The sequence below is a fragment of the Enterobacter sp. 50588862 genome, from assembly GCF_001462935.1.
In the GTDB taxonomy this organism is placed as follows: Bacteria; Pseudomonadota; Gammaproteobacteria; order Enterobacterales; family Enterobacteriaceae; genus Enterobacter; species Enterobacter bugandensis.
Window position 1 is genome coordinate 57,672 of record NZ_LNHM01000028.1, and the last position, 56,831, is coordinate 114,502.

Genomic DNA, 56,831 nt, shown 5'->3' on the forward strand with positions numbered 1-56,831 from the left:
CGGACCTCAATGACCTTTAGCATCCTGATTCTGATGGTGGCCTGCATCTCGCTGATGATCGGCAGCATTGGGGTGATGAATATCATGCTGGTGTCGGTCACGGAACGGACCCATGAGATTGGCGTACGAATGGCGGTCGGTGCGCGTCAGGGCGATATCATGCAGCAGTTTATGATTGAGGCTGTGCTGGTATGTCTAATAGGCGGAGTGTTAGGTATTGCACTGTCGTATGCCGCCGGAGCGCTGTTCACCGCGCTGGGAGGGGGCATTTTCACCGCCATTTATTCGTGGCAGGCCGCTGCTGCCGCATTCTTCTGCTCAACTTTAATCGGCATGATCTTTGGTTATCTCCCTGCCCGCAAGGCAGCAAGGATGGATCCGGTCGTTTCACTGGCCAGCGAGTAACCCATGAAAATATTATCCCCTTTAACGGTATGCCTTGCTGTCCTGCTTAGTGCTGGCTGCGCCGACTCTCTGAAAAGCGACTATCAGCCTCCTGAGGTGAAATACCCTGCCAACTGGTATCAGGCGGATGCTGCGGAGGAGAGGATGCCGTTCGACTGGCAGGCCTTTAACGATCCAGACCTCGACGGCTGGCTGCGGCAGGTGATGGTGCGCAATAACGATGTCGCTGGAGCAGTATTGCGTGTTTATCGCGCCCGCCTGGAAGAAGAGCGGATTGGCATCACAAACGATCCGGGACTAAAAGGTTCGCTCGCGCTTGACGGTAAAAAACAGCTGAACAGCTCAGCCCACTGGAGCAGGGGCAGCGTTGCCAGTATTAATACCAGCTATGAGCTGGATCTGTGGGGCAAAATAGCGCGGCAGCGCGATGCGAAGGCGTGGGCACGTTTTGCCTCGGAAGAGGATCTGCGTTCTGCACGCCTGACGCTGCTTTCAAATGCCAGTAATAATTACTGGCGCTTAGGCTTTATTAACCAGCAGCTGTCTGTCCTGCAACAAAGCATCGACTATGCAAAAGAGACGCTGCGCCTGGCTAACGCGCGCTATGCCGCGGGCGGTGCCTCCTCTCTGGATGTTGTGGATGCTCAGCAGGGCGTGCTTTCGCAGGAAAACAGGCTGGCGGCGTTGAAGAATGAACGTTTACAGGCGCTCAATCAGCAAGCCGTTTTGCTTGGAACCGCGCCGGGCAGCGCGATAGTCGAACCGAAAACGTTACCAATGGGACCACTGCCGCAGGTCAGTGGAAAGATCCCGGTCAACGTGCTGCGGCATCGACCCGATATCAGCGCTAAAGAGTGGCGGGTACGGGAAGCATTGGCCACCGTTGATGTCCAGCGTACTGCATTTTATCCAGCGTTTAGTCTGACCGGCTCGCTTGGCACCAGCAGCAGCAGCCTTATGGCCTTCCTGGAAAATCCTGTAGGCTCTGTTGGAGCAAACCTGACCCTGCCGTTCCTGGAATGGAGAGAAAGGGGCATGGACGTGAAGATTGCCCGCAACGACTACGAGCAACGGGTTCTGGAGTTTAAACAGGAACTTTACAAGGCGATGAGTAGCATAGAAGATGCGCTTGCTTTGCGTCATCAACTCCTGGAACAGGAGACGCTTCTACGTGAAGGCCTGGAACTGGCGAAAAAATCAGAGAGGTTAAACGAAGTTCGCTATCGCCAGGGCGCGGTGCGAATTTCTTTCTGGCTTGATGCTCAGGAGAAACGCCGTCAGGCCGAACTGGCACTGTATGAAAATCGCTTTAACCAGTTAAATAATCTGGCAAAAATCTATATGGAGTTCGGCGGTTCGGTATCTTTCCCCTGAATTGCGCAGACTCATTTACGTCTGGCAGCAATATGACTTGCTGCCAGGGCGCAGTTCGCAAGACATCCCTCGTCATTATTCAAACCCATCTCACAAAAATCGTTCCTCCCCTTTGATCGAAATTTCATCTCCGGCTATATGACTAGTCATATTATTTAAATGACTAGTCATATAGGAGGCAACCATGAATCAATCACTGCCAGCCAACTTCTTATGGGGCAACTCGGTGTCGAGCATGCAGACGGAAGGGGCCTGGAACGAGGGTGGGAAGGGGATGTCGGTATACGACATTCGTGAAGCCGGAGAAAACGTCTCCGACTGGAAGGTGGCGACCGACTCCTACCACCGCTACCGGGAAGATTTCGACCTGATGCAGGATCTGGGCATGAACTGCTACCGCTTCCAGATCTCCTGGAGCCGCGTCTGCCCGCAGGGCGACGGCGCGTTCAACGACGAGGGCATCGCCTTTTACGACCGCTTTATTGACGATCTCATCGCCCGCGGCATCGAGCCGATGGTCTGCCTCTACCACTTCGACATGCCGCTGGCGCTGGCGCAGGAGTATAACGGCTTCAACGATCGCCGCGTGGTGGAGGCTTTTATCCGCTACGGCAAAAAGATGATCGACTGCTTCGGCGACCGGGTAAAGTACTGGCTGACCTTTAACGAGCAGAACATCTTCCATATGCCGGAAGCGTTCCGCATTTCCGGCTATATGAAAGGCGAGAAAACCCTGCGCGAGCTGTATGAGCTTCAGCACCATGCGATGGTGGCGCACATGTCGCTGACCGAATACCTGCACCAGACAAAACCGGGTCAGCTAATGGGCGGCATGCTGGCACACCAGCTGATCTATCCGGCCACCTGCAAACCGCGTGATATCTTCTGCGCCCAGCAGTATGACGAGTTCCTCAACCAGAACCTGCTGCGCGTCTTCGCGGGCCAGGGCTACAGTCCGGCGGTGATGGCGGTGGTGGAGCAGGAGGGCTTCGGCGATATCTACCGCGCCGACGATCTCGCTCTGTTTGCCCGCACGAAGAACGACTTTATGGCCTTCAGCTACTACGCCAGCAAAACGCTGGACAGCGATGCGATCCCGGAAGGCACGCCGGTCAACTATTACCTGCTGCACGGCGAGAAAAACAATCCGTACCTGAAGGCCACCGAGTGGAACTGGCAGATCGACCCGCTGGGCTTTCGCACCATCATCACCCGCTATGCCAACGACTGGCGCATGCCGGTCTTCCCGATTGAAAACGGTATTGGGGTGATTGAGTCCTGGGACGGGGTCAACCCGATTGAGGACACCTACCGCATCGACTACCACCGGGCGCATATCGAGGCCATGAAGGAAGCCATATTCGAGGATGGCGCAGAGGTCATTGGCTATCTCGGCTGGGGGTTAATTGACATTCTCAGCTCGCAGGGGGACATGCGTAAGCGCTACGGTGTGGTCTATGTCAACCGCGAGAATCACGACCTGAAAGACCTTAAGCGCGTGCCGAAGAAGAGCTACGCGTGGTTAAAACAGGTTATCCATACCAACGGACGCGAGATGTAAGCCGTACGCTGCCGGGCCGTTTTTGTGACTGATTGATGGGAACACTCCGCTATGTCTGAAGCAAAAATAACACCGCACATGCAGTCTTTTGTCGACAAATTTGTTGAGTTCTCGGCGCGCCTGGCAAACCAGGTGCATCTGCGATCCCTGCGCGACGCCTTCGCCACGGTGATGCCGATTTTCATCCTCGCCGGTCTGGCGGTGCTGGTGAACAACGTGGTGTTCCCGTGGATTTTTGAGGGCGACACGCTCACACAGTTTAAGGTGTGGGGCGAGGCGATTATTAACGGCACGCTGAACATCGCCGCGCTGCTGCTGGCGCCGATGATTGCTTGGTCGCTGGCGCGCAACAAAGATTTCGACAATCCGGTCTCGGCAGTGGTTATCGCCGTCAGCAGCTTTATCATCATGATGCCGATGCGCTTACAGGTTACGCCCGTTGGCAGCGAGGTTGCGGTGAACGTCACGCAGGTGCTGACCTTCGCCAATATCGGTTCCACCGGGATTTTCGCCGGGGTGCTGATTGGGCTGCTCTCCACCGAGCTGTTCATCGCCATTTCGCGGCTGAAGGCGCTGCACATTTCGCTGGGGGAAAACGTGCCCCCGGCGGTGAGCAAATCCTTTACCGCGCTGATCCCAACCATTCTTACCTTGTCGGTGTTCGCCGTGCTGGCGGCGATCCTGGCAAACGTGCTGCATACGGATCTGATCCATCTCATTACGACCTTTATCCAGCAGCCGCTGCGGCTGATCAACACCAGCCTGCCGGGGACGATTTTCATCTACAGTTTCGGCAACTTTCTGTTCACGCTCGGTATTCATCAGTCGGTGGTCAACAGCGTGGTGCTGGAGCCGTTCCTGCTGATTAACACCAACGAGAACATGCTGGCCTTCGCCAACGGACAACCGATCCCGCACATCATCAACAATATTTTCGTGCCGACGTTTGGCATGGTGGGCGGCACGGGCAGCACGATCTCGCTGCTGATCGCCATCTTTATCTTCTCGCGCCAGCAGTCGGCGAAGCAGGTGGCGCGTCTGTCGCTGGCACCTGGCTTATTCAACATCAACGAGCCGGTGATTTTCGGCCTGCCGATCGTCTTTAACCTGCCGCTGATGATCCCGTTTGTGCTGCTGCCCGCCATCGGCATTTATTTTGCGTGGCTCTGTACCACGCTGGGGTTAATGTCCCGCTGCGTGGTGATGATCCCGTGGACCACGCCGCCGATCCTCAGCGCCTGGCTGGCGACGGCGGGGGACTGGCGTGCCGTGGTGGTCCAGTTGGCAATCATCGTATTTGGTGTATTCTTCTACCTGCCTTTCCTCAAAATTGCCGAGCGAGTGGCCTTGAAAAACAGCGGGATAGAAAACTAACAGAAAGGAAGGACGATGGCGGCGAAGTACATCACCATAGCGCGGGAAATTAAGAAACGCATTATCAGCCAGCAGTACGCCGCCAACGAACCCCTGCCGGACCAGTTTGCACTGGCGGCGGAGTTCAGCACCAGCCGGATGACTATTCAGCAGGCGATGCGCCAGCTGATCGTCGAAGGGCTGGTCTACACCCGTCAGGGGCAGGGGACGTTCATCCGCAAAAACTTCCTCCAGCTCTCGCAGTGGGATCTCTCCGGCAGCGACTACTTTGGCGCGACCAAAACCTGGGCGCATCTGGGTACGGTGACGAGCCAGGTGGTGCATTTCGAACTGCGCTTCCCGAACGAAAAAGAGCAGGCGTCGCTGATGATTAACGCCGATGCGCCGATCTACGACTTCATTCGCCTGCGTTTACTGAACGGCGAACCGATGTCGCTGGATTCCACGGTGATGCCGATGAATCTGGTGCCGGGCCTGACGAAAAACCATCTTGAAGGGTCAGTGTTTCAGTACGTTCAGGAAACCCTGGGGCTGAAAATTATGGGGTCATACCGGGTCGTGCGGGCGCTAAAGCCCAGCGCGCTGGACAGAGAGCATCTGGTCTGTGAGGAAACCGATCCGGTGCTGGAGGTGGAGCAGGTCATTTATCTGGAAGATGGCACGCCGCTGGAGTATGCCCACTGCCACTATCGCTACGACCACGGCGGGATTGTGATTGTGAATAACGGATAAAAAAAAGCGGGCCTCGAGGCCCGCTTTTTTAATACGCATGATTAATTCAGACGCACCGGCATACCCGAACGGTTCTGAATCGCCTGGTCGACGATGGTGGTTTCCACGTCTGGCTGAGAGGTCACGGACTGCACCGCACTGTTCAGCGTAATCGGCACGATCTCGTTGTTGTTGATCTGGTCTTCGCTGGTGGACAGCGGGTTGTGCACTTCGATGTAGCGGCTGCCGTCTGGCTCAGACGTCGCTTTCACCGGTTCGTTGATGAACTGCACGCGCGTACCAACCGGCACGTTCTCGAACAGGAACTTGATGTCGTCGTTACGCAGGCGTACGCAGCCGTGGCTCACGCGCAGGCCGATACCGAAGTTGGCGTTGGTGCCGTGGATGGCGTACAGACGGCCAATGTACAGCGCGTACAGGCCCATCGGGTTATCCGGGCCGGCCGGCACAACGGCGGGCAGCGGTTCGCCCGCAGCGATGTATTCCGCGTGCATTTTAGCAGTCGGCGTCCAGGTTGGGCCCGCTTTCTTACGCTCTACTTTGGTGGTCCAGTTCAGCGGGGTGTCTTTGCCCAGCTGGCCGATACCGATTGGCAGCACGATAACGGTGTTGGTGCCTTTCGGGTAGTAATACAGACGCATTTCGGCGCTGTTAATCACGATGCCTTCATGAACGGTATCCGGCAGGATCAGCTGCTGAGGAATATTCAGCACGGTACCTGCTTTTGGTAGATACGGGTCAACGCCCGGGTTCGCTTCCAGCATGTTGGACAGGCCCAGCTGGTACTGCGCGGCGAAATACTCCAGCGGCTGAGAGTTACCCTCAGGCACCGTCACCACCTGGTTTTGACCCACCAGACGGCTTCCGTCTGTCGGCAGGGGATACGTCACCGCAGACGCGGTCTTACAAAAACCTACTACGGCTAACGCCGCCGCAAAAAGCGTTGTTAATTTCATGTTCATGTTGTGCGAGGTATCTAAGCCATTCAGGCGATGAGTTGATAAGTCTGAATCTGTGATGGGAGCGCATTATATGTGCATTCCCGCTAACAGGGAATTCAGATGTGTACGAAATCACATTTTTTTCGATTTTGTTAAAGTTTAGTGGATTGCCGCAACACGGGATCTCAATTCGGAATTGTGGCATAATGCCGTGTTTATCACACTTTTCGCAGGAATCTCTCCGTGTTAGTTACCAGCAACGTCACTATGCAGTTTGGCAGTAAGCCGCTGTTCGAAAACATTTCCGTCAAATTTGGCGGCGGCAACCGTTACGGCCTGATTGGTGCCAACGGTAGCGGAAAATCCACCTTTATGAAGATCCTCGGCGGCGATTTAGAGCCGACGCTGGGCAACGTGTCGCTCGATCCGAACGAGCGTATCGGTAAGCTGCGTCAGGATCAGTTCGCCTTCGAAGAGTTCACCGTGCTCGACACCGTGATCATGGGGCACGCGGAGCTGTGGGAAGTGAAGCAAGAGCGCGATCGTATCTACGGTCTCGCCGAAATGAGCGAAGAAGACGGCTATAAAGTGGCCGACCTGGAAACCCAGTACGGCGAAATGGACGGCTACTCCGCGGAAGCGCGTGCGGGCGAGTTGCTGCTGGGCGTCGGCATTCCGGTTGAACAGCATTACGGCCCGATGAGCGAAGTCGCGCCAGGCTGGAAGCTGCGCGTGCTGCTGGCGCAGGCGCTGTTCTCTAACCCGGACATCCTGCTGCTCGACGAACCAACGAACAACCTGGACATCGATACCATCCGCTGGCTGGAGCAGACGCTGAACGACCGCGACAGCACCATGATCATCATCTCGCACGACCGTCACTTCCTTAACATGGTCTGTACGCACATGGCGGATCTGGACTACGGTGAGCTGCGCGTATATCCGGGCAACTACGACGAGTACATGACGGCAGCCACCCAGGCGCGTGAACGTCTGCTTGCCGACAACGCCAAGAAGAAAGCGCAGATTGCGGACCTGCAATCCTTCGTGAGCCGCTTCAGCGCCAACGCCTCTAAATCCCGTCAGGCAACATCGCGTGCCCGTCAGATCGACAAAATCAAGCTGGAAGAGGTTAAAGCCTCCAGCCGTCAGAACCCGTTCATTCGCTTTGAGCAGGATAAGAAGCTGTTCCGTAACGCGCTGGAAGTTGAGGCGCTTACCAAAGGCTTTGATGAAGGCCCGCTGTTTAAAAACTTCAACCTGTTGCTGGAAGTGGGCGAGAAAATTGCCATTCTGGGCGCCAACGGTGTGGGTAAATCTACCCTGCTGAAAACCCTGGTGGGTGAACTGCAGCCGGACAACGGCACCGTGAAGTGGTCTGAAAACGCGCAGATTGGCTACTACGCGCAGGATCATGAGTACGAGTTCGAAAATGACCTGACCGTCTTCGACTGGATGAGCCAGTGGAAGCAGGAAGGCGACGACGAGCAGGCGGTGCGCAGCATTCTGGGGCGTCTGCTGTTCAGCCAGGACGACATCAAAAAGCCGGCCAAAGTGCTCTCCGGTGGTGAAAAAGGCCGCATGCTCTTCGGCAAGCTGATGATGGAAAAACCGAACATTCTGGTGATGGACGAACCGACCAACCACCTGGACATGGAATCGATCGAATCGCTGAACATGGCGCTGGAGATGTATCAGGGCACCCTGATCTTCGTCTCTCACGACCGTGAGTTCGTCAGTTCACTGGCGACCCGCGTGATCGAAATTACGCCAGAGCGCGTGGTGGACTTCACCGGTAACTACGAAGATTACCTGCGCAGCAAAGGTATCGACGGCTAATTTCCCGTCGTCTTTCACGCTGCAGATGCGTTGGCTGCACCTGTTCACCCCGGTCACTTACTTATGTAAGCTCCCGGGGATTCACAGGTTTGCCGCCTTCCTGCAGCGCGAAATACTTAGGGAAAGGCGTCGTGCCTTTATCCCCTCTCCCTGTGGGAGAGGGTTAGGGTGAGGGCATCAGGCCGCACTACACCACCCATTCACTCCCTTCAACCCCATTCACCCGCAGCGTACGTTTTTCCCCCGCCGGTAACGACACCTTCAGCGCCTTCCACGCCGGACGATAATCCCCGCGCGCGTTGACCTTCAGGTTGATGGTTGCGCCATCACACTCCATTTCCCATTCCACCCACAGCGCATTGCCCTTCTGATAGCCCCAGCTTTCACCGTCGTCCTCAAACAGCAGCCCCGTGGTTGTGCCGACGCCTTTAACCGGGAACAGCTTCAGCTCGCGGGTCGTATCTTTTTCAGCACTCACATGCGTGATGCGCTCGCTCAACGGCAGACCGGCCCCGGCGCGCACCAGCAGCGGCAGTTTTTCCAGCGGCGCATCAAGGACGATGGATTGCCCGCCCGCATACCACGCGTGGGTGTAAAAATCGTACCAGCCCGTTTCGTTATCTGGCAGCCAGACGCGGCGCTCGCGCTGCCCGGCTTCGACGACGCTGGCGACCAGCAGGTCGCGGCCCAGCAGGAAGTCATCGCACTCTTCGAAGGTCTGCGCGTCGTGCTCGTGGTCGAGGAAGGTCGGACGCAGCATCGGCTCGTCGTCGGCGTGCGCCTGCCAGAGCAGGGTGTAGAGATACGGCAGCAGGCGGTAGCGCAGCTCAATCGCGCCGCGAATGGCAGGCGTGACGCCCGGATACATCCACGGCTCGTTCACCGTGTGGTCATCGTTCCACGAGTGAATGGTAAAGCGCGGATGCATCACCCCGTTCTGCACCCAGCGCACGAACAGCTCGGCGTCCGGCTTGTCGCCGGAGAAACCGCCGACGTCGTGCCCGACGTTGAATAATCCGGACAGGCTCATGCCCAGCCCCATGCGGATGTTATAGCGCAGGGTGTCCCAGTTAGTGCGGTTGTCGCCGCTCCATGTCTGAACGTAGCGCTGCATCCCGGCGCAGCCGGAGCGGGAGATGAGATACGGGCGTTTTTCCGGCGCAAAACGCTGCTGCGCTTCCAGCGAGGCGCGCATCATCAGCAGCGGCATCACCGGGCGAATATGCTTGATGGCGATCTCCTTGCCGAAGCCAAAGCAGCGGGCTTCCCCGTCCCACACTTCATACTCGTTGTTGTCGTTCCAGGTGGAGTCGATACCCATCTCCAGCAGCTGCGTGGTCACGCCGTTCTGCCACCACTGCACCGTCTGCGGGTTGGTAAAGTCGAGGTGCGAGCCTTCGTCATCCCAGAAGCTGGAACGTTCCGGTGCATCGGTTTCTGAATCGCGAATGAACAGGCCGCTCTCCGCCACTTCGTTATAGCGGGGATGATCCTGCAGCAGGCACGGCTTGATGTTGGCCGCAAGCTTCAGTCCCGCGTCGTGGAAGGCCTGGCTCATCGCCTTCGGCTGCGGCACCTTGTCGTAGTTCCAGTTGAAGACGTAGCGCTTGCCGTTGATGGAGGTATAGCCGGACGAGAGCTGGAACGAATCGCACGGAATGGCGTGCTCTTCGCACAGGCGGATGAAGTTCATCAGCTGATTCTGCGCGTCCGGTGCGTCGGTGTAGTGCATGGTCGAGCCGCTGTAGCCCAGGCTCCACTTCGGCCCAAACAGCGTTTTCCCGGTCAGGCGCACAAAGGCTTTGGTGACGTCCAGTGCGCGCGCGCCGGTAAAGAGGTAGTAGTCGATGTCGCCCGCTTCTGCCTGCCAGCGGCGATAGGCGGTGTGATAGTTGTCGATCTCGTTGCCCAGATCCAGCCAGCAGCTGCTCAGGTTGTCGTAGAACAGGCCGTAGCTCACGTCATCGCGGCGGGTGAGGGTAAACGGAATGTGCTTGTAGAGCGGGTCGGTGCTGGCGGCGTTATAGCCCATGGCGTCCAGGTTGCGCATCTCGTAGCGCTTGCCGTTGCGCTGCAGATCGCCCGCTTTCTCGCCCAGCCCGTAGAAACGCTCGTCCTTGCGGCGGCTGAGATAGTGCGCCACGCCGTCGCCGTGGGCGTTCAGCAGGTAGGCGCTTGTCGGGCGATCCTGGACCAGCGGCTGCCATTCGCCCGCATCATTACGGTAGTGCCACTCCAGCCACAGGGGCTGGTGGACGGTCACGCGCAGCTGCTCGGTTGCCACCGTCACTGCGTCATCCTGCTGCGTCAGGGTCCAGGCCGGGCAGGAGAAACCGCTTATGTCGTCACGACGGCGGCCTTCCCACGGCACGTCTTGCTCCGGCGCGATGCTCCAGGTGCGGTCCAGCGCCAGCTCGCCTTTGCGCTTAATCAGCACGCGGAACAGGTTCTGTTCCAGCACGTACAGGCACAGGCGGTGCTGATTATCGACCAGCAGCTCCAGATGATTCGCAGACTGCTTATCGACGGTCCAGTTTTTCAGGGTTTTCATATGCAATACATCCACTATCAGGCGCGCTTGGCGCGACGTTCAGCAATAAATGCCACCAGGAAGAGAGCGCCAATCAGGTCAAAGAAGCCCATGGCAATAAAGAGCGGGTTGAAGCCGATTTTGTCGGCGGTCACCCCGATTAACAGGGAGAACAGGAAGCTGGCGATCCACGCCGCCGAGCCGCGCATGCCGTTGACGGTCGCCATCTGGCCCTTATCGAAGGACTCCACCACCAGCGCGCTCAGCATGCAGGAGATAATCTGGTGCCCGAAGCCGCCGATGGAGATCAGTACGATGGTGATATACGGGTCGCGGGTCACGGCGACGATGGCCAGAGAAATCATCAGAAACGCGCCGGTGACGGAGCTTGCAACCACCGAGTTCACGCGGGAGCAGCCGAACCAGCGGGTGTACAGGCGCGTCAGGTAGCCGCTTGCCACGCTGCCGAGGTCGGCGGCGAGGAAGGGCAGCCAGGCAAACATCGCAATCTGCTTCAGGTCCATGCCGTGCTCTTTAGCGAGGTACAGCGGCACCCAGAAGCTCAGCACCGCCCAGGCGGGTTCTGCCATAAAGGCCGGGATGGCGATACCGTAGAAGCGTTTGTTTTTCGAGACAGTTTTCAGCGCGGTCAGGAAGGGCAGCTTGACCGGTGCGGGTTCGTTATCCTGTTTGATAAACGCCAGCTCGTCGCGGCTCAGGTTCGGGTGCTGTTCCGGGTTGTGGTAGAACGCCCACCAGAGGATCACCCACAGCAGCGCCAGCACGCCGGTAAACATAAACGCGCCCTGCCAGCCGAACGACGCGTGAGCAAAGTAGATGATAGGCGGGGCCAGCATCGCGCCGATGGAGAAGCCCACGCCCGCCCAGCCGGCGGCAACGGGACGCTCTGATTTCGGGAACCATTCGCCGATGGTTTTGGCGTTCGCTGGCGTGGCGGCAGCTTCGGAAGCGCCCATAAAGAAGCGCAGAATGGCCAGGTGCAGCCAGCTTCCGGCGCCCGCGTGGAAAATACACATCAGCGCCCAGATCCCGGCGCAGACCATAAAGCCAATCTTCAGGCCGATAACGTCAATCAGCCAGCCGCACAGGGGCTGGAAAATGGTGTAGGCGATCTGAAACGCGCCGACTATCCAGGAGTACTGCTCGGTGGTGATCCCGAGGCTCTCTTTCAGTTCCGGGGCGAGGATCCCCAGTGAGTTACGGGTGATGTAGTTAACGGTGACGCCAAGTAAAAACAGCACCAGCACGTACCAGCGCAAATTCTTAATGACGCGACGGGTTTTGCTTGTCGCAACGGTGTTATTGATGTCCTGACTCATTTTACTCTCCACAAGACGGACGGTAAGGGGACGGAGGTTCAGGTGTCACACAGATTGTTATGCCTTTGATTTCTATCCGCTTAGAATGCTTAAGTTGCTATACAACTAGTATGGAAGCTGTGTGACAAGTTCACCTTAGGGAAGAAAATGAGAGGGCAAAAGTGGATTTTGTGCAAAATTTCTCATAACTGACGTAAACCCTCTGGCATGATGGTCTTTATGTCAGTTATTGCCTGATGAACACGCTATGAAAATTTTTTCATTTCGCAAATGGAGCCAGATCACAAAATGGACAAAAGGCTAAAAATCACCGAAATCGCCGCCCGTACCCAGCTCTCCATCAGTACGGTTTCCCGTGTGCTGGCAGGCAAAGCGAATACCAGCGAAAAGGCGCGGGCTAAGGTGCTGGCGTGCGCGCGGGAGCTGGGGGTGATGGACGGCATGGCGGCGGGGCGTCTGCTGCTTAACAGCCTGGTGGTTTTTGCCCCTCAGCGTGCCTTCGACGAGCGGTCCGACATCTTTTACTACCGCGTGATCCAGAGCGTGAGCAAAGGGCTTGCCTCGCACGAGGTTCGGCTGCGCTACTGCGCGCTGGAGGAGAACGACAGCGACGCCCAAATTTTTCTGGCACGCATGAACGAGCCGGATACCCAGGCGGCCATTCTTCTCGGTATTGACGATCCGCATATCCACGATCTGGCGGTGGATGTGGGGAAACCCTGCATGCTGATTAACTGTCGGGACCGCCGCATGCGCCTGCCTGCCGTTGCCCCGGATCACCGTGCGATTGGCGAGCGGGCGGCGGAGTACCTGTTCGAGATGGGGCACCGCGAGGTGATGAACGTGCTGTGCCTGCGTCGCTACACCATGGAGCTGCGCTTGGCGGGGATCCGCGACGCGTGGCACGCCCATAATCTCAGGTTTAACGACAGGCGCGACCTGCTGGTGGTGCCAAGCTTCAGCGCCAGAGAGACGGAGCAGCTGGTGAGCGAGTGGCTTAACCAACAGAAGGGAAAAGACCTGCCGACGGCGTTCCTGGTAGGCGGGGACTTTATGGCGGCAGGCACCATCAGCGCGCTGCAAAATCACGGTCTGCGCGTGCCGCAGGACGTCTCGGTGATGAGCATTGACGGCTTTAATCTGGCGGCGATTCAGGATGTGCCCTTAACGGCGGTGCATGTTCCCCGCGACGAGCTGGGAACGGAAGCGGTGCATATGCTCCAGCAGCGGCTGATGCGCCCGGACGCGCCGTCAGGAACATTGCTGCTGAACGGCACGCTGGCCGTGCGGGAGTCGGTACGGCGGATACGTCAGGGGAAACGACGCACCGCCGTGGAGCGGGAAGGGCTGTACGACAGTTAAGCCATGCCCAGCGCGCGCTTGCCGTGGATATTGAGATCGTTCACGGTAAAGCGGCCCTGCCAGCTTTTTTCATAATCCTCGCGCGGGAAGTCTCCCGGCGACGCGCCGGTTTCCAGCGCTTCCTTGACCTTTTTCGCATAGGCGAGGTTTTTCTCGCACATTGGCGCGGCGGGGATGTACATCACGTTGCCCCAGCCCTGCTGATTTTCCACCGGCGCGACGGAGTGGATCACGTCGCAGTGCCACCACACGGAATCACCGGCTTCCAGCGCCGGAATACTGGTCAATGCTTCGACAAGCAGCGGGTGCCACTTCTCGGAAATCGGCAGCACGCGCCCCGGCGCCACGCCGCACAGTTCGTCTTCTGGCACGTCGTCCAGCAGAGGACGCAGCAGAATGTAGGCCATTGCTTCCGGGATCGGCACCACGTGCAGCAGCCCCTGGCCGGGGATCATGTCCGACAGCGCCGTCCAGCCCTGGAAGGTGCGGAACACCGAGCACTTGGTGGTGTTATCCACGGTGTACTCTTCCACTTCAGTACGGTGCGCGGCGTTCCACGGATCGTATTTCTCGACGTTGCCGTCAAACACGCGGGCAAACACCTGCTGGTAAGCCGGCAGCAGCCAGCGCTCCAGCGCGCCGGAATCGGTATGCGCCCCCAGCCCTTTTGAAGTGGTTCCCGGCGGACGACGGCGGATGCGGTCCGGGTAAATCACGCTGACGTCAGGGTCGAACCACTGCTTGCCGTTGCTCTCGAATGTCCATAAACGGTTCAGGAACGACTGCACCTGCGCCATCTCTTCACTCTGGCGCGCCTGCATTTGTGCCTGGGACCAGTAGATCGGGTAAATCTCCGGGAGGGAGGCGGTTAAGGTGCCGAAGAAGTTGTCGCCCGGCCCTTTGTACACCTCGTCAAACTTGTTCAGATCGAGGTAGTCGAGCATCGACCGATCCCACGCCAGCGCCTGCTCGCGGGGGAAGTGACCTTTAATCACCGCGCAGCCGCGGCGCTTAACGGCCTCGCGCTGAGCGTCGGTAATCGTGCCGTTTTTCACATCTGCAAACGGAATCACCGGCCAGACGGGTTCGCCTTTATTTTTCAGGGCGTTGATCTCCGCCACGCGGGTGGCGATTTTATCGCTGAGCTTGTCGAACACCGCCTGCACGTCGCCGATCTGCGCGCGTAACTCACGTTTTAACTGACGGATTGCCGCTTTGTGGTCCGCTGGCAAGGTTTCACTGGTAAAGGTCATAACTGCCTCGCATCTTTCATTCGAAAGTAAAAATGTCTACAAATGATACTTTAAGTTAAAAATAAGTTAATGCAAGTTTAAAAACTTGACGCAAGCCACAGGACGAAAAAAGAGTGAGAGGCCGGAGCGGGGCTCCGGCGAGGAAAGGATCAAACGTCGAAAGGAGAGTGGTTGTCGAGCACGGCCTGAATGACGTTCAGCGCGCCCTGATGGTTGTTATCGTCGGTGCTGTAGCGGCTAATGTCTTTAATGCTCTGCGCCGCGTTGCCCATCGCAAAAGAGTATTTTACCAGCTTCAGCATCTCGGCATCGTTGCCGCTGTCGCCAATGCCGACGCACTCCTGCGGGGAGATTTTCCAGCGTTTCAGCAGGCGGCTGATGCCGTTGGCTTTGTGCAGGCCGGGGATAATCAAATCGACAAAACCGAAACCGCTGGTGACCGGCTTCATGATGCCGTCCAGGGAGACGTGCAGTTTATCGACCAGGTTCGGGATATCGCTGTCCGGCAGGTTCAGGGAGAACTTAAACAGCACGTCGTCGATTTCGCGGTAATCGCTGATGCGTTTTAAGCGGTGATAGTGCTTTGACATCAGCGCCACGAAGGCGTCCGGGGCTTTGTCGCTGACGTAGGCGCTCTCCAGACCGCAGGCTACAAAGTTCAGCCCTTCGTCTTTCAGCAGTTCGCCAATAACGATCTGCGACTCATGGCGGGTCAGCTCGCCGTGGAAAACCTGTTCGCCGTGGTCAAACACCAGCGCGCCGTTCTCCGCCACGAAGGAGATCTGCTCTTTCAGCTCGGGGAAGAAGGAGATGAGCTGGTAATACTGGTTGCCGCTGGCGACAACGAATTCAATATCGCGGGCTTTAAGCTGCTCAAACTGTGCCTGGAAGCGGTCACGATCGTACTGCTTGGCATCATCAAGGAAAGTTCCGTCCATATCGGTGACGATAACTTTAACGGTCATACTGTGCTCCTGGGTCACTGCGTTTTGAAACATTCTAATAACAAGGTGACGGGGAGCACAAATTTAATTTCGAATGAAAGTCAGAAAGCCGGGTGGCGGCTTCGCCTTACCCGGCCTACGGGGAGACTCTGTAAGCCCGGTAAGCGCAGCGCCACCGGGCGTTTTCTTACAGCGTATGCTCAGTACGGGCGATAATATCGTCCTGCGCATCCGGCGACAGGGCGGTGAAGAACGCCGAGTAACCCGCCACGCGCACTACCAGGTCGCGGTACTGGTCCGGGTGCTTCTTCGCTTCCAGCAGCGTTTCGCGGGAGACAATGTTGTACTGAATATGCCAGCCCTTATGCACCTCGAAGAAGGTGCGCAGCAGCACCATCAGCTTCTGACGATCGCTGTCGTTTTCCAGCGTCGACGGATTCAGCTTCTGGTTAAGCAGCACGCCGCCGAGAATCGCCTCGGTAGGCAGTTTACCCACGGAACCGATGACCGCCGTTGGACCAAGGTGGTCGGTACCGGAGGCCGGGCTTGCCCCTTCTGCCAGCGGGGTGTGGGCCTTACGTCCGTCCGGCGTGGCCATCGTTGCCGCGCCGAACGGCACGTTAGCGGAGATAGACGACGTGCCCGCGTAGTAGTTACCGCCAATCGGGCCGCGGCCGTAGCGCGGGTTGTGGTACTGCTTCAGCTCTTCAATGTAGGTCTGATAGGCGCGGGTCAGCAGCATGTCCACGCTATCGTCATCGTTGCCGTACTTCGGCGCGCCGTTGATCAGGCGCTGGCGCAGCTGCTCGTGGGTCAGCCCGTCGAAGTCATCCGCCAGCGCCGCCGCCAGCTGCTGCTGACCGATAGCGCCCTGCTCAAAGACCAGCTTTTTCACCGCTGCCAGGCTGTTGCCGAGGTTGGCGATACCCACCTGCAGACCGGAGACCCAGTCATACTTCGCGCCGCCCTGCTTGATGCTTTTCGCGCGTTCGATGCAGTCGTCCACCAGCGCCGAGCAGAGAATGTCGTGGACGTTCTCTTCCAGCATGGTATCCACCACGTACTCGATCTCGATGGATTTGCGGGTGTAGTAGCGGATCTGGCTGTCCCACGCCGCCATCACCTCCTCGAAATTGTCGAAGTTACCGGCTGAGAGCGCTTTTTCCTGCGGCAGGAACACCTTGCCGCTGGTGGCGTCGCGGCCGCCTTCCAGCGCGGCGAGCATCACGCGGGCAAAGTTGATAAAGCTCATGCCGGTGCAGCGGTAGCCCCACTTGCCGCCCACTGCGGTTTCGATACAGCCGATGGCCGCGTAGTCGTAGGCATCATCGCGCTCAACGCCAAGCTTGATAAATTCCGGGATCACGATTTCATCGTTGTTAAATGCCGGCATCCCGAAGCCGCAGCGGATCACCTGCACGCAGGCGTCGAGGAAGTCGTTGCTCATGCCCGCATGGTAGCGCACGCTCAGGTTTGGCTGGGTGGAGCGCAGGCGACCGCAGGACTCCAGGATCGCCCAGGAGAGCGGGTTCACCGCGTCCATCGGCTCGCCGTTAACCAGCTTCTGACCACCAATGGTGACGTTCTGGTACAGCGGGCTACCGGCGGAGGCCTTGGAGTGCGAGCCGGAGCGGATCTTGTTCACTTCCAGCAGCTTCAGCCAGCAGCTGTGCAGCAGCTCGATGGCGTGCTCGCGATCCAGGCTCTGGTCCAGCTCCACGTCGCGGCGGTAGTACGGATAGAGATACTGGTCCATACGCGCGAAGGAGACGGAGTGGCCGTTGGACTCAATCTGCAGGATCAGTTGAATGAAGTAGCACAGCTGCAGCGCCTGCCAGAAGGTTTTTGGCGGCTCGTGGGCAATCACGTCGCAGTTTTCCGCCATCGCCAGCAGCTCGTCGCGGCGGCTTTCGCGGGTTTCCGTAGACGCCATCTCACGCGCCAGGTCGGCGAAGCGTTTGATGTGCAGGCTGACGGCTTCCAGCACGATATCAATTGCCTTCAGGAACTGATCGCCGTGCAGGTCTTCCAGCACCGTCAGGTTGATGCGCGAGCGGCGCTCGTCCACTTTGGCGCGCAGGCCGTCGAGACCTTTCTCCAGCACCAGTGGGAAGTTTACCGCCAGGTGCGCGTCGCCGGAGGTCATGTTGCCTTCGGCTTTGATGATGCCGGTTTCCAGCAGGCCTTTCTGCTCGTCGGTGAACATGCCGTAGCAGCGGTCCTGCACCGTCTGGCCGCGCCACCATGGGCAGATTTCATGCAGAACACGCTTGTTCTCTTCGCTCACCGCGAAGCCTGCACCCGGACGGTCCGCCAGATCGTCAATCTCTTTCTCAATCCAGGAAACGGTATATTCCGGGAAGATCGGCGCGGCGCGCACTTCGCTTGCCTGGTTGCCGATAATCAGCTCGTCGTGCTTGATCCAGATGGTGCGTTCCGCCAGGTGATGTGCCAGGGCCAGCGCGCGACGCACCGGGATCGGCTTGTCCATGTGCTGCTGGTACATTTCGGTGTAATGCTGCGCGCGCTCGGTACAGACCGGCGGCTTGACGATATGCACCAGCGCCATTTTATGCGCGTTAATACGTTCGCTGAGGGTGTTGAGATTCAGGGTGGTCATAGGTTTATCCTCGTAAGGTCGCGGTTAACCCTTTCTGGCAGGCGTACTGCTGCGCGAAATCCAGCAGGGCAGGGTTATCCAGCGGTTTGTCAGGGGCAGAGTAAGGTTGGCCGAGCAGGGTGTATTTGTTCATGCCCAGCGTGTGATACGGCAAAAAATGAATATCATCGACGCCGAGTTCGTCGGCGGCGAAGTTGGCAATGGCTGTGATGGACGCTTCATCGGCGTTAAAGCCCTGGATCAGCGGCACGCGGATGGTGATCTTTTTCCCGGCAGCGGCGAGGCGCTTCAGGTTGTCCAGGATCCGTTTGGCCGAACCGTCGGTCCACTGTTTGAACACCGCTCCATCGACGTGCTTAAGGTCGGCAAGGAACAGATCGACGTACGGTAATGACGGCTCGATATAATGCCACGGCACGTGAAGGCAGGTTTCGACGGCGGTGTGGATACCCTGTTCGTGGCTGGCCTTGAACAGGGCGTGCGCCAGCTCCGGGTTCATAAACGGCTCGCCGCCGGAGAGGGTGATCCCGCCGCCGCTGCGGTCATAAAAGGGTTTGTCGCGCAGCACGGTGGCCATGATCTCGTCCACCTTCTTCTCTTCACCGCAGACGGTAAGCGCCTGCGTTGGACAGCAGTCAGTGAGGGCATTAAGCGTCTCTTCACTCAGCTTTTCGCGGTGGATGACCAGGCCATTGAGCGCGCGTTCGATACAGCCCGGTGCCGCCAGCTGACACAGGTCGCAGCCTTCCAGACACAGGCGCGCGTCAAACAGCACGTCCCGGCTGCGCGAGCGGCTTTCCGGGTTCTGACACCAGCGACAGCCCAGCGAGCAGCCTTTCAGGAACACCACGGTTCGAATACCGGGGCCGTCGTGGGTGGAATAACGCTGAATATTGAAGATCATATTTTTGCCCTCAAGTTGCATGTGAAGATTAAATGACTTTCGAATGAAAGTTATCTTGATGCAGGTCAACTCTTGAGCAGGTTTTATCGTGATAGGGTAAGTGCAGGCTAATTTTTGAGGGTGACATCATGGAACTTTATCTCGACACATCTGACGTTGCGGCAGTCAAAAAGCTGGCGCGTATCTTCCCGCTGGCGGGTGTGACCACCAACCCAAGCATTGTGGCGGCAGGAAAAACGCCGCTAGATGAGCTGCTGCCCGCGCTGCACGACGCGTTGGGCGGTAAGGGCCGTCTGTTTGCGCAGGTAATGGCAACCACCGCCGAAGGGATGGTGGAAGACGCGCGCAAGCTGCGCGCTATCATTAACGACCTGGTGGTGAAGGTGCCGGTGACCGCGGAAGGGCTGGCGGCGATCAAAATGCTGAAAGCAGAAGGGATCCCGACGCTGGGGACGGCGGTGTATGGCGCCGCGCAGGGGATGCTGTCCGCCCTGGCCGGAGCAGAGTATGTGGCCCCTTACGTTAACCGCGTGGACGCGCAGGGCGGGGACGGGATCCAGACCGTGATTGAACTGCAGCACCTGTTGGCGCTGCACGCGCCGCAGTCAAAGGTGCTGGCCGCGAGCTTTAAAACCCCGCGTCAGGCGCTGGACTGCCTGCTGGCAGGGTGCGAGTCCATCACGCTACCGCTGGACGTCGCGCAGCAGTTTATTACTTCCCCTGCGGTGGATGCGGCGATCGTGAAGTTTGAGCAGGACTGGCAGGGAGCGTTTGGACGGACGTCTATCTGACGGGGGCGGCCTGATGCCCTCGCCCCAACCCTCTCCCACAGGGAGAGGGAGCAAACACTAAAACGGCAACCTGAAGGTTGCCGTTTGCTTTAACCACCGCACACCTCACACCCCGGATTGCGCATCAGCTTCATCTCGCGGAACTGGCAGGTCATCGCGTCATACATCACGATTTTCCCCGCGGCAGGCGTGCCGTAGTGTGCCAGCACTTTAATCGCTTCCATTGCCTGCAATGAGCCAATCACGCCGACGAGTGGTGCCATCACGCCCGCCTCGACGCAGGTCAGCGCATTCTCGCCAAACAGACGGCTCAGGCAGCGGTAGCAGGGTTCACACTCGGCGTACGTGAAGACGCTGATTTGCCCCTCCATGCGGATTGCCGCGCCGGAGACCAGCGGGATTTTGTGGGCAAAACAGCCCGCGTTCAGCTGGTTACGGACGGCGACGTTATCGGTGCAGTCGAGCACCAGATCGTGCTGCGCAATCTGCGCGAACAGCGCGTCGTCATCCAGCATCGCGTCAATCAGGGTGAACTGAACGTTGGGGTTGATGCGCGCCAGCGCCGTGCGGGCAGAGTCCACTTTCGGCTGGCCAACCGTCGCGTCGCTGTGCAGCGTCTGGCGCTGCAGGTTGGACACCGAGACGGTATCGAAATCCAACAGCGTCATCCTGCCCACGCCCGCCGCCGAAAGATACTGCGCGGCGGCGCAGCCCAGCCCGCCGAGACCGACGACCAGCACATTGGCTGCCTTAAGCGCTTCCTGGCCCTCGAAGTCAAACCCGCGCAGCACGATCTGGCGGTTGTAGCGCATCATCTCCTGGTCGCTCAGCTCCACCGTCATGTCAGCCTCCGAACAGGTGGTTAAAGCGCTCAACCTCAACCCATTCGCCGGCTTCCACGTTGCCGCGCTCGCGCTCCAGCACGATAAAGCAGTTGCCCTGGCTGAAGGAGCTGAAAATGTGCGAGCCCTGATGTCCGGTGGTGCTCACTTCGAGCTCACCGTCCGCGCCGCGCGCCAGAATGCCGCGCTGGAAATCGAGACGACCCGGCGATTTTTTCAGGCGCGTAGCGGCACGCACGCGCAGGCGCTCCGGCAGCGGGCTGGCTTTGTTGCCGGAAAGCTTCGCCAGCAGCGGGATCGCCAGCTGGTAGAAGGTGAGCGCCGCAGAGACCGGGTTACCCGGCAGGCCGCAGAACCAGCTGTGCGGAAGCTTGCCAAACGCGAACGGTTTGCCCGGCTTAATCGCCAGCTTCCAGAAGGCGATTTCGCCCAGCTCTTCAAGAAGGGTTTTAGTGTAATCCGCTTCGCCCACGGAGACGCCGCCGGAGCTGATGACCACGTCGGCGGATTTGTCCGCCTCGATAAACGCCGCGCGCAGTTTTTCCGGGTCGTCTGGAATGATGCCGAGGTTAATCACCTCGCAGCCCAGCTGCTCCAGCATCAGGTGTACCGCCAGGCGGTTGGTGTCATAAATCTGGCCGTCCTGCAGCGGCTGGCCCGGAAGCTGCAGCTCGTCGCCGGTGGAGAAGACCGCCACGCGCACCTTGCGGACAACGTCAACTTCCGCGATGCCGAGCGAGGCCAGCACCGGCAGTTCACCTACCGTCAATTTCTGCCCGGCGGCAAAAACGGTCGCGCCGAGGGTGATGTCTTCGCCCGTGCGGCGGATGTTCTGGCCCGCTTTAACGTTCGCGGTAAAACGCACGCCGTCGTCGGTCTGCTCGGTCTCTTCCTGCATCACCACGGCATCGCAGCCCTGCGGAACCGGCGCGCCGGTCATGATGCGCACGCAGGTGCCCGCTGGCCATTCGCCGCCAAACGGCTGGCCCGCAAAGGCTTTACCCGCCACCGGCAGGGCGTTACCCGTCTGGAGATCCGCCAGGCGCACCGCGTAACCGTCCATCGCGGAGTTATCGAACCCCGGCACGTTCATCGGCGAGACGATATCGCGCGCGGCAATACGACCAAAACAGCGCACAAGCGGCAGCGTCTCAACGTCATGCAGCGGAGAAATACGGTCAAGCATCTGCGAGAGTGCCGTCTCAAGCGGCATCAGTCCGGCGGTAAAATCCATGGTGGGCTCCTGCGGAGTAACAACGAAAGCGCCCATTATGGCAGAAAAGTGCGGCTAACTGTATGACCCGATGGGTGTACGCTTTACATCACTGTTGCGTCTTTCTATATTCAAAAATCATCTGAAGTTTCATCGACGATAATGATATTTATAGAAAAAGCCGCGAATCAGGCTAACGGGTGATGCGAATGGTTAATGCGGTAATCGCAATTCATGGCGGCGCAGGGGCAATCACCCGTGCACAGCTCAGTCCCGAGCAGGAAAAGCGCTACATTGACGCGCTGTACGCCATTGTGGAAACGGGCCAGAAAATGCTGGAAGCGGGCGAGAGCGCGCTGGATGTGGTCACCGAGGCGGTGCGCCTGCTGGAAGAGTGTCCGCTCTTTAATGCCGGAATAGGTTCGGTCTTTACCCGGGATGAAACCCACGAGCTGGACGCCTGCGTGATGGACGGCGTCACCCTGAAGGCGGGCGCCGTGGCAGGCGTGAGCCATCTGCGAAATCCGGTGCTGGCGGCGCGTCTGGTGATGGAGGAGAGCCCGCACGTTCTGCTGGCGGGCGCCGGGGCGGAAAAATTTGCCTTTGAGCACGGAATGGAACCGGTATCGCCGGATCTGTTTTCCACGGAAGAACGCTATCAGCAGCTGCTGGAAGCCCGTACGGCGGGCATAACGCAGCTTGACCATACTGCGCCGCTGGATGAAACCACCAAAATGGGCACGGTCGGCGCGGTGGCGCTCGATAAAGCCGGTAACCTCGCGGCGGCGACGTCAACGGGCGGCATGACCAACAAGCTGCCGGGACGCGTCGGCGACAGCCCGCTGCCCGGCGCGGGCTGCTATGCCAATAACGCCACGGCGGCGGTGTCGTGTACCGGCACCGGGGAAGTGTTTATTCGCGCCCTCGCGGCCTACGACATCACCGCGCTGATGGATTACGGCGGTTTAAGCCTGAGCGAGGCCTGCGAGCGCGTGGTGATGGAAAAATTACCTGCCCTGGGCGGCGTCGGCGGGCTGATTGCGGTCGATCGTGAGGGCAACGTGGCCCTGCCTTTCAACAGCGAAGGCATGTACCGCGCCTGGGGTTATGCCGGTGATGAGCCGAGCACGGGCATCTATCGTGAATAAGGGGGCAGCGCGTGCCGCACACTGAAGAACTGGACAACCGCGAGGTGCTGGCTGTCCATCAGCTGAATATTGCGTTTCAGGAAGAGCGGCAGTTCATCCCCGCAGTACAGAATTTATCGTTCTCGCTCAGGCGCGGCGAGACGCTGGCTATTGTTGGCGAATCCGGCTCCGGTAAATCGGTCACCGCGCTGGCGCTGATGCGCCTGCTGGAACAGACGGGCGGGCAAATCAGCAGCGAGAAAATGCTCCTGCGCCGCCGTAACCGTCAGGTCATCGATTTAAACGAGCTGAGCGGCGCGCAGATGCAGGGCGTGCGCGGGGCGGATATCGCGATGATCTTCCAGGAGCCGATGACCTCGCTCAACCCGGTGTTCCCGGTCGGGGAACAAATTGCCGAGTCCATCCGGCTGCATCAGGGGCTGAGCGGCGATGAGGCGCTCAAAGAGGCCCGACGCATGCTGGAGCTGGTGCGCATTCCGGAGGCGCAGGCCATTCTGGGGCGCTACCCGCATCAGCTTTCCGGCGGCATGCGCCAGCGGGTGATGATTGCCATGGCGCTCTCCTGCCGTCCGGCGGTGCTGATCGCCGATGAGCCGACGACGGCGCTGGACGTGACGATTCAGGCGCAGATCCTGCAGCTCATCAAAGTGCTGCAGCAGGAGATGGAGATGGGGGTGATTTTCATCACCCACGATATGGGCGTAGTGGCTGACATCGCCGATCGGGTGCTGGTGATGCATAAGGGCAATGCTGTGGAAACCGGTGCGGTCGAGCAGATTTTCCATGCCCCCGAGCATCCTTACACCAAAGCGCTGCTGGCGGCGGTGCCGCGGCTTGGGGCGATGAACGGCAGCGATTTGCCGCGCCGTTTTCCGCTGATTTCCCTGGAGGCGACAGAGCCGCAGGAGGATGAAGGCGAGCAGGACACCGTGGTGTCGGGCAAACCGATACTCGAAGTGCGCAATCTGGTGACCCGCTTTCCGCTGCGCAGCGGAATTTTCAACCGCCTGAAGCGCGAAGTGCATGCGGTGGAAAACGTCAGTTTCGATCTCTGGCCGGGTGAAACGCTGGCGCTGGTAGGAGAGTCCGGCTGCGGGAAATCCACCACCGGGCGGGCGCTGCTCAGGCTTGTGGAGACCCAGGAGGGGACGATAACCTTTAACGGTGAACGTATCGACACCCTGCCAGATAATAAATTACAGGCGATACGGCGAGATATTCAGTTTATCTTCCAGGATCCGTATGCCTCTCTCGACCCGCGCCATACGGTAGGGTACTCAATTATGGAGCCGCTGCGGGTGCATAACCTGCTCGACGGCGAGGCGGCGCAGCGTCGCGTGGCCTGGCTGCTGGAGCGCGTTGGCCTGAAGCCGGAACACGCCTGGCGTTATCCGCACGAGTTTTCCGGCGGGCAGCGGCAGCGTATCTGCATCGCCCGCGCGCTGGCGCTGAACCCGAAGGTGGTGATTGCGGATGAGTCCGTCTCGGCGCTGGATGTCTCGATCCGGGCGCAAATTATCAACTTACTGCTGGATTTACAGCGGGATATGGGGATTGCCTTCCTGTTTATCTCGCACGATATGGCGGTGGTAGAGCGCATCAGCCACCGCGTGGCGGTGATGTTTATGGGGCAGATCGTGGAGATTGGCCCGCGAAGGGCGGTGTTTGAGAATCCGCAGCACCCCTACACCCGCAAGCTTATTGCGGCGGTCCCGGTTGCCGATCCCGCGCACCGCCACGGCCAGCGCGTGCTGCTGCAGGATGAGATGCCGAGCAACATTCGTAAACGCGGCGAAGCCGTGGAGCGCGTCACGCTGCGTGAGGTTGGTCCGGGCCACTTCGTGGCTCCGCCGCGCCAGGACAATGCCTTCTCACGGTTATAACTTACAACAGGCAGGAGAACACAATGGTTACATTTGTAGCGCGTAAATGGTTGTTAGCCGCGAGCGTGACGGCAGCCCTGGCCGCTGCCCCCGCGTTCGCCGCCAAAGACGTGGTGGTTGCCGTCGGCTCTAACTTCACTACTCTCGATCCGTACGACGCCAACGACACGCTCTCCCAGGCGGTGGCGAAATCGTTCTATCAGGGGCTGTTTGGTCTCGACAGAGAGATGAAGCTGAAAAATGTGCTGGCGGAGGGGTACACCGTATCCGACGACGGGCTGGTCTATACCATCAAGCTCCGTTCCGGCGTGAAATTCCAGGACGGGACTGATTTCAATGCGGAGGCGGTAAAGGTCAACCTCGACCGTGCCAGCAATCCTCAAAACAGCCTCAAGCGCTATAACCTGTATAAAAATATCGCCAGCACCGAGGTAGTCGACCCGGCAACGGTAAAAATCACCCTGAAAGAGCCATTCTCCGCGTTTATCAATATCCTGGCGCATCCGGCGACGGCGATGATCTCGCCCGCCGCGCTGAAAAAGTACGGTAAAGAGATCGGCTTCCACCCGGTGGGAACCGGGCCGTACGAGCTGCTCACCTGGAACCAGACCGATTTTGTGAAGGTGAAAAAATTCGCGGGATACTGGCAGCAGGGTCTGCCGAAGCTGGACACCATCACCTGGCGTCCGGTGGTGGATAACAACACCCGCGCGGCAATGCTGCAAACCGGCGAGGCGCAGTTTGCCTTCCCCATCCCGTATGAGCAGGCCGCCATTCTGCAGAAAAACAGCAAGCTGGAGCTGGTTGCCAGCCCGTCTATCATGCAGCGCTACATCAGCATGAACGTCACGCAGAAGCCGTTCGATAACCCGAAGGTGCGTGAAGCCATCAACTATGCCATTAACCGTCAGGCGCTGGTGAAGGTCGCTTTTGCGGGTTATGCCACCCCGGCCACCGGCGTGCTGCCGCCGTCTATTGCGTATGCGCAAAGTTATCAGCCGTGGCCGTACGATCCGGCCAAAGCGCGCGAGCTGCTGAAAGAGGCGGGTTTCCCGAACGGCTTCAGCACCACGCTGTGGTCGTCGCACAATCACAGCACCGCCCAGAAGGTGCTGCAGTTCACCCAGCAGCAGCTGGCGCAAGTGGGGATTAAGGCGCAGGTGACCGCGATGGATGCCGGGCAGCGTGCGGCAGAAGTGGAGGGGAAAGGGCAGAAAGAGAGCGGCGTGCGAATGTTCTACACCGGCTGGACGGCCTCTACCGGTGAAGCCGACTGGGCGCTGTCGCCGCTGTTCGCCTCGCAGAACTGGCCGCCAACCCTGTTCAACACCGCGTTTTACAGCAATCCGCAGGTGGACAAAGACCTGGCCGATGCCCTGAAAACCACCAAACCGGAAGAGAAAGCCCGCCTCTACAAGGACGCGCAGGACATTATCTGGAAAGAGTCGCCGTGGGTACCGCTGGTGGTGGAGAAACTGGTTTCAGCCCATAACAAAGCGCTGACCGGGTTCTACATCATGCCGGACACCGGCTTTAGCTTTGACGATGCGGATTTAAAATAAACCTCATGCTGAATTATGTTTGTAAACGTCTGCTGGGGCTTATCCCGACGCTGCTGATAGTGGCGGTGCTGGTGTTTTTGTTTGTCCACATGCTGCCGGGCGATCCGGCGCGTCTGGTAGCCGGGCCCGAAGCGGATGCCACCGTCATTGAGCTGGTGCGTAAACAGCTGGGCCTCGACCAGCCGCTGTATATGCAGTTTCTGCACTATATGTGCAACGTTCTGCAGGGCGACTTTGGTATTTCAATGGTGTCGCGGCGTCCGGTGTCGGAGGAGATTGCCAGCCGCTTTATGCCCACGTTCTGGTTAACGATTGCCAGCATGGGCTGGGCGGTGGCGTTTGGGCTGGGCGCGGGGATTATTGCGGCCGTCTGGCGCAACCGCTGGCCGGACAAGCTCGGCATGGCCCTGGCGGTGACCGGCATCTCCTTCCCGGCATTCGCGCTGGGGATGCTGCTGATGCAAATCTTCTCCGTTGAACTGGGCTGGCTGCCGACCGTCGGGGCCGATACCTGGAAGCATTATATTCTGCCCTCCATGACGCTGGGCGCTGCCGTTTCGGCGGTGATGGCCCGCTTTACCCGCGCCTCGTTCGTGGACGTGCTGAGCGAAGATTATATTCGCACCGCGCGGGCGAAAGGGGTCAGCGAGAAGTGGGTCATTCTCAAGCACGGGTTCCGCAATGCGATGATCCCGGTGGTGACGATGATGGGACTGCAGTTTGGTTTCCTGCTGGGTGGCTCTATCGTCGTGGAAAAGGTCTTCAACTGGCCGGGGCTGGGGCGCCTGCTGGTCGATTCCGTCGAGATGCGCGACTACCCGGTGATTCAGGCAGAAGTCCTGCTTTTCTCGCTGGAGTTTATTCTTATCAACTTAGTGGTGGACGTGCTTTACGCCGCCATTAATCCGGCCATCAGGTATAAGTAAGATGCGATTGTTGAACTGGCGGCGTCAGGCCGTTTTGAACGCGATGCCGGGGCTGAAACCGGAGCATGTCCGCACCCCGTGGTCCGAATTCTGGAGACGTTTTCGCCGTCAGCCGGTCGCAATGGCGGCGGGGCTGTTCGTGCTGGTGCTGATTGCGGTGGCGATCGTTGCGCCGTGGGTAGCGCCGTTTGATGCGGAAAACTACTTTGACTATGACCGCCTGAACGACGGCCCCTCAATGCTGCACTGGTTCGGCGTGGACTCTCTCGGGCGGGATATTTTTAGCCGGGTGCTGGTGGGGGCGCAGATCTCGCTCGCCGCCGGGGTAGTCGCGGTGCTGATCGGCGCAGCTATCGGTACCGTGCTGGGGCTCGTCGCCGGGTATTATGAAGGCTGGTGGGACCGCATCATCATGCGCATCTGCGACGTGCTGTTTGCTTTCCCCGGCATTCTGCTGGCGATTGCCGTTGTCGCCATTATGGGCAGCGGGATGGCGAACGTCATTATCGCGGTCGCGGTGTTTTCGATTCCGGCCTTTGCCCGCCTGGTGCGCGGCAACACGCTGGTGCTGAAACAGCAGACGTTTATTGAATCCGCCCGCAGCATGGGGGCCAGCGATACCACCATTCTGTTCAGCCATATTCTGCCCGGGACGGTGTCGTCCATCGTGGTCTATTTCACCATGCGTATCGGCGTGTCGATTATTTCGGCGGCCAGCCTGTCGTTTCTGGGGTTAGGGGCACAGCCGCCGACGCCGGAGTGGGGCGCGATGCTGAACGAGGCGAGGGCCGATATGGTGATTGCGCCGCACGTGGCGATCTTCCCGAGCCTGGCGATTTTCCTGACCGTGCTGGCGTTTAACCTGCTGGGGGATGGGCTGCGCGACGCGCTGGATCCGAGGATAAAGGGGTAGTGCAGTGAAATGTGCCGGGTGGCGGCTACGCCTTACCCGGCCTGTAAAAGATGTGCAGTGAGATTAAACCCGGCTACCCCACAGGTCATACTCGTCGGCGTTTTCAACTTTGACGCGAATAATATCACCCGGCTTAACGTTGGTTTCGCCGTTCAGGTACACCGCGCCGTCGATTTCAGGGGCGTCCGCCATGCTGCGACCAATCGCGCCTTCTTCGTCCACTTCGTCGATGATAACCATGATCTCACGGCCCACTTTCTCCTGCAGACGTTCAGCAGAGATCTGCTGCTGCAGTTGCATGAAGCGGTTCCAGCGCTCTTCCTTAACCTCTTCCGGCACCTGATCCGCCAGCTCGTTGGCGGTTGCGCCTTCCACCGGGCTGTACTTGAAGCAGCCGACGCGGTCCAGACGGGCTTCTTTCAGGAAGTCGAGCAGCATCTGGAAGTCTTCTTCGGTTTCACCCGGGAAGCCGACGATAAAGGTGGAGCGCAGGGTCAGATCCGGACAGATTTCACGCCACTGCTTGATGCGCGCCAGCTGGCGGTCAACGGAGCCAGGGCGTTTCATCAGCTTGAGGATACGCGGGCTGGCGTGCTGCAGCGGGATATCCAGGTACGGCAGAATTTTGCCTTCCGCCATCAGCGGGATGACGTCGTCAACGTGCGGGTACGGGTAGACGTAGTGCAGACGTGTCCAGATACCGAGCTTAGCCAACTGCTCGCACAGGCCCACCATGCTGGTTTTCACCGGCTCGCCGTTGTGGAAACCGGAGCGGTGTTTAACGTCTACTCCATAAGCTGAGGTGTCCTGGGAGATGACCAGCAGCTCCTTCACACCCGCGTCGGCCAGACGTTTCGCTTCCGCCAGCACTTCGCCAATCGGACGGCTCACCAGATCGCCACGCATGGACGGGATGATGCAGAAGGTGCAGCGATGGTTGCAGCCTTCAGAAATTTTCAGGTAGGCGTAGTGACGCGGCGTCAGCTTCACGCCCTGTTCCGGCACCAGGCTCAGGAACGGGTTGTGCTTTGGTTTTGGCACGTAGTGATGAACATGTTCCAGCACCTGCTCGTAGCTGTGCGGGCCGGTGATCTCCAGCACCTTCGGGTGCACTTCGCGGATTTGGTCCACTTTCGCGCCCAGGCAGCCGGTAACAATCACTTTGCCGTTTTCGGTCAGCGCTTCACCGATGGCTTCCAGTGACTCCTGGACCGCGCTGTCGATAAACCCGCAGGTGTTAACGATCACCATATCGGCGTTGTCGTAGCTTGGCACCACGTCATAGCCTTCGGTGCGCAGTTCGGTCAGGATGCGTTCGGAATCCACCAGGTTTTTCGGGCAGCCCAGGGAGACGAAGCCGATTTTCGGCTGGTGCGTAACATTGCTCATAGGTTAAAAATTCATCAATTATGGAGTTATCAGGGCGGGATTTTACAGCGTATCGCGGGGGATTTATACACTCTTTGCAAGGCGGATGCGCCAGGCCGAGGTTGTAACATTGTAAATAATGTTAATCAGTTAAGAATAATTGATCTCAGGCATTAAACTGTACAAAAAATGAGCTTATTCTGAATGTGCAACATGGCTGACAGAGGAGGAAATAGCATGTCCGTTGACAGACTGAAACGCGATCTGCTTAACAAGCTGATCAACGCCCGAATCGACCTGGCCGCCTATCTGCAGCTCAGGAAGGCAAAGGGCTATATGTCAGTCAGCGAAAGCGAACATCTGCGTGATAATCTGTTTGAACTGTGTAATTTCATGCGTGAAAAAGCACCGACCCTGAAGACGGAATACGATGAATGCGAGCTGATGGTGCTGCGTCGCGCCGCTGAGGTGCTCTCCATTGCAGGGGTATGTTTGATGAACGGACGCCACGACTGCCCAAATTTTATCGCTGTTAACGCGGAGAAGCTTGAAAACTGCCTGACAACGCTCTCTCTTTGCATCATGTGTCTTAACAAGTACGAGACGCTTGCACAGCACTGAGTTCGGGGGGAGGCAACTCCCCCCTCTGATTAAGCTTTTGTAAAAGTGGTAACGCGCCCGGAGGTAATGGCTAATCTTTATGCCATATGCCGAAAAAGGAGCGCTTTATGCCTCGATCCTCGTTGATTTTCCTGCCTGCATTGTTTATTCCGTTTTCGCTTCTTGCTGCGCCAGAGGCGGTAAAGGTTGAGGTGCTGCAAAACCGACTCGATCACCCCTGGTCGATGGCGTTCCTGCCGGGTAATGACGGTTTACTGGTCACTCTTAAGGGCGGGCAGCTCAAGCGCTGGCAGGCCGGGAAAGGACTTTCCGATCCCATTGTCGGCGTGCCGAAGGTGTGGGCGAACGGCCAGGGAGGACTGCTGGACGTGGTGCTGGCACCTGATTTTGAAAAGTCGCGCCGCGTCTGGCTGAGCTACGCCGAAGCCGGGCGTGACGGCAAGGCCGGAACGGCGGTGGGCTATGGTCGCCTGAGCGACGATCTTTCCCGCATCGAGGGATTCCAGGTAGTGTTCCGCCAGATGCCGAAACTCTCTACCGGTAACCATTTTGGTGGGCGACTGGTGTTCGACGGCAAAGGGTATCTCTTTATTGGACTCGGCGAGAACAACCAGCGCCCGACGGCGCAGGATCTGGACAAGCTGCAGGGTAAAGTGGTGCGCCTCACCGAAGACGGTAAAGTGCCGCCGGATAACCCCTTTGTGAACACCTCCGGCGCGCGGCCGGAAATTTGGTCGTACGGCATTCGTAACCCGCAGGGGATGGCGATGAACCCGTGGAGCGACACGCTGTGGCTGAACGAGCACGGCCCGCGCGGCGGGGATGAAATCAACATCCCGGAGAAGGGCAAAAATTACGGCTGGCCGCTGGCGACGCACGGCATTAACTACAGCGGGCTGAAAATCCCGGAAGCCAAAGGCGAGCACGTTGAGGGAGCCGAAAAGCCGCTGTTTGTCTGGAAAGTGTCGCCCGCGGTCAGCGGCATGGCGTTCTATAATAGCGACGTGTTCCCGCAGTGGAAAAACAAGCTGTTTATCGGGGCGCTAAAGGAAAAGGACGTTATCGTGCTGAGCGTGGACGGCAATAAGGTGACGGAGGACGGGCGGATCCTGGGCGACCGGGAGCAGCGTATTCGCGATGTGCGGGTGGGGCCGGATGGCTATCTGTATGTCCTGACCGACGAAACGGACGGGCAGCTGTTAAAAGTCAGCCCGTCCGGTGCGTAATCAGGTGACCGGGATCATAACCACGTTACGGTACGCCGGGCGCTCGCCAAGCTGCTTAAGCCAGCGGTCAAGGTTCGGGCGCGGCGTCCATTTCAGACCGAGGTTAGTCAGGTTCCAGACGAACGGCGCTACGGCAATGTCCCCCACGCCGAACGTATCGCCGGAGAACCAGGCGTGCTTCGCCAGCTCATCGTCCATCATCGCAAACAGGTTTTCGCAGGCATCCTGCGCGGCATGAATGGCGGGGTAGTCGCGCTCGGCTTCAGGGGTTCTCACCAGCCCCATCAGGATCACGCGGTGAACGGGAGAGAGCGTCTGATTTGCCCAGTCCATCCACTTCTCACCCTGCGCGCGCTGCGCCGGGTTTTCAACCCACAGGCGGCCAAGACCGTACTGGGCGGCGAGGTAACGCACAATGGTGTTGGACTCCCAAAGCGTTGCGTCTGTTTCGTCATCACGCAGCAGCGGCACCAGGCCGTTCGGGTTCATCGCCAGATAGTCGGCCTCTTTGTTCACGCCGAACGACATGCCAGCCATGATTTGGTTAAACGGTAAATCCAGTTCCTCCAGCGTCCAGAGCACTTTCTTAACGTTGGTCGAATTATTCCTGCCCCACAGCGTAATCATATTTACTCCTGATGAGTGTGAATCCGGTTCGGCTTTTTGCCATGGTGAGATAAACCTAACAATTACGCAACAGAAGACAAAAAAATCGCCTGAATCAAAGCGTAAATGAATGTTATTGCATAAACTTTAATAACTTTACCCTCGTTGGGTTTCTTTAACCGTTTTAGTGCGCTATTACTCATCGCTTCTTGCGACACGGTGATGTGACGTAATTTTTGAATGGACACTCGGGTGGCATTTATGACGCGAAAAATGACTTCTCTGCGCAGCCTGGCGGCAGGCTCTGCGCTCCTTTTCCTGTTTGCACCAACACTCTACGCGGCTGAACAGGCTGCGCCCGAAGCGCCGCCTGTGGACGCGCGCGCCTGGATCCTGATGGACTATTCCAGCGGTAAAGTGCTGGCGGAAGGCAATGCGGATGAGAAACTCGATCCGGCCAGCCTGACCAAAATCATGACCAGCTATGTGGTCGGGCAGGCGTTAAAAGCGGGCAAGATCAAGCTGGACGATATGGTCACCATCGGGAAGGATGCCTGGGCTACCGGCAACCCGGCGCTGCGGGGCTCGTCGGTGATGTTCCTGAAGCCAGGCGATCAGGTCTCCGTCTCCGATCTGAACAAAGGGGTAATCATTCAGTCGGGAAATGATGCGTGTATCGCGCTGGCCGACTACGTTGCCGGCAGTCAGGATTCTTTCATTGGTTTGATGAATGGCTATGCGCAAAAGCTCGGCTTAACCAACACCACCTTCAAAACGGTCCACGGCCTGGATGCGCCGGGACAGTTCAGTACCGCGCGCGACATGGCGCTGCTGGGAAAAGCGCTGATCCACGACGTGCCGGATGAATACGCCATCCACAAAGAGAAAGAGTTTACCTTCAACAAAATTCGCCAGCCGAACCGTAACCGCCTGCTGTGGAGTAGCAACGTTAACGTGGACGGAATGAAGACCGGCACCACGGCCGGCGCGGGCTACAACCTGGTGGCCTCCGCGACGCAGGGCGATATGCGCCTGATCTCGGTGGTGCTGGGCACCAAAACCGACCGCATCCGCTTTAACGAGTCAGAAAAACTGCTGACCTGGGGCTTCCGCTTCTATGAAACCGTGACGCCGATTAAACCTGATGCCACGTTCGTCAGCCAGCGCGTCTGGTTTGGTGACAAGAGCGAGGTGAATCTGGGGGCGGGTGAGGCCGGTTCCGTGACCATTCCACGCGGTCAGCTGAAAAACCTGAAAGCAAGCTATACCCTGACCGAACCGCAGCTCACCGCGCCGCTGAAAAAAGGCCAGGTGGTTGGGACGATTGATTTCCAGCTAAACGGCAAGTCGATTGAACAGCGTCCGCTGATTGTGATGGAAGCGGTGGAAGAGGGCGGCTTCTTCAGCCGGATGTGGGATTTCGTGTTGATGAAATTCCATAGCTGGTTTGGCAGCTGGTTTAGTTAAGTTTTATGCCGGGTGGCGCTGCGCTGACCCGGCATAACCTCAATACATCAACTTCACCTGCTGTGCCTTTGCATGGGCCACAATCTCGTCATCGGGGCGGCAATCGCTGACGATGGCGTCAAACTGCGCCAGCTCGCCCATTCTTGCCGAACGCACCTTGCCAAACTTGCTGTGATCGACCACCAGCACATGATACTGCGCGGCATTTAACGCCCAGTGCTTGACCGGCAGCTCCTCCAGATTAAAGCAGGTTGCACCCTGGCGCACATTGACGCCCGCGGCGGAATAAAACGCGATGTCCGGGCAGAGGTTGCTGAGCGTGTCCTGCAGGTTAAGCGGTTTAAAGATGGCGTTGCTGGCGTGAAACTCGCCGCCGCAGAGGATCACCCGGCACTCGGGTTTCTCCTGAAGCGCCAGAAAGGTGTTCAGGGAGTAGCACACGGCGGTAAAGGGAATGCTGCTGTCGATGGCTTCGATAATCCACGGCGTGGTGGTGCCGCAGTCAAAAAACAGCGTCTGGTGCGGCTGAACCAGCGTAGCCGCAAGGCGCGCGGCTTTGCGCTTCTCTTCAACCAGACGCGTCTTCTGGTCGCTGATCAGATAATGGCTGGCGCTGCGCGGCTCAAGGACGATGTACCCGCCCAGCAGTACCACGGGGGCGCTGTCGCTGTTCAGATCGCGACGAATGGTCATCTCTGAGACGCCGAGGAGGTTGGCGGCTTCCTTCAGATGCAGCTTATCGCTGCGCTTCAGCGCCTGCAGCAGCTGAGCAATGCGGTCATCGCGACGTGTTTCCATAGTTCCTCGGGATAAAAAAGTGAGCCCCCGCAGGGCGGGGGCTCAGTGTAACCTGTCCGGTTGGGATTAGTCACGTATCCAGCCCTTACGGATCGGGATGGCAAAAATGGCGCGATAGAGCGAAGAAAGCCCGCGGTAGAGCGCCTCACCGAAGAGATTCCACAGGATAGCCGCGCTCACGCAGCCAATCAGCCCCACCAGGAAACCGCCTACCATATCCAGCGGCCAGTGGACGCCAAGGTAAACGCGCGACCAGGCGATAGCCACAGCGACCACCATGAGCACCGCACCCGACCACAGGCGATGCCAGAACAGGAAAGCCAGCGCGAAGGTGAAGATAACCGTACCGTGATCGCTCGGGAAAGAGTCATCCGGCGCGTGGTGCAGGAAGGTGTAGCCAATGCGATCGACAAAAGGACGATCGTGCGGGAACGCGTGGCCTAGAAGATAGCTGACCAGCACGCTTACCCCGAGCGCCATCGCGACTTTGATCACCAACTGGCGCTGTGCCTTAACCTGGCTGCGCGGCCCCCACAGCCAGAGAATGGCAGCCAGCGCAGGCACGATGCTGATAAGGTCTTTCGCCAGAAAGGTGGCAAAATCAATCATCCACTCTGGCGAGGCCGGGGTGGCGTTGATCAGATAAAACAGCTGATAATTCAGATTCTCTAGCATAGCGTAATCACTCTTTTGCAAACCGGGTGGAAACCAGCCCGTAGACCGCCACCTGGGAAAACCAGACCCACCACCCGGCCCACAGGTTGTGAGAGAAAAAATGTGCCCCGCGCATCACCTGGCCGAAGCCCATCGCCAGACCCAGAACCGCGCCAAGGACCACAAAGCTCCAGGCGAGACGCGGACGCTCGCGCCAGAAGGCAAAAAACAGCCCCATCACCATAAAGCCGCTGGAAGAATGGCCACCCGGGAAGCAGCGGCCCGGGCCGCTGTCTGCCGGAACGGCGCTGAACAAGGGGTAAGACACGGCCTGACCGCCATATTCCACCAGATCCCACGGGCAGCTGTGGTGGCTGATGCTTTTCAGCACGCCAACCACCAGCGCGCCAAGCCCCATCAGCAGCGCGGCTGTTACAAGCCTTGCGTTACGTTTGTAAGCGCCGTAAAGCAGCGCCACGGCGCCTAAGGCAATCGCAATGTACTTCGCCAGACGATGGTTCAGCAGATCCAGCAGGTGGTCTTTCTGCAGCGGGAAAGTCTGTGTCGCCGCGTCATACCAAAAACCGGTGATCCATCTGTCGAGCGCTTCATCGCGCGATAGCCACGTAAACACCACGGCAAGCGCTACTAGCACCAAAAGCTGATAACCATAAAAGCGGGACGGTAAGCGGTAAAGCTGTTTTGTCTTATTAGTCTGTAAGTTAGACAATTCTGAACGGCTGGAAGTGAGTGCCATAATTAGGGATCATTGACGAGTAATCGCGCTATCATAAATCTGTCAACTTAAGGAAACCTTAAACGAAGACGATATGTGCTTTATTTCTGTTTCTCCTCGATAAATCACTATCTCGGATTGCGGCATTTCATTACACTCGTCGCGATTTTGTCATTATAAAGAGATTGCATGTTAAACCGTTCTTCTTCTGGTTCACGTCTGGGTCGTCAGGCGTTGCTTTTCCCTCTGTGTCTGGTGCTCTACGAATTCTCTACCTATATCGGCAACGATATGATCCAGCCCGGTATGCTGGCCGTTGTGGAGCAGTACAACGCGGGAATCGAGTGGGTGCCGACCTCCATGACCGCCTATCTGGCTGGCGGCATGTTTTTGCAGTGGCTGTTAGGCCCGCTGTCGGATCGTATTGGGCGCCGTCCGGTGATGCTGACGGGCGTGGTGTGGTTTATCGTTACCTGCCTCGCCACGCTGCTGGCGCAAAACATTGAACAATTTACCCTGCTGCGTTTCCTGCAGGGGGTGAGCCTGTGCTTTATCGGCGCCGTGGGGTATGCCGCCATCCAGGAGTCGTTTGAGGAGGCGGTGTGTATCAAAATTACCGCGCTGATGGCTAACGTGGCGCTGATCGCCCCCTTACTCGGGCCGCTGGTGGGGGCCGCGTGGGTGCACGTTGCGCCGTGGGAAGGGATGTTTGTGCTCTTTGCTGTTCTCGCCGCCATCGCGTTCTTCGGCCTGCACCGCGCGATGCCGGAAACGGCTACCCGTCTGGGCGAAAAACTCTCGCTGAAAGAGCTGGGCCGGGATTACAAAGCAGTGTTGCAAAATGGCCGCTTTGTGGCGGGGGCGCTGGCGACCGGATTCGTTAGCCTGCCTCTGCTGGCGTGGATCGCGCAGTCACCGGTTATTATCATCAGCGGTGAAAAGCTCAGCAGCTACGAGTACGGCCTGCTGCAGGTGCCGATCTTTGGCGCGTTGATTATCGGTAACCTGGTGCTGGCCCGTCTGACGTCTCGCCGCACCGTGCGTTCACTGATTATCATGGGCGGCTGGCCGATTGCGGCAGGGCTGATTCTGGCGGCGGTAGCGACCGTCGCGTCATCCCACGCCTACCTGTGGATGACGGCGGGGCTGAGCATTTATGCCTTCGGAATTGGCGTGGCGAACGCTGGCCTGGTGCGCCTGACCCTGTTTGCGAGCGAGATGAGTAAAGGTACGGTCTCTGCGGCGATGGGCATGCTGCAGATGCTGATTTTTACCGTCGGTATCGAGGTGAGCAAGCACGCTTACGCGCTGGGCGGCAACGGGTTGTTCAGCCTGTTTAACCTCGCCAACGGCGCGCTGTGGGTTGGCCTGATGGTGGTGTTCCTGAAGGACAAACGCGTCGGAAACGCCCTGCAACCATAATCTTTTTTTCCCTCTCCCCATTGGGGAGAGGGCCTGGGTGAGGGGCGAGGCCGCCAGACCGCACGCGGTCAATTAAACGGTGCCTCCCCGTTCAAAACCTTCTCAATCACGTTTAAAACGCCTTCCTCGTTATTATGCGGAGCTTCAAAGCGCGCCTCCGCTTTAATATGCGGCTTGGCATTTGCCATCGCAAAGCTGAACCCGGACTGACGCAGCATCTCCACGTCGTTGCCGCTGTCACCAAAGGCCACCACTTCGCTGTCCTCGATGCCCCAGCGCGTTTGCAGGATGCGCAGGCCGTTGGCTTTATGCACGCCGGGGATAATCAGGTCAATGCTGCCGTGACCGGTGGTGACGGGCACCATAATGTCACTTAGCTTTTCATGCAGCAGCGCCTGAATGCGCGGAATTTCGTCATCGGAAACGTTGAGCCCGAACTTGAAGAAGATGTCGTTCAGGCTGTTGAAATCCTGCACCCTTTCGAGGCGGTGATAATATTTTGACGCGATATCAATGAAGGCATCGTCATAGGCCTTAAGCGTGTAGGCGCTGCCTTTCCCGCAGGCGATAATCTCAATGCCGGGGACGTCGTTTAAGACGGTGGCCACGGTGCTGAAATGCGCTTTTGTCAGCTCGCCGTTGAACACATCTTCCCCGGCATCGACCACCCAGCCGCCGTTTTCGGCAACAACGGCAATTTCATGCGCGATCTCCGGGAAGAACGAGATCAGCTGGTAATACTGGTTGCCGCTGGCGACCACAAAGCGAATGCCTTGCTCCTTCATGCGCGCATACTGCGCCAGAAAGCGCGGGCGGTTATAGGTCTTGGCATCACTCAGGAATGTGCCATCCATGTCGACGGCGATCAGTTTAACGCTCATATCCCTTCTCCATTGACGTTTGTTCCGTTTCCGGCTTTGCCACCGCGCGCGCCACCAGCGCCGCGATAATCACCAACCCTAACACCACCAGCATGGCGCTGCGCAACCCGTAGTGCTCACCGAGGAAACCGAGCAGCGGCGGCCCGACCAGGAAGGCGAGGTAGCCCGTGGTCGCCACCACGCTGACGCGGGTTGGGGCATCCGGGCCGGTGTCGCTGGCGGCCGAAATAGTCAGCGGGAAGCCGAGCGACGCGCCCAGACCCCAGAGGATCACCGAGACCCCGGCAATCCAGTCCACGTCCACAAAGACGATCATCGCGATACCCAGGCCGCCGAGCAGGGCGCTGGCGCGCACTACCGCCACGCGGCTATAGCGGTCGATAAACCAGCCGCCGGTGAAGCGCCCTACGGTCATCCCCAGCGTAAACCCGGCGTAAATCAGCGAGCCGGAGGTCGGACTAAAGCCGTGGCCGTCCACCATCAGCAGCGGCAGCCAGTCGTTGGCAGAACCTTCCGCGAAGGCCATCGCCAGCACCACCACGCCGATGAGCATCAGCTGGAAATCGCGGTAGAAGGGCAGCCCTTTTTCCGTCGAATGCTGTTCTTCAGCGGAATTCTTGCCGGTACCGTTCGGGATCGCCCGAATGCCGGTCAGGATCGGAATGATGCATACCAGCGCCGCCAGCAGGATATGCAGATTCGCGCTCATGCCAAAGGCCGTCAGCGCCATCCCGACGCCCGCGCCGGCGAGCGTGCCGAGGCTGTAAAAGCCGTGCATCATGGGCAGCACGGTTTTGTTCATCTCGCGCTCGACCGCCGCCCCTTCAACGTTAATCGCAACCTCTGCCGAGCCGAAGCTGCCGCCAAATACCGTCAGCCCCAGGGCAAACAGCACCGGCGAGGCAAACCACAGCGCCACGCTCAGCACTACCATCCCGAACACCGCGAAGCACATGGTGGTGCGGATCACCGCCCGCGTGCCAAAGCGCTTCACCAGCCACGCGGAGCAGAGAATGCCGCTCATGGAGCCTATCGACAGGCCGAACAGCACGATGCCCATCTCCGCGGTGGAGACGGACAAAATATCGCGTATGGCGGGCGTGCGTGTGGCCCAGGAGGCCATCAGCAGACCGGGAATAAAGAAGAACATAAACAATGCCCACATGCGTAGTCGCAGGGCGTTGCGGGAAGAGGTCAGCGTCATTGGGGTAGCACCAGAAGTACAACAGTAGCGACAACACTAGCAAGTTTGTGTACATTTGTACACAAACCAGGTGAGGGATTTATGAGCAGACCACCGAACGATCCGCATCGACGTGAAAAAATTCTCCAGGCGACGCTGGACACCATTGCCGAACACGGTATTCACGCCGTCACGCACCGCAAAATCGCCACCTGCGCGGGCGTGCCGCTGGGGTCAATGACCTACTATTTCGACGGCATGGAGCCGCTGCTGGAGGAGGCCTTCACGTGGTTTACCCGCCAGATGTCGCAGCAGTACCGGGATTTCTTCGCGGGCGTCACCGGGCCGGAAATGGCGTGTGAATCCATCACCACCCTGATCCACAGCTCGCAGGTGACCACGCCGCACAACATGGCGCTGATGTACCAGCTTTACGCCTTTATGCACCGCAGCGCGGCGCTCAAAACGGTGATGCAGGACTGGATGAAGATGAGCCAGACCACGCTGGAGCAGTGGTTCGACCCGGTCACCACCCGCGCGCTGGATGCCTTCATCGAAGGGATGACGCTGCACTATGTGACTGACCGAGAGCCATTAAGCCGGGAGGAAATTCGGGCGATGGTGGGGAGAATTGCGGGCGAGGGAAACCCTTAGGCATCACTCGCCCTGCCTGTTTTACCTGTGTTCGATTTTTTTCCCGCTGGCGTCCACGACGGCTTCGCCATCCTCTTTCGTAAACGCTCCTTTCTGCGCGTCCGGCAGAATGTCGAGGACAACTTCAGACGGGCGGCACAGGCGGGTGCCCAGCGGCGTGACCACAATCGGACGGTTAATCAGGATCGGGTGTTGCAGCATAAAGTCGATAAGCTGGTCGTCGCTGAAGATATCTTCGGCCAGGCCGAGCTGTTCATAGGGCTCCACGTTTTTGCGCAGCAGATCCCGCACCGAAATCCCCATATCGGCAATCAGGGTGGTCAGCTTATCGCGCGACGGCGGGGTTTCCAGATAGAGGATAATCTCCGGCTCCGTGCCGCTGTTGCGGATCATCTCCAGCGTATTGCGCGAGGTGCCGCAGGCTGGGTTGTGGTAAATGGTGATGTGGCTCATATCAGTGGCTCATTACAGTGTGAAGGAGAGACGTAGCGCCAGCGCGGCGAGCGTCAAAAACAGGACCGGCAGCGTCATGATGATGCCCGTCCGGAAATAGTAGCCCCAGGTAATCGTCATGTTTTTCTGCGCCAGCACGTGGAGCCAGAGCAGGGTGGCGAGGCTGCCGATAGGCGTGATTTTCGGCCCCAGATCGCAGCCAATCACATTGGCGTAAATCATCGCGTCCTTGAGCAATCCCGTCGCCGTACTGCCCTCAATGGAGAGCGCGCCAATCAGCACCGTGGGCATATTGTTCATTATGGATGACAGGAACGCGGTGATGAACCCGGTTCCCAGCGTGGTGGCCCACAGTCCGTGTCCGGCCAGGCTATTCAGCACGCCAGTAAGATAATCCGTCAGCCCGGCATTGCGCAGGCCATACACCACCAGATACATCCCGAGCGAGAAAATAACAATTTGCCAGGGTGCGCCGCGCAGCACTTTTCCGGTGTTTATTGCATGTCCCCGTTTTGCAACAGCGAATAAAATCAGCGCGCCGACGGTGGCGATGGCGCTGACCGGAATGCCGAGAGGTTCAAGCACAAAGAAGCCAACGAGCAGAAGCAGTAGCACGATCCAGCCCGTTCTGAACGTCGGGAGATCGTGAATGGCCCGCGCGGGCTCCTGAAGTTTCGCCAGGTCATATTCTGGGGGAATTTCCTTGCGGAAGAAAAGATGCAGCATCACCAGCGTTGCAACAATCGCGGCGATATCAACGGGGATCATCACCGAGGCGTATTCGCTGAACCCCAGCTTAAAGAAGTCTGCCGACACGATGTTGACCAGGTTGGAGACAATCAGCGGCAGGCTGGCGGTATCGGCGATAAAACCAGCCGCCATCACAAACGCCAGCGTGGCCTGCTTGCTGAACCCCAGCGCCAGCAGCATTGCGATGACGATAGGCGTCAGGATCAGCGCCGCGCCGTCATTGGCAAACAGCGCCGCCACAGCCGCACCCAGCAGCACGATATAAGTAAACAGCAATCGCCCGCGACCGTTTCCCCAGCGGGCAACGTGCAGGGCCGCCCACTCGAAAAAGCCGGACTCATCCAGCAGCAGGCTGATGATGATGACGGCGATAAACGTCGCCGTGGCGTTCCAGACGATATTCCAGACCACAGGTATATCGTTAATGTGAATTACCCCGCTGGCCAGCGCCAGCACGGCGCCAATGGTCGCGCTCCAGCCGATACTGAGCCCTTTGGGCTGCCAGATGACCAGTACCAGCGTAAACAGAAAAATTGCCCCTGCCAGAAACATCGCTTACTCCGTTATATCTGATTTCATGAATATGTTTTGATTAGCATGAGCCCGGGAGTCGGTTTTTCAGCTTCATGCGCGTCTCTTCCCGCAGGCAGTTCCAGCTGGTGTCGATGACGGCTGCCGCCCACGCGGGCATGTTGGGAGAGAGACGGTAATGGACCCACTTACCCTCGCGGCGGTCGATAACCAGCCCGGACTCGCGCAGCAAGGCCATGTGGCGGGAGACTTTCGGCTGCGGTTCGCTGGTGGCGGAGCAGAGATCGCAGACACACAGCTCGCCCGCATCACGGAGCAGCATGACGATGGCGAGTCGCGTTTCGTCGGAGAGGATTTTGAAGATCTGGAGCGGGTGGATCATGGGTGTTCCTGAGGGTAGATTAAATCATATTCGTTTAATCATATATGTTTTGGTGGGAAGAGAGAAGGTCAGATTACAGGAAGGGGAATTTCAGGCAACAAAAAACCCATTTATGTAAACGGGTTAGTGAAAACAACGACTTGCAAGATAATCAATAAGTTAGGTTAGTGGTAAGGCGTGGCGATTACGGGGTAATGCTTACCGCTGCCGCCACTTTGTCGCCACTTGGTAGGGTAGCTAACGGGTTGAAGCGCAGGGCAGTTTCAAGGTGATCAGGGGCCAGGTGAGCATAGCGCATGGTCATTTTGATGTCGTGATGGCCGAGAATTTTTTGTAGGGCAAGAATGTTTCCGCCCGACATCATAAAATGCGCTGCAAATGTGTGGCGCAGAACGTGAGTAAGCTGGCCGCGCGGAAGCACGATGGAGGTTTTGTCCATCACTGACAAGAACTGGAAGTAGCAATCCGTAAAGAACTTGAAGCCGTCCAGGGCAATGATTTCCTCGTAAAGCTCTTTGCTAATCGGAATGCTTCGGTTCTTTTTGCCTTTGGTCCTGACGAAAGTTATTCTGTACTTTGTGACTTGAGAGCGGGTGAGGTTCACTGCTTCGCGCCAGCGTGCTCCTGTGCTTAAGCAGATTTTAACAACCAGAGCGAGCAGCGGGCTTTGGCGATTACAGTCGTACAAAAGCTCTGTGATCTGTTCATGCGTCAGCCAGGCCATTTCCTTTTCAGCAATGGTGAACTTGCGCATATTCTCCAGCGGGTTCGGTGCTGCCCATTCTCCGAGTCGGGCCAGCTCGCTAAAAACGCCACTCAGGTAGCTTTGCTCGAGGTTGATTGTTACCGGGCTGGCACCTTTCTTCCACTTCTCACTGAAATAGATTTCACCCGTTAGGCGTTTGTCACGGTAATGCGCGAACAATTTCGAGCTGAGATCAGTAGCAAGAGGGTTTCCGAGTGCATCGACCATCAGGACCAGCTTGTCGTAAACATGCTCACCAGCGGTAAGAGATTTGCCGTGCAGTTTGTACCAGAGTTCAACCACGTCTTTCAGCGTTCGACGATCTACCAATTCACCCAGCCAGGGTTTAGCCTCTGCCTCATCCATCGTGTGACGCTCAAAGGCTAATGCTTCGCCTTTGGTTGCGAACTGTTTACGCACACGACGCCCACTGCGTCCGGCGGGGTAGCATTCGCAAATCCATTTTCCTGTATCGAGTTTTCGTACTGCCATAAAAAGCCCTCATATCTGAGGGCTTAATTTAACTGTGTATTTGAACAGCAATCAATGTTTTCTCAGGTATGAATCAAACAACTGGTGTTATCCACGCCACCAAGTCCTCAACACTATCATAATCAGTGCAGATGTCTGACAGAGGTTGTGCCTCAGCGTTAGATTTGAATTCGGCCCAAGCCGATTCACTTTTTTCTGTCAGGCCCAGATGATTTTCAATTGCTCCTTTTTGCCAAATCCATATATTTGATTCTAGTAATTTATTAGCCAAAGATAATATTAGTGGTGCCGCATTAGCTTTTTGTGACATAAGTTCATAGGCTTGCGCTGCAGTAACTACACCATTCTTTGTTGGTAATCCAGAAGCATCTAATGCACATTGCCCATCATTCTGCATATCAACTAAAATAGCTTTAAGCCCGATAATATCGGGGTCGTTACCTTGTAGGAAGTTATTTCTTATTGCACCCCTGAGTGCAAAATCAAGGTCAACGATTGCCTTTGTCGGTATGTCCATACTGGCAAGTATTTGCATGGTTTTTGAAATGCTATCAACTGAACCAGTTTCTATTAGGGCCACTTGCATTTGACCTGTTGTTTTATTATTTATTTTTTTGAATATAAATGGTAATAGGGTTGTTTCAGTTTTTCCTTCTGTTAGAACAACGTTATTAGCAAATAATATTTTTGAAGATTGTGTTAGTGAAAATAAATGTGTAGCTTGCGCAGGACGTTGTACTATTACTTGATTTACTGCTTCAGATATTGTTAACCTACAATGTGTTCCTAGTTGGTTGTTTTTTCGTATTAAAATAGTATCCTTAGCCAAATCAGAAGTAATCATTTGTGAGGAGTGAGTTGAAAAAATGATTTGATAGCCATGTTGGGATAAAATATTTAATGATTCTCTTATTTGTTCTATTGCAAAAGGATGGAGATATAATTCTGGTTCATCAATTAATAGTAAGGTTGTTGTTCCGATGTTCTCATTTGTAGTAATGTCAGCTAAATGGCGAATAAGCGCCATCTGGATAGAACGCTGAGTTCCATGACCGTAACATGAGCAGTCTCTTGCTATATCTGGCAGAGAGTCTTCGTAAACTTTTACTGTTCCAGCTTTAAAAATATCTTCAAAATTCGGAAGTTCAAAATGTAGTTTAAGATTGATACCGGGAAAAAAATCTGCAACTTTATCACTAATTGAGTTATCGATATCAACAAGGTCTGATAGTCTTTTATTTCCTGAGGCCGTCATTCTCCTGTTTACTGCTTCTATGTGCTTCAATATTCTATTTGAGTGTTGCTCCTGAATTTTAGCGCTCAACTCTGATAATAATTTACCTATTGTTGTTCCTGCTTTTGATTTAGACGAATCCTCTGCTGCGTTTTCCATCGCTCCGATACGTATAGGATCTGGAAATAAGGCCTTTATCGCATTATCGATCCCTGATGGCGATGGTCGGAATAGGCCATTATCTGGATTCTTTATTAGTAGTTTCACATCTTTTGCTGCTAATGCACCAACTGATTGGGTGCGTTTGAATGTTAATGTGCCTGCTGTAATAAATGGATTAATACGATTTCTGTTTTCTTCTGTTAAAGCGGAAAGTATCTCGTCGGTAATACCTTCAACTTTACCCTCAACTTCTATCTCGTTATCATTATTAAAGTAATCGCTTGGTGATAGTACCTTTTTCTTAAATAACCACTCAATAGCGTTCAGAACAGTGGATTTTCCCGCATTATTGTATCCAATTAAAGGTGTGAACAAGGAAAAATTTAAATTAATTTCTTTACAAGATCTAAAGTTTTTAATTGATATATTTGAAAGTCTATGGCTCATTACTATGTCCCTTATAAGTAATCATTTTATTTTCAAAACAACACTTGCCGTTACTTCTATATCGTCCAGCATACAGTCAAATTCTTTGCTGCCCCCAGAAACGAGAATTTTATTTTTAGGCAGGCGTGTTATTTCTCGAATGGAGACTTCATTGTCAATGTTAACTAGCCATATACCATCACGAACGTTAGTAAAATCCTTACTGCAAACGTAATTATCATGCCCATGATGAACAAAAAACAACCGACTAACTTTTGTAGGCAAAAGAGAGTTATCGAATGTTATAGCACCGTTTTCCGATAGCACTCCATCAACTAGGTCAAATCTAGGTAGACTAGTAGTGTTCTCTTTTTGTGAACTTGTCGGCCGACCAGTTCCAGTAACAAGCCACGCTAAATCAGATTCAGTTTCTAATGCACATTGTATTACCCACTCTGCAGGAAATGAGTCACGCATGTATCTAGTTGCTAGTGTGCTTTTTGATATACCTAAATGATCACATAAAGCCTGTCTTGTCTTGAAACCATAGGCTTCAACCATGCGCTCTATAGCCCCACGACCGCCTTTTTCCAAATTCATGGTCACTCCAAGTGAACTTTTATCTTGACGATTTCATGATGCGATCGTATGTTTATGGTGTTCACAAAATACAAACGATCAGTATTCATCCTGATTAATCATTGCTAAACGAGGAATGTTGCATCATGAGACCTAACATTTCAATCACTCTCATCACACCCCACGTCACTATAGAAAGATATAGTGAACTCACAGGGTTATCTATTGACACCATCAACGACATGCTTGCAGATGGTCGATTGCTTCGTCATCGCCTACGCAAGGATAAAAAGCGTGAAAAAGTGATGATTAACATTGCTGCGATGACTGTCGATGCCCTTGTTGATTGCAATGTGAATATCAACTAGTTCCATTTTGAGACTTCACGGAGCAACTGACTATGTTTGACTATCGCATATCAAAACATCCCCATTTTAATGAAGCCTGCCGTGCTTTCGCTGTACGTCACAACATGACGAAGTTGGCAGAACGTGCAGGTATGAATGTTCAAACCCTGCGTAATAAGCTCAACCCGGAGCAACCGCATCAGCTTACAGCTCCTGATATATGGCTGCTGACCGATCTCACAGAAGACTCAACATTGGTTGATGGTTTTCTGGCTCAGATTCACTGCCTGCCCTGTGTACCAACTAATGAAGTAGCACGGGAGAAAATGCCTCAGTACATCCTGAAAGCCACTGCCGAGATCGGCCGTGTCGCTGCGAGTGCGGTTTCTGGTGTTCAGCTAAATGCGACCACCCGCCGCCAGGTTGTCGAAAGCGTCAACTCCGTTACTCGGCTGATGGCGCTTACCGCTATTTCTCTGCAGGCGCGTTTACAGGCCAACCCTGCAATGGCCAGTGTCGTCGATACCGTGACAGGTCTTGGCTCTTCTTTTGGGCTGAGCTGAGGTGTTTATGCTGAATAACGAACCTTCATTCGCATCACTGCTGGTTAGGCAAAGCCCGGCAATGCATTACGGTCATGGCTGGATTTACTTACCTAGCGGAAAAAAGTGGCATCCGTGTATTGAACTGTCTCCCCGGCAGCAGGCTGTCCGGGGAATAGGCAAAAAGAGATTGCTACAACGTCTAAGTATTAACGTGGCAGGCAACCAGCAAACCAGGCGAAAAGTTTTTCCTGGAAGCTGAGCTTAGTGTCATCAGGTCGACCACATGCAATAGCAGTTCTTTTATAGGCTGGATTTAACAAAGAGCCGAAAGGTGCGGAATCAGAGTGATGCAGCGTTTTCAGTTTTTGTGCAATCAGTTCCGGGGTCAGTTCATCCCCAGCGTAAAGCAATTCCCCGTACTGGCGGCTTTGTACGCTAGCACGCTCGGAAATAATTGCTGGTTGCCACACAAGTTGAATTGTCGCGATAACGACTACAGGCAAAGCGAACAACCATTCCAGACCAGTGTCCGCAAACACAGCAGTACCGCTAATAAGCTGAATGGCTGTCATCAATTTGTCAGCTCTACCGTGAAGCGTTGCCGTCATAACCTCAAGGTAATAACTGTAATGCAGTTGGAAGTATTCGGAGCTTTGTTTAGTCATGCCGGAATCCTATTTTTTATCCTGTCCCGGCGCTGGTTGAGGTGCAGGGGCAGGGCGAGGCAATACGTGGAAGTTGTCAGAGTCTGACATCAGGTTTCTCCTTCGATGGGTAGATGATTGTTGGCGCAAATAGTCTACCACTAAGGCACGTGCCGGGCGTGCATAAAAAACCCCGGCATCACTTTAAACATTCTTTGGTTCAGTGGGTTATGTGGATGTTTAACCATTTAAGTTCAGGTCGCTAGTGAGGTTAATTAATGGCTATAGAAGGTAACACGGCGACAGTTCCGCTTAGTCCCGGTCAGCGCCTGAATGGGCTGAACCACATAGCGGAGCTGAGAGCAAAAGTGTTTGGTCTGAATATTGAGCACGAGCTGGAACGTTTTATTATTGAGATGCGCGATCCCCGCGACATTAATCATAAACAGAATGCGAGGGCACTGGCCGCCATATTCTTCATGGCAAAAATTCCGGCAGAACGTCACAGTGTCAATATTAATGAGCTGACCACTGACGAAACGCGGGAGTTGATTAAAGCAATGAATCATTTTCGTGCAGTAGTGAGCTTATTTCCCAAACGGCTAACCATGCCGAGCTAACCCAAAATAGAAATTAATGGCGTAAACCCGCCGGGCATTCTTTTGCCCAAATTCAGGAGAAATGATTATGCGAAATAGCGAAACACGCACTACTAAAACCGGACCGGATGATGCCGGTTTGTTCCAGTTGTTTAACGAGACTCGTCTGGATGAGCGTAAAAGCTGCGCCTTTGCTGTTTCCATCCGCATGGAGGCACTGGCGATCCACATCCTGAAAGAGGGGATGAACGGAGTGGAGGCTGCAGAATTACTGCGCCGTGAAGTTGCCCGTTATGAAGCTGAATCACGTGGGGACTGGCACTGATGGCTGATTCTATGGATCTCGTACAGCAGCGCGTCGAAGAAAACCTGCAGCGCCATATCCACAATGCCCGGGCACGAAATCCGGGTATCGCTCGCGTGCTTTGCATCGACTGTGAAGCACCAATCCCAGCGGCGCGCAGACAAGCTATTCCGGGCGTACAGTGCTGCGTGACTTGCCAGGAAATTGCTGAGCTGAAAGGTAAACATTACAGCGGTCGTGCTGTATGAACATCATCGATCCGCGTTGCTTCGGTATCAGCACTATTAACAGCATCAGTATCTCAGGGGGCAAGGATAGCCTTGCTCAGTGGTTACGGGCCATTGAAAACGATGTTCCTCATATCTCTGTCTTTGCTGATACGGGCCATGAGCATCCTCAGACGATGGACTACCTGGAATATCTGGAATCGCGGCTGGGTAAGGTTATTCGTGTGAAAGCGGATTTCACTCGCCAGATTGAAGGCAAGCGTAAATTCATTGCTGAAAAATGGCCTTTTTCTTTGGTTGAGGAATGCGGCATGTCTCCTGATGAGGCCGCAGAACGTATCCATCGCGCACTAGAAATTCTTAAACCAACTGGCAATCCGTTTCTTGACTTGTGCATGTGGAAAGGGCGATTCCCGTCCACAAAGGCTCGTTTTTGCACATTTGATTTGAAGCATGAGCCTGTCCGTACTCAGGTGATTGTTCCTGCATTAGATGAATATGACGAGGTTATCAGCTGGCAGGGAGTGAGGGCGCAGGAATCGCCAGCGCGTGCATTGCTTCCGGACTGGGAGGAAGATGCGGATAACACTCCTGGCCTTCATGTTTATCGCCCGATCCTTAACTGGCTGCACGAAGATGTGTTCGCTATAGCCAAACGTCATGGCATCAAACCTAACCCACTTTATCAACAGGGCTGCAGTCGTGTTGGATGCATGCCCTGCATTCATGCCCGTAAATCTGAATTGGCGGAAATCTTCCAGCGCTGGCCAGAAGAAATTCGCCGTGTCGCAGAATGGGAAAGGATGATTGCTGAATGCTCACGTCGTGGTAATTCAACGTTCTTCCCATCGACTCACGATCCGCGGCGGGCCGAAAAGCGTATTGAAGTCATCACCGTAGATGGCTATGGCATTGAGACTTATCGCGACTGGGCGTTAACCACACGAGGTGGTGCGCAATTTGATCTGCTTGCAGGCACAAATGACAGCGCGGTATGTAGCAGTGTCTATGCGGGAGTTTGTGAGTGACGGATATCAGTTCAGGCCGTCTTATCGCACCTCATGTATCTGAAGTCCCTAGTAGCGGAGGTAATGCTGCCGGGGCATATCCATGGACCTCGCCTAAAAAGGCGGTTAACCCCTATCTGGAGCCGGGCTGCGCCTGTTCTACCGGAACAAGCGCCTACAGGAGGATGACAAATGGCGTCAATGGTACTGACAGCTCAGAGAAATGGCATATCTATTAATCAAAGAGTTAGCTGAGTAAAAAACTATTTCAGCTTTAAAATCATATGATGTACTGTATATATAAGCAGTAATATTGGGAGGGAGTTGTGAACGATTTGTTCATGGAGTCACTTGCACTGCAGCGGATAGAACTTATGGCCCGGCTGGTTGCCAGTTCAGATTGTAGCGATGACGATAAGGAGGTTGCGATTTCGTGGCTGTCGGAGCTGACAAGCGATCTGGTTACCAGGATGAATGATTATGGAGTAGGGCAGGATGAGAATACGCATTAGTGATTCCGCACGATGGGAAACTCCCTCTCATATGGCATCCTGCGGTTTGAGAACGCAGTGCATGTCTATGGTGCATGGATTCGCATGATCCAAAAAGGATCGCAATGGGTCGGGGCCGCCAGAACTGGCGCGCTTTTCGGCCCGTCATGCGCCTGCATGAAAACCACTACACAAAGCGGGCAGGCGTGGCGGGGATACGAGCGCGCGCCAGCCATGATAAGGCTTTGAATAAGCGATTAAATCGCTATGTGAGAATTGTTTGGAACCACGCATTATTGAGCTAATAGTTGTTATTTATGCTTCCGGTGTAATATGTTGGTCAGTGCAACTATTAACTTAGGGACTATGTTATGCGTCAGCCATACCGCATTGAAAGCGTTACGCTAAACGATATCGGTGTATTTGATAATACTCATTTTGATTTTCCACAGATTTCTAGTGAAAGTGAGGATGCAACTAAAGCGGAGATCCATATCTTGACCGGGCCAAACGGCTGTGGGAAAAGTACTGTGTTATATGCTCTGGCAGGGATTTTAAACCCTGACCATGGGGATTTTTTAGTCAGAAAACGATATCAAGGTATGAGCAGTAATGTTAATTTTCATTTTTGTGGATTAGCTGGAGAGTATGGTGTCAATTTAGATAAGCAAGTGAATAATTTGTTAGTTAAGAGTGATGCTTACTATTATTGCATTCCCGGTGCTTCAGAAAGCTTGGTGTGGCATAACCGCCCTTGGCTGGACATGAACCAAAATGTGACTGTTAAGAAGTTTGATTATGCGGCCTTAGCTTATTCAGGTAGTCGAGCTGCGCAATCGGGTTATGTTTTCTCCTCAATTCAAAACATTACACAGTCGCCATTCGAAAATGCTCTTTCTTTTGATCAAACTGTTCGCCCCCAACTGCTCGCGCAATGGATAGCCAACAACCGTACCCAGGCGGCGCTAGCCAAAGATGATGGTGCAGAACAAGAAGCTAAGCAGTTTGATCATGCGATAGACCAAATAACAACGTTTGTGAATAATATTTGTCAGCTTGGTCTGACGTTTCATCTTGAACGTAGTCCGCTGGAAGTTAAAGTAGGTCTTGGGGGGAAGCGACTTAACCTGGACATCCTTCCAGAGGGATTAAAGTCGATAATTAGTTGGATCGCGGATATGGCACTACGTTTGGAAAGTATCCCTTGGAAAGAACAGCGCGACATATTCTCTCAGCCTATTATTCTTTTCTTGGATGAGGTGGATATTCATCTTCATCCAAAGTGGCAGCGTAGAATCCTTCCTGCAATCCAGAAGTTGCTCCCGAATGCTCAAGTCTTTGTCTCAACACATTCTCCTTTTGTGGTTGGATCAGTGGAAGATGCCTTTGTCTATCGCTTGCCAGAATCACAAAGAAATATCCAAAACAATGCCACATCAAATAAAAGCGTTAAGGCTGTGAAATCAGGAGCAGGAAAAAGTTATCAACTTATTCTTGCAGAAATTTTTGACGTGGAAGAAGAATTCGATGTCGAAACAGAACGTCAATTGGTGGATTTCAAAGAGGCAATTCGTCGACATCTGCAAAATTCAAAGGATGATGCAGAAGTTATGAAGTTGGCTGAGACATTACGTGAAAAGAGTGAAGAACTCGCTACGCTAGTGAGTATGGAGCTACGCCAAATGAATCGTTTGTTAAGTATAAAATAAGGACAGTGGCATGTACCCATTTACTAGACCAGAATGTCCTGATTATCTGTTAGAATGCTGGGAAGAACTAGGGTCAAGGTATGAAGAGTCCAAAAGAAAGGACGCTAAATATACTTTTTGTTGGTATGCGGCCTTTCGTTATGAAGATACACGAAAACTGCTTACAGCCATGACTCAAGAGCATTGTGCATTTTGTGATGGGGGGGATTTAGGGGCGATGAGTCGTGAAACCCTTGAGCATTTTCGACCGAAAAGCCGTGAGGAATTTTATCGACTGGCCTACCAATGGGAAAATTTGTACCCATGTTGCGATCGCTGTCAAAGTGAAAAGCTTGAAAAGTATGAAGATGCATTATTGATTGCTGACGTCGCGGGGTTTGTTTTCAACGATTATTTTATGGTCGATTATTTGACGGGGGAAATTTTGCCGAATTCTAAGGCGTCCGCTGCTAATCAACATCGCGCAGAACGAACCATAGAGATATATGGACTAAATGTGGATCAACGGAAAACCATCCGCAAAAAAGAGCTTAAACGGTACTTGCAGCGTGATGAGAAAACCGATGTCCTTGACGATTTTAGTTATCGCTATTTTTTGATGGATGCTTGAGTAATACTCGTTCAGGTTAATCAAGATGATTAACCTGATAAAATTAAAGTTCCTACCTATAATTGATAGGGTTAATTAACTTTAATGGACAGGTATTTATCTATTTATAAACTTTAGTGAATAGGGGGCAAAGTTAATCACTTCTTCTCTCAGCCAGTGATTTAGCTCCTGAAACCGTTTCTGCAGCGGTATCAGTTCATTACGAACAAATACTTTACTCGCCTTCTCCACATCCCCAAACCCCCCAACATTACTCGGCATGATCCCCATCATCTGTGGCGGAACGCGGTGTGCTGCCATCATGTCGTCCCGGCTCACGTTCTTGATATTAAGAAACTCATCCTTTGCCGCGACCTCTGACAGCGGGATGATCTGAATCCCGTCCTTTTTGCCGTTCGGCGAGTACATAAACAGGTTGCGGAAGTTGCCCGGTCCTTTGGCGCTTTTCATCGCCTGGCGAATGTTGTTCACGTCCTCTTGGTTCTGCGCAGCGTCGGTCATGTACATGATGAACCCCGCATGACTGCCGTTGATGTAATACTTGCGGCGGAACAGGGTTGCGGACTCGTTCAGTAGGGCGGACGGGATGGCGGACAGGTACTCCGGCAGACCGTAAATCTCCTGGTTTAAATCCGGCTCCATCAGATGAAAGATGCTGCCTTTAGTGAACTCGTACGGCTGCGTGGTCATGCCGTACTGCACAAACCAGTAGGTATCCAGATCCACGCCGCGCCGGGTGTATTTTGCCAGCGACGGCTCAAGCGACAGAATGCCGCCGAGCCGATTGGTGCGCTTCTCCAGATAGGCGTTACCGAATACCAGATAGTCCTGCACAAACCGGCTGAACGCCTGCTGGCTCAGCAACGGATGTGGGATAAAGGTGCTGGTCAGAATATTGCGTTTAACGGCAATCGGCGAGCTGTGGTGCACGGCGGCGCGGTAGGTGCGCGCCAGTCCGTCAAAGCTGACCGGCGGTTCATACCAGCGGTCCATCTGCACGCATTCAACGTAATCCAGCAGCTCGCGGCGGTCCAGTACCGGGATCGGGTCGCCAAAGCTGAAAGCTTCTGCAGATGCGCCGCTGCTGTGCTGAACTACAGCGCGGTTTTTCTTGCTCTTGCCCATCAAAAAATCTCCACAATATTGCTGGTATTGGCGGATTCGCCCTGCAGCGGTTCGTTGAACAGTGCGTGCATCGTCGCCCAGGCCAGATCTGCATGGCTGGCTTCTTCACTGCGGCTGGCTTCGTAGGTTGGGCGGTTGCCGCTGGCGGTGGTGGCGCGGCGGATTGCCATAAAGGATTGCGCGATATCGGTATGCCCGGCGTCGAACTCCAGGCGGCGGTGGCTGATAATGTCGTAGGCCTTGAGCACCAGGGCGTTTTTGACGTTGGGGTTGTAGACAAACTCGCGCACGGCAGGGAAAAACGCTTTCACGTTCTCGTACACGCCGTGGCCGACGCCGGTGGAGTCAATGCCGATATAGGTCACGTTGTACTGCTGCGTCAGCTTTTTGATGGCGTCCGCCTGGGCGCGGAAGTCCATCCCGCGCCACTGGTGACGCTCCAGAATACGGAACTTGCCGCCAGGTACTGTGGGCGGAGCCATGACCACGCATCCGGCGCTGTCGCCGTTCTGCGTGCCCTTCGCTGGGTCATAACCGATCCACACTTCCCGCCAGCCAAACGGGCGCAGGGCCAGAGCCTGAAAATCTGCCCAGACTTCCCAGCTGTCGACCATGCACGCCTGCAGCTCGCTGAGAGGAAACACCGAAGCCAGATCGTCGATAAACTCGCACATCAGCAGGTTCTGGTACTCGTCCGGGCTGTACTCCATGCGCAGCTGGTCGATATCGAACAGGTTACACCCGCCACGCACCGCATCCTCCACGGTGACAATCTGGCGATACTGACCGTCCGGACAGAGCAGGCCGGGGGCCAGAGTGGGGTGAGTCAGGTCAATATCCACTTTGTCCGCTTTGGCTCGGCCCCGGTTGAACAATGCGCCGGACCAGAACGGATACGCGCTGTGCGTCAGGCTGGACGGCGTGGAGAAGTAGGTCTGTCGCCATTTTTTGTGGATAGCCATCCCGGAGGCGACCTTGCGCAGCTCCTGGAATTTCGGTATCCAGAAATATTCGTCCAGATACAGGTTGCCGTGGTAACTCTGCGCCGTGCGGGCGTTGGTGCCGAGGAAGTACAGGCACGCGCCGTTGCTGAGCGTCATCGGGTCGCCTTTCAGCTCCACATCGACCTCTTTGGCAAAGTCGATGATGTACTGCTTGAAAACGTGCGCTTGCGCCTTGCTGGCGGAGAGGAAAATCTGGTTGCGCCCGGTGGTGATGGCGTCAATCAGTGCCTCACGGGCAAAGAAGAAGGTCGCCCCAATCTGGCGCGACTTGAGCAGGTTGCGAATGCGGTGCCGGTTGCCTGCCTCCCACCAGTGGCGCTGGTAGGCAAACATTGAGTCGTGGAATACCTTCTGCAGTTTCTCGATCTGCTCGTCGGTAAAGAGGTTCTTATCCGGCGGTTTGCGGGGGCCTTTGTTGCGGTTGGCGACGTTGGGGTTCAGGTCGGCCTCGTTGCCGCCGTCGTTGAATTTGCCGATCCGGGCGTGGCGCTCGGACTGGCGCGCCAGCAGGTCAATTTCCTTGAAGTCTTTCCCTTCTTTCTGCTCCTTCATGATGAGCTGGCAGTAACGCGCGGCGGTGGTGAGCTGCATCTGATCCAGCGGCCCGTACTCGCCCCATTTGTCGCGCTTCTTCCAGCTGTGAACGGTTGCAACTTTCTCGCCCAGCATTTCAGCAATGCGGGCTACGCGGTATCCCTGAAAGTACAGCAGCATAGCCTGCCTACGGGGATCGAGGTCTGCGGGGGTCAGTGTCATATCCATGGCACAAGCCTACGGCCTTGAATGTCCTCTTTCTTCGGCTTCGTTTTGTATGGCGAAAGGCACAAGCGCCGCGCGTTGTCTCACTCCCCCCATCCCCGCAACCATAAGGCTCCAGACAGTTTTCTACGGAGCACGGCTCATGACAGTGAAAGCAAAGCGTTTCCGCATCGGGGTTGAAGGTGCCACCACCGACGGACGCGAAATCCAGCGCGAATGGCTGGAACAGATGGCGGCGAGCTACAACCCGACGGTTTACACCGCGCTGATTAACCTTGAACACATCAAGTCTTACTCCCCTGACAGTGCCTTTAACCGCTACGGCAAGGTGACGGCGCTGGTTGCCGAAGAAATCAAGGACGGTCCGCTGGCAGGCAAGATGGCGCTGTACGCCGATGTGGAGCCAACCACCTCCCTGGTGGAACTGGTCAAAAAAGGCCAGAAGCTGTTCACCTCCATGGAAGTCAGCCCGAAATTTGCCGACACCGGTAAAGCCTATCTTGTTGGGCTGGCCGCAACCGACGATCCGGCGAGCCTCGGCACGGAAATGCTGGCGTTCAGTGCCAGTGCTGCCCGCAACCCGCTGGCGAACCGTAAGCAGAAACCGGACAACCTATTTTCTGCCGCTGAAGAAACCCCTATCGAACTGGAAGACGTCCAGGACGACAAACCCTCCCTGTTTGCCCGCGTCACCGCGCTGTTTAACAAAAAAGAGCAGACCGACGACGCGCGATTCTCTGACGTGCATCTGGCCGTTGAGCTGGTTGCTACCGAGCAGCAGAACCTGAGCGAACGCACTGCCAAAACCCTGACCGAAAACGGCGAACGCCTGTCCGCGCTGGAAACTTCCCTGCAGGAGCAGCAGGCCGCCTTTGCCGAGCTGGAGCAGAAGCTGAACCGCGAAGACAGCCGCAGGGACTACCGCCAGCGTGCGCCGGGCGGTGACGCTCCGGCAGGCACCGTGACCAATTGCTGAGGAGCAAACCAACACATGAAACAGAAAACCCGCTTTGCCTTTAACGCCTACCTGCAGCAGCTGGCGCGCCTGAACGGTGTGGCCGTGACCGAGCTTGCCAGCAAGTTCACCGTGGAGCCGTCGGTGTCCCAGACGCTGGAAGATGAAATTCAGCAGTCCGCCGCGTTTCTGACGCTGATCAACGTGATGGGCGTGGCTGAACAATCCGGCCAGCTGCTGGGCCTGGGCGTCGGCAGCACCATTGCCGGAACGACGGACACCACCACCAAAGAGCGCGAACCGACCGATCCGACGCTGATGGCGGACGTGGAGTATAAGTGCGAGCAGACCAACTTCGACACGGTGCTGACCTACGCGAAGCTGGATCTGTGGGCCAAGTTCCAGGACTTCCAGGTGCGTATCCGTAACGCCATCGTCAAACGCCAGGCGCTGGACCGCATCATGATCGGCTTCAACGGCGTGAAGCGCGCCAAAACCTCTAACCGTGGCGAGAACGTCCTGCTGCAGGACGTGAACAAGGGCTGGCTGCAGAAAATCCGCGAAGATGCGCCGGACAACGTGCTGGGCACGAAAACGGCAGACGACGGCACCGTGACCATCGAGCCGGTGAAAGTCGGGAAGGGCGGTCTGTACGCCAACCTAGACGCGCTGGTGATG

Annotated in this window: 54 protein-coding genes (2 of these 54 cut by a window edge); 29 read left to right on the forward strand and 25 right to left on the reverse strand. The window is 56.0% G+C overall.

What is annotated here, in order from left to right; all coding sequences use genetic code 11:
• The 5 genes from APT89_RS13105 to APT89_RS13125 all read left to right on the forward strand — a co-directional run.
• Positions 1-405: the end of a MacB family efflux pump subunit gene (locus tag APT89_RS13105; RefSeq protein WP_060572574.1), read on the forward strand. Its footprint begins 1,536 nt before the window's first position; 405 of the gene's 1,941 nt are visible here — the last part of the coding sequence; its start codon lies off the left edge, out of view; its stop codon occupies positions 403-405.
• A 3-nt stretch (positions 406-408) separates the two neighbouring features.
• Positions 409-1,779, forward strand: a complete 1,371-nt coding sequence (locus APT89_RS13110; RefSeq protein WP_041910708.1) for a TolC family protein — start codon at positions 409-411, stop codon at positions 1,777-1,779.
• A 184-nt stretch (positions 1,780-1,963) separates the two neighbouring features.
• Positions 1,964-3,340, forward strand: a complete 1,377-nt coding sequence (locus tag APT89_RS13115; protein WP_041910707.1) for a glycoside hydrolase family 1 protein — start codon at positions 1,964-1,966, stop codon at positions 3,338-3,340.
• Positions 3,341-3,391: 51 nt separating this feature from the next.
• Positions 3,392-4,714: a PTS sugar transporter subunit IIC gene (locus tag APT89_RS13120; RefSeq protein WP_060572577.1), complete on the forward strand. Its 1,323-nt coding sequence runs from the start codon at positions 3,392-3,394 to the stop codon at positions 4,712-4,714.
• 15 nt (positions 4,715-4,729) lie between these two features.
• Positions 4,730-5,446, forward strand: coding sequence for a GntR family transcriptional regulator (locus APT89_RS13125; RefSeq protein ID WP_025912880.1), 717 nt, complete (start codon positions 4,730-4,732; stop codon positions 5,444-5,446).
• A gap of 41 nt (positions 5,447-5,487) precedes the next feature.
• Here the strand turns inward: APT89_RS13125 and ldtB are convergent, their stop codons facing one another.
• The gene (ldtB, locus tag APT89_RS13130; protein ID WP_008501186.1) at positions 5,488-6,408 is read right to left on the reverse strand and encodes a L,D-transpeptidase; all 921 of its coding nucleotides are present in this window, start codon (positions 6,406-6,408) and stop codon (positions 5,488-5,490) included.
• A gap of 222 nt (positions 6,409-6,630) precedes the next feature.
• Here ldtB and APT89_RS13135 point away from each other — a divergent pair, with 222 nt between their 5' ends.
• Entirely contained in the window at positions 6,631-8,226 is a 1,596-nt protein-coding gene (locus tag APT89_RS13135; protein ID WP_041910703.1) for an ABC-F family ATPase, read from the forward strand.
• Positions 8,227-8,413: 187 nt separating this feature from the next.
• Here APT89_RS13135 and APT89_RS13140 read toward each other — a convergent pair whose 3' ends face one another.
• Positions 8,414-10,777, reverse strand: a complete 2,364-nt coding sequence (locus APT89_RS13140) for a glycoside hydrolase family 31 protein (protein WP_060572579.1) — start codon at positions 10,775-10,777, stop codon at positions 8,414-8,416.
• Positions 10,778-10,794: 17 nt separating this feature from the next.
• The gene (locus APT89_RS13145) at positions 10,795-12,096 is read right to left on the reverse strand and encodes an MFS transporter (protein WP_028012467.1); all 1,302 of its coding nucleotides are present in this window, start codon (positions 12,094-12,096) and stop codon (positions 10,795-10,797) included.
• 288 nt (positions 12,097-12,384) lie between these two features.
• Between APT89_RS13145 and APT89_RS13150 the strand changes: the two genes are divergently transcribed.
• Positions 12,385-13,458, forward strand: a complete 1,074-nt coding sequence (locus tag APT89_RS13150) for a LacI family DNA-binding transcriptional regulator (RefSeq protein WP_060572581.1) — start codon at positions 12,385-12,387, stop codon at positions 13,456-13,458.
• On the opposite strand, the gene APT89_RS13155 is transcribed toward APT89_RS13150, so the two are convergent.
• The 4 genes from APT89_RS13155 to APT89_RS13170 all read right to left on the reverse strand — a co-directional run bounded on the left by APT89_RS13155 (position 13,455) and on the right by APT89_RS13170 (position 19,179).
• On the reverse strand, positions 13,455-14,711 hold the full coding sequence (locus tag APT89_RS13155; RefSeq protein ID WP_060572583.1) for a DUF1479 domain-containing protein: 1,257 nt from the start codon (positions 14,709-14,711) through the stop codon (positions 13,455-13,457). The two genes, APT89_RS13150 and APT89_RS13155, sit on opposite strands and share 4 nt — an antisense overlap.
• A gap of 149 nt (positions 14,712-14,860) precedes the next feature.
• Positions 14,861-15,676 (reverse strand): Cof-type HAD-IIB family hydrolase, encoded by an 816-nt coding sequence (locus tag APT89_RS13160; protein WP_028012470.1) that lies wholly within the window; start codon positions 15,674-15,676, stop codon positions 14,861-14,863.
• Positions 15,677-15,842: 166 nt separating this feature from the next.
• Positions 15,843-18,275: a formate C-acetyltransferase/glycerol dehydratase family glycyl radical enzyme gene (locus tag APT89_RS13165; protein ID WP_060572585.1), complete on the reverse strand. Its 2,433-nt coding sequence runs from the start codon at positions 18,273-18,275 to the stop codon at positions 15,843-15,845.
• Between the two features lie 4 nt (positions 18,276-18,279).
• Positions 18,280-19,179 carry a glycyl-radical enzyme activating protein gene (locus tag APT89_RS13170; RefSeq protein ID WP_060572587.1) on the reverse strand — a complete coding sequence of 300 codons (900 nt, stop codon included), beginning with the start codon at positions 19,177-19,179 and terminating at the stop codon, positions 18,280-18,282.
• A gap of 128 nt (positions 19,180-19,307) precedes the next feature.
• Between APT89_RS13170 and fsa the strand changes: the two genes are divergently transcribed.
• A complete protein-coding gene (gene fsa, locus APT89_RS13175; RefSeq protein WP_041910697.1) occupies positions 19,308-19,970 on the forward strand; it encodes a fructose-6-phosphate aldolase in 663 nt (220 codons plus the stop codon).
• Positions 19,971-20,059: 89 nt separating this feature from the next.
• On the opposite strand, the gene moeB is transcribed toward fsa, so the two are convergent.
• Both moeB and moeA read right to left on the reverse strand, forming a co-directional pair.
• The gene (gene moeB / locus APT89_RS13180; RefSeq protein ID WP_060572590.1) at positions 20,060-20,812 is read right to left on the reverse strand and encodes a molybdopterin-synthase adenylyltransferase MoeB; all 753 of its coding nucleotides are present in this window, start codon (positions 20,810-20,812) and stop codon (positions 20,060-20,062) included.
• 1 nt (position 20,813) lies between these two features.
• Positions 20,814-22,046 carry a molybdopterin molybdotransferase MoeA gene (gene moeA, locus APT89_RS13185; protein ID WP_028012475.1) on the reverse strand — a complete coding sequence of 411 codons (1,233 nt, stop codon included), beginning with the start codon at positions 22,044-22,046 and terminating at the stop codon, positions 20,814-20,816.
• Positions 22,047-22,234: 188 nt separating this feature from the next.
• Here moeA and iaaA point away from each other — a divergent pair, with 188 nt between their 5' ends.
• From iaaA to gsiD, 5 genes are read left to right on the forward strand one after another with little or no spacing between them, the layout of a single operon-like run.
• On the forward strand, positions 22,235-23,173 hold the full coding sequence (iaaA, locus tag APT89_RS13190) for a beta-aspartyl-peptidase (protein ID WP_045260003.1): 939 nt from the start codon (positions 22,235-22,237) through the stop codon (positions 23,171-23,173).
• A gap of 11 nt (positions 23,174-23,184) precedes the next feature.
• Positions 23,185-25,056, forward strand: a complete 1,872-nt coding sequence (gsiA, locus tag APT89_RS13195; protein ID WP_045630941.1) for a glutathione ABC transporter ATP-binding protein GsiA — start codon at positions 23,185-23,187, stop codon at positions 25,054-25,056.
• Positions 25,057-25,079: 23 nt separating this feature from the next.
• The gene (gene gsiB / locus APT89_RS13200) at positions 25,080-26,618 is read left to right on the forward strand and encodes a glutathione ABC transporter substrate-binding protein GsiB (protein WP_047362754.1); all 1,539 of its coding nucleotides are present in this window, start codon (positions 25,080-25,082) and stop codon (positions 26,616-26,618) included.
• Positions 26,619-26,623: 5 nt separating this feature from the next.
• Positions 26,624-27,544, forward strand: a complete 921-nt coding sequence (gene gsiC / locus APT89_RS13205) for a glutathione ABC transporter permease GsiC (protein ID WP_045630942.1) — start codon at positions 26,624-26,626, stop codon at positions 27,542-27,544.
• 1 nt (position 27,545) lies between these two features.
• On the forward strand, positions 27,546-28,457 hold the full coding sequence (gene gsiD, locus APT89_RS13210; RefSeq protein ID WP_028012480.1) for a glutathione ABC transporter permease GsiD: 912 nt from the start codon (positions 27,546-27,548) through the stop codon (positions 28,455-28,457).
• A 63-nt stretch (positions 28,458-28,520) separates the two neighbouring features.
• On the opposite strand, the gene rimO is transcribed toward gsiD, so the two are convergent.
• The gene (gene rimO / locus APT89_RS13215) at positions 28,521-29,846 is read right to left on the reverse strand and encodes a 30S ribosomal protein S12 methylthiotransferase RimO (RefSeq protein ID WP_041910688.1); all 1,326 of its coding nucleotides are present in this window, start codon (positions 29,844-29,846) and stop codon (positions 28,521-28,523) included.
• Positions 29,847-30,062: 216 nt separating this feature from the next.
• On the opposite strand from rimO, the gene bssR reads away from it, so the two are divergent.
• Positions 30,063-30,446 carry a biofilm formation regulator BssR gene (gene bssR / locus APT89_RS13220; RefSeq protein WP_060572592.1) on the forward strand — a complete coding sequence of 128 codons (384 nt, stop codon included), beginning with the start codon at positions 30,063-30,065 and terminating at the stop codon, positions 30,444-30,446.
• 107 nt (positions 30,447-30,553) lie between these two features.
• Positions 30,554-31,672, forward strand: coding sequence for a PQQ-dependent sugar dehydrogenase (locus APT89_RS13225; RefSeq protein WP_048957049.1), 1,119 nt, complete (start codon positions 30,554-30,556; stop codon positions 31,670-31,672).
• Here the strand turns inward: APT89_RS13225 and APT89_RS13230 are convergent, their stop codons facing one another.
• A complete protein-coding gene (locus APT89_RS13230; protein WP_028012484.1) occupies positions 31,673-32,299 on the reverse strand; it encodes a glutathione S-transferase family protein in 627 nt (208 codons plus the stop codon).
• A 240-nt stretch (positions 32,300-32,539) separates the two neighbouring features.
• On the opposite strand from APT89_RS13230, the gene dacC reads away from it, so the two are divergent.
• Positions 32,540-33,745: a serine-type D-Ala-D-Ala carboxypeptidase gene (dacC, locus tag APT89_RS13235; RefSeq protein WP_032644979.1), complete on the forward strand. Its 1,206-nt coding sequence runs from the start codon at positions 32,540-32,542 to the stop codon at positions 33,743-33,745.
• Between the two features lie 39 nt (positions 33,746-33,784).
• On the opposite strand, the gene deoR is transcribed toward dacC, so the two are convergent.
• From deoR to APT89_RS13250, 3 genes are all read right to left on the reverse strand, one after another.
• Positions 33,785-34,543, reverse strand: a complete 759-nt coding sequence (deoR, locus tag APT89_RS13240) for a DNA-binding transcriptional repressor DeoR (RefSeq protein ID WP_047368171.1) — start codon at positions 34,541-34,543, stop codon at positions 33,785-33,787.
• Between the two features lie 66 nt (positions 34,544-34,609).
• Positions 34,610-35,218, reverse strand: a complete 609-nt coding sequence (ybjG, locus tag APT89_RS13245) for an undecaprenyl-diphosphate phosphatase (RefSeq protein WP_028012487.1) — start codon at positions 35,216-35,218, stop codon at positions 34,610-34,612.
• 7 nt (positions 35,219-35,225) lie between these two features.
• Positions 35,226-35,954 (reverse strand): phosphatase PAP2 family protein, encoded by a 729-nt coding sequence (locus APT89_RS13250; RefSeq protein ID WP_041910684.1) that lies wholly within the window; start codon positions 35,952-35,954, stop codon positions 35,226-35,228.
• Positions 35,955-36,122: 168 nt separating this feature from the next.
• Here APT89_RS13250 and APT89_RS13255 point away from each other — a divergent pair, with 168 nt between their 5' ends.
• The gene (locus APT89_RS13255; protein ID WP_047362755.1) at positions 36,123-37,355 is read left to right on the forward strand and encodes an MFS transporter; all 1,233 of its coding nucleotides are present in this window, start codon (positions 36,123-36,125) and stop codon (positions 37,353-37,355) included.
• Positions 37,356-37,423: 68 nt separating this feature from the next.
• Here APT89_RS13255 and APT89_RS13260 read toward each other — a convergent pair whose 3' ends face one another.
• Both APT89_RS13260 and APT89_RS13265 read right to left on the reverse strand, forming a co-directional pair.
• Positions 37,424-38,236, reverse strand: a complete 813-nt coding sequence (locus APT89_RS13260) for a Cof-type HAD-IIB family hydrolase (RefSeq protein WP_060572594.1) — start codon at positions 38,234-38,236, stop codon at positions 37,424-37,426.
• Positions 38,226-39,440, reverse strand: coding sequence for an MFS transporter (locus tag APT89_RS13265; protein ID WP_049136653.1), 1,215 nt, complete (start codon positions 39,438-39,440; stop codon positions 38,226-38,228). Before APT89_RS13265 ends, APT89_RS13260 begins: the two co-directional genes overlap by 11 nt.
• 81 nt (positions 39,441-39,521) lie before the next feature.
• Here APT89_RS13265 and APT89_RS13270 point away from each other — a divergent pair, with 81 nt between their 5' ends.
• Positions 39,522-40,073, forward strand: coding sequence for a TetR/AcrR family transcriptional regulator (locus tag APT89_RS13270; RefSeq protein ID WP_028012492.1), 552 nt, complete (start codon positions 39,522-39,524; stop codon positions 40,071-40,073).
• Between the two features lie 21 nt (positions 40,074-40,094).
• Here the strand turns inward: APT89_RS13270 and arsC are convergent, their stop codons facing one another.
• From arsC to APT89_RS23450, 6 genes are all read right to left on the reverse strand, one after another.
• Positions 40,095-40,526 (reverse strand): glutaredoxin-dependent arsenate reductase, encoded by a 432-nt coding sequence (gene arsC / locus APT89_RS13275; protein ID WP_041910680.1) that lies wholly within the window; start codon positions 40,524-40,526, stop codon positions 40,095-40,097.
• Positions 40,527-40,538: 12 nt separating this feature from the next.
• Positions 40,539-41,828 (reverse strand): arsenic transporter, encoded by a 1,290-nt coding sequence (locus APT89_RS13280; RefSeq protein WP_060572596.1) that lies wholly within the window; start codon positions 41,826-41,828, stop codon positions 40,539-40,541.
• A gap of 40 nt (positions 41,829-41,868) precedes the next feature.
• Positions 41,869-42,189: a metalloregulator ArsR/SmtB family transcription factor gene (locus APT89_RS13285; RefSeq protein WP_060572598.1), complete on the reverse strand. Its 321-nt coding sequence runs from the start codon at positions 42,187-42,189 to the stop codon at positions 41,869-41,871.
• Between the two features lie 184 nt (positions 42,190-42,373).
• Complete coding sequence (locus APT89_RS24740; protein WP_060572600.1) at positions 42,374-43,426, reverse strand: phage integrase; 1,053 nt, start codon at positions 43,424-43,426, stop codon at positions 42,374-42,376.
• 73 nt (positions 43,427-43,499) lie between these two features.
• Positions 43,500-45,269, reverse strand: coding sequence for an ATP-dependent nuclease (locus APT89_RS13295; RefSeq protein ID WP_060572602.1), 1,770 nt, complete (start codon positions 45,267-45,269; stop codon positions 43,500-43,502).
• A gap of 21 nt (positions 45,270-45,290) precedes the next feature.
• Complete coding sequence (locus tag APT89_RS23450) at positions 45,291-45,848, reverse strand: phage repressor protein CI (protein ID WP_072201740.1); 558 nt, start codon at positions 45,846-45,848, stop codon at positions 45,291-45,293.
• Positions 45,849-45,973: 125 nt separating this feature from the next.
• Between APT89_RS23450 and APT89_RS13300 the strand changes: the two genes are divergently transcribed.
• Genes APT89_RS13300 through APT89_RS23455 form a run of 3 tightly spaced genes read left to right on the forward strand, consistent with a single transcriptional unit; the run spans position 45,974 to position 46,978 of the window.
• Positions 45,974-46,195, forward strand: a complete 222-nt coding sequence (locus APT89_RS13300) for a hypothetical protein (protein ID WP_060572604.1) — start codon at positions 45,974-45,976, stop codon at positions 46,193-46,195.
• Between the two features lie 32 nt (positions 46,196-46,227).
• Positions 46,228-46,737 (forward strand): phage regulatory CII family protein, encoded by a 510-nt coding sequence (locus APT89_RS13305; protein WP_060572606.1) that lies wholly within the window; start codon positions 46,228-46,230, stop codon positions 46,735-46,737.
• 7 nt (positions 46,738-46,744) lie between these two features.
• Positions 46,745-46,978, forward strand: a complete 234-nt coding sequence (locus APT89_RS23455) for a phage filamentation protein Fil family protein (RefSeq protein WP_072201741.1) — start codon at positions 46,745-46,747, stop codon at positions 46,976-46,978.
• On the opposite strand, the gene APT89_RS13310 is transcribed toward APT89_RS23455, so the two are convergent.
• Positions 46,926-47,384: a hypothetical protein gene (locus APT89_RS13310; protein ID WP_060572609.1), complete on the reverse strand. Its 459-nt coding sequence runs from the start codon at positions 47,382-47,384 to the stop codon at positions 46,926-46,928. The genes APT89_RS23455 and APT89_RS13310 overlap by 53 nt on opposite strands.
• Positions 47,385-47,641: 257 nt before the next feature.
• On the opposite strand from APT89_RS13310, the gene APT89_RS13315 reads away from it, so the two are divergent.
• From APT89_RS13315 to APT89_RS13350, 6 genes are all read left to right on the forward strand, one after another.
• Positions 47,642-47,983, forward strand: coding sequence for a DUF5347 domain-containing protein (locus tag APT89_RS13315; RefSeq protein WP_060572611.1), 342 nt, complete (start codon positions 47,642-47,644; stop codon positions 47,981-47,983).
• A gap of 67 nt (positions 47,984-48,050) precedes the next feature.
• Entirely contained in the window at positions 48,051-48,287 is a 237-nt protein-coding gene (locus APT89_RS13320; RefSeq protein ID WP_049106743.1) for a DUF2732 family protein, read from the forward strand.
• Positions 48,287-48,514, forward strand: a complete 228-nt coding sequence (locus tag APT89_RS13325) for a TraR/DksA family transcriptional regulator (protein WP_060572614.1) — start codon at positions 48,287-48,289, stop codon at positions 48,512-48,514. The genes APT89_RS13320 and APT89_RS13325 overlap by 1 nt, the downstream gene beginning before the upstream one ends.
• Complete coding sequence (locus APT89_RS13330; protein ID WP_060572616.1) at positions 48,511-49,521, forward strand: phosphoadenosine phosphosulfate reductase domain-containing protein; 1,011 nt, start codon at positions 48,511-48,513, stop codon at positions 49,519-49,521. Before APT89_RS13325 ends, APT89_RS13330 begins: the two co-directional genes overlap by 4 nt.
• Positions 49,522-50,362: 841 nt before the next feature.
• Positions 50,363-51,700, forward strand: a complete 1,338-nt coding sequence (locus APT89_RS13345; protein ID WP_060572620.1) for an AAA family ATPase — start codon at positions 50,363-50,365, stop codon at positions 51,698-51,700.
• A gap of 10 nt (positions 51,701-51,710) precedes the next feature.
• Positions 51,711-52,310 (forward strand): hypothetical protein, encoded by a 600-nt coding sequence (locus APT89_RS13350; RefSeq protein ID WP_060572622.1) that lies wholly within the window; start codon positions 51,711-51,713, stop codon positions 52,308-52,310.
• Between the two features lie 96 nt (positions 52,311-52,406).
• Here APT89_RS13350 and APT89_RS13355 read toward each other — a convergent pair whose 3' ends face one another.
• Positions 52,407-53,435, reverse strand: coding sequence for a phage portal protein (locus APT89_RS13355; protein ID WP_060572624.1), 1,029 nt, complete (start codon positions 53,433-53,435; stop codon positions 52,407-52,409).
• Positions 53,435-55,201 carry a terminase ATPase subunit family protein gene (locus tag APT89_RS13360; RefSeq protein WP_060572626.1) on the reverse strand — a complete coding sequence of 589 codons (1,767 nt, stop codon included), beginning with the start codon at positions 55,199-55,201 and terminating at the stop codon, positions 53,435-53,437. Before APT89_RS13360 ends, APT89_RS13355 begins: the two co-directional genes overlap by 1 nt.
• Before the next feature lie 139 nt (positions 55,202-55,340).
• Between APT89_RS13360 and APT89_RS13365 the strand changes: the two genes are divergently transcribed.
• Positions 55,341-56,174, forward strand: a complete 834-nt coding sequence (locus tag APT89_RS13365) for a GPO family capsid scaffolding protein (protein ID WP_060572628.1) — start codon at positions 55,341-55,343, stop codon at positions 56,172-56,174.
• 15 nt (positions 56,175-56,189) lie between these two features.
• Positions 56,190-56,831, forward strand: the 5' portion of a protein-coding gene (locus tag APT89_RS13370) for a phage major capsid protein, P2 family (RefSeq protein WP_060572630.1). 423 nt of this gene lie beyond the right edge of the window; only the first 642 of its 1,065 coding nucleotides appear in the window; its start codon is at positions 56,190-56,192; the stop codon falls past the right edge of the window.

Coding starts and splice junctions, on each gene's coding strand:
- APT89_RS13145 (WP_028012467.1), bottom strand. CDS start 12,096: ATGAGTCAGGACATCAATAACACCGTTGCGACAAGCAAAACCCGTCGC.
- APT89_RS13365 (WP_060572628.1), top strand. CDS start 55,341: ATGACAGTGAAAGCAAAGCGTTTCCGCATCGGGGTTGAAGGTGCCACC.
- bssR (WP_060572592.1), top strand. CDS start 30,063: ATGTCCGTTGACAGACTGAAACGCGATCTGCTTAACAAGCTGATCAAC.
- gsiC (WP_045630942.1), top strand. CDS start 26,624: ATGCTGAATTATGTTTGTAAACGTCTGCTGGGGCTTATCCCGACGCTG.
- APT89_RS13160 (WP_028012470.1), bottom strand. CDS start 15,676: ATGACCGTTAAAGTTATCGTCACCGATATGGACGGAACTTTCCTTGAT.
- APT89_RS13165 (WP_060572585.1), bottom strand. CDS start 18,275: ATGACCACCCTGAATCTCAACACCCTCAGCGAACGTATTAACGCGCAT.
- APT89_RS13270 (WP_028012492.1), top strand. CDS start 39,522: ATGAGCAGACCACCGAACGATCCGCATCGACGTGAAAAAATTCTCCAG.
- moeB (WP_060572590.1), bottom strand. CDS start 20,812: ATGACGGTGGAGCTGAGCGACCAGGAGATGATGCGCTACAACCGCCAG.
- APT89_RS13280 (WP_060572596.1), bottom strand. CDS start 41,828: ATGTTTCTGGCAGGGGCAATTTTTCTGTTTACGCTGGTACTGGTCATC.
- moeA (WP_028012475.1), bottom strand. CDS start 22,046: ATGGATTTTACCGCCGGACTGATGCCGCTTGAGACGGCACTCTCGCAG.
- APT89_RS23450 (WP_072201740.1), bottom strand. CDS start 45,848: ATGAATTTGGAAAAAGGCGGTCGTGGGGCTATAGAGCGCATGGTTGAA.
- APT89_RS13350 (WP_060572622.1), top strand. CDS start 51,711: ATGTACCCATTTACTAGACCAGAATGTCCTGATTATCTGTTAGAATGC.
- APT89_RS13255 (WP_047362755.1), top strand. CDS start 36,123: ATGTTAAACCGTTCTTCTTCTGGTTCACGTCTGGGTCGTCAGGCGTTG.
- APT89_RS13345 (WP_060572620.1), top strand. CDS start 50,363: ATGCGTCAGCCATACCGCATTGAAAGCGTTACGCTAAACGATATCGGT.
- APT89_RS13355 (WP_060572624.1), bottom strand. CDS start 53,435: ATGGGCAAGAGCAAGAAAAACCGCGCTGTAGTTCAGCACAGCAGCGGC.
- APT89_RS13125 (WP_025912880.1), top strand. CDS start 4,730: ATGGCGGCGAAGTACATCACCATAGCGCGGGAAATTAAGAAACGCATT.
- gsiD (WP_028012480.1), top strand. CDS start 27,546: ATGCGATTGTTGAACTGGCGGCGTCAGGCCGTTTTGAACGCGATGCCG.
- gsiB (WP_047362754.1), top strand. CDS start 25,080: ATGGTTACATTTGTAGCGCGTAAATGGTTGTTAGCCGCGAGCGTGACG.
- APT89_RS13300 (WP_060572604.1), top strand. CDS start 45,974: ATGAGACCTAACATTTCAATCACTCTCATCACACCCCACGTCACTATA.
- APT89_RS13150 (WP_060572581.1), top strand. CDS start 12,385: ATGGACAAAAGGCTAAAAATCACCGAAATCGCCGCCCGTACCCAGCTC.
- ldtB (WP_008501186.1), bottom strand. CDS start 6,408: ATGAACATGAAATTAACAACGCTTTTTGCGGCGGCGTTAGCCGTAGTA.
- APT89_RS13155 (WP_060572583.1), bottom strand. CDS start 14,711: ATGACCTTTACCAGTGAAACCTTGCCAGCGGACCACAAAGCGGCAATC.
- APT89_RS13325 (WP_060572614.1), top strand. CDS start 48,287: ATGGCTGATTCTATGGATCTCGTACAGCAGCGCGTCGAAGAAAACCTG.
- deoR (WP_047368171.1), bottom strand. CDS start 34,543: ATGGAAACACGTCGCGATGACCGCATTGCTCAGCTGCTGCAGGCGCTG.
- arsC (WP_041910680.1), bottom strand. CDS start 40,526: ATGAGCCACATCACCATTTACCACAACCCAGCCTGCGGCACCTCGCGC.
- dacC (WP_032644979.1), top strand. CDS start 32,540: ATGACGCGAAAAATGACTTCTCTGCGCAGCCTGGCGGCAGGCTCTGCG.
- APT89_RS13305 (WP_060572606.1), top strand. CDS start 46,228: ATGTTTGACTATCGCATATCAAAACATCCCCATTTTAATGAAGCCTGC.
- APT89_RS13230 (WP_028012484.1), bottom strand. CDS start 32,299: ATGATTACGCTGTGGGGCAGGAATAATTCGACCAACGTTAAGAAAGTG.
- APT89_RS23455 (WP_072201741.1), top strand. CDS start 46,745: ATGCTGAATAACGAACCTTCATTCGCATCACTGCTGGTTAGGCAAAGC.
- fsa (WP_041910697.1), top strand. CDS start 19,308: ATGGAACTTTATCTCGACACATCTGACGTTGCGGCAGTCAAAAAGCTG.
- APT89_RS24740 (WP_060572600.1), bottom strand. CDS start 43,426: ATGGCAGTACGAAAACTCGATACAGGAAAATGGATTTGCGAATGCTAC.
- APT89_RS13265 (WP_049136653.1), bottom strand. CDS start 39,440: ATGACGCTGACCTCTTCCCGCAACGCCCTGCGACTACGCATGTGGGCA.
- APT89_RS13225 (WP_048957049.1), top strand. CDS start 30,554: ATGCCTCGATCCTCGTTGATTTTCCTGCCTGCATTGTTTATTCCGTTT.
- APT89_RS13120 (WP_060572577.1), top strand. CDS start 3,392: ATGTCTGAAGCAAAAATAACACCGCACATGCAGTCTTTTGTCGACAAA.
- iaaA (WP_045260003.1), top strand. CDS start 22,235: ATGGTTAATGCGGTAATCGCAATTCATGGCGGCGCAGGGGCAATCACC.
- APT89_RS13315 (WP_060572611.1), top strand. CDS start 47,642: ATGGCTATAGAAGGTAACACGGCGACAGTTCCGCTTAGTCCCGGTCAG.
- APT89_RS13360 (WP_060572626.1), bottom strand. CDS start 55,201: ATGGATATGACACTGACCCCCGCAGACCTCGATCCCCGTAGGCAGGCT.
- APT89_RS13330 (WP_060572616.1), top strand. CDS start 48,511: ATGAACATCATCGATCCGCGTTGCTTCGGTATCAGCACTATTAACAGC.
- APT89_RS13295 (WP_060572602.1), bottom strand. CDS start 45,269: ATGAGCCATAGACTTTCAAATATATCAATTAAAAACTTTAGATCTTGT.
- APT89_RS13285 (WP_060572598.1), bottom strand. CDS start 42,189: ATGATCCACCCGCTCCAGATCTTCAAAATCCTCTCCGACGAAACGCGA.
- APT89_RS13110 (WP_041910708.1), top strand. CDS start 409: ATGAAAATATTATCCCCTTTAACGGTATGCCTTGCTGTCCTGCTTAGT.
- APT89_RS13250 (WP_041910684.1), bottom strand. CDS start 35,954: ATGGCACTCACTTCCAGCCGTTCAGAATTGTCTAACTTACAGACTAAT.
- APT89_RS13115 (WP_041910707.1), top strand. CDS start 1,964: ATGAATCAATCACTGCCAGCCAACTTCTTATGGGGCAACTCGGTGTCG.
- APT89_RS13310 (WP_060572609.1), bottom strand. CDS start 47,384: ATGACTAAACAAAGCTCCGAATACTTCCAACTGCATTACAGTTATTAC.
- APT89_RS13170 (WP_060572587.1), bottom strand. CDS start 19,179: ATGATCTTCAATATTCAGCGTTATTCCACCCACGACGGCCCCGGTATT.
- APT89_RS13140 (WP_060572579.1), bottom strand. CDS start 10,777: ATGAAAACCCTGAAAAACTGGACCGTCGATAAGCAGTCTGCGAATCAT.
- APT89_RS13320 (WP_049106743.1), top strand. CDS start 48,051: ATGCGAAATAGCGAAACACGCACTACTAAAACCGGACCGGATGATGCC.
- rimO (WP_041910688.1), bottom strand. CDS start 29,846: ATGAGCAATGTTACGCACCAGCCGAAAATCGGCTTCGTCTCCCTGGGC.
- ybjG (WP_028012487.1), bottom strand. CDS start 35,218: ATGCTAGAGAATCTGAATTATCAGCTGTTTTATCTGATCAACGCCACC.
- APT89_RS13260 (WP_060572594.1), bottom strand. CDS start 38,236: ATGAGCGTTAAACTGATCGCCGTCGACATGGATGGCACATTCCTGAGT.